The 46,548-nt window shown below is 74.6% G+C and carries 41 protein-coding genes and 1 pseudogene; 11 read left to right on the forward strand and 31 right to left on the reverse strand.

What is annotated here, in order from left to right; all coding sequences use genetic code 11:
- Window positions 1-168: 168 nt before the first annotated feature.
- Together ACFWH7_RS02750 and dapA are read right to left on the reverse strand one after the other, a co-directional pair.
- Window positions 169-1,854 (reverse strand): ribonuclease J, encoded by a 1,686-nt coding sequence (locus tag ACFWH7_RS02750; protein WP_378214899.1) that lies wholly within the window; start codon window positions 1,852-1,854, stop codon window positions 169-171.
- Between the two features lie 50 nt (window positions 1,855-1,904).
- Window positions 1,905-2,849 carry a 4-hydroxy-tetrahydrodipicolinate synthase gene (dapA, locus tag ACFWH7_RS02755; RefSeq protein ID WP_378214901.1) on the reverse strand — a complete coding sequence of 315 codons (945 nt, stop codon included), beginning with the start codon at window positions 2,847-2,849 and terminating at the stop codon, window positions 1,905-1,907.
- 114 nt (window positions 2,850-2,963) lie between these two features.
- On the opposite strand from dapA, the gene ACFWH7_RS02760 reads away from it, so the two are divergent.
- From ACFWH7_RS02760 to ACFWH7_RS02785, 6 genes are all read left to right on the forward strand, one after another.
- On the forward strand, window positions 2,964-4,448 hold the full coding sequence (locus tag ACFWH7_RS02760; RefSeq protein ID WP_378214902.1) for an NAD-dependent succinate-semialdehyde dehydrogenase: 1,485 nt from the start codon (window positions 2,964-2,966) through the stop codon (window positions 4,446-4,448).
- 180 nt (window positions 4,449-4,628) lie between these two features.
- Window positions 4,629-5,207, forward strand: a complete 579-nt coding sequence (locus ACFWH7_RS02765; protein ID WP_378214903.1) for a TIGR00645 family protein — start codon at window positions 4,629-4,631, stop codon at window positions 5,205-5,207.
- Complete coding sequence (locus ACFWH7_RS02770; RefSeq protein WP_378214904.1) at window positions 5,204-6,034, forward strand: AzlC family ABC transporter permease; 831 nt, start codon at window positions 5,204-5,206, stop codon at window positions 6,032-6,034. Before ACFWH7_RS02765 ends, ACFWH7_RS02770 begins: the two co-directional genes overlap by 4 nt.
- Window positions 6,031-6,351 carry an AzlD domain-containing protein gene (locus ACFWH7_RS02775; RefSeq protein ID WP_047232680.1) on the forward strand — a complete coding sequence of 107 codons (321 nt, stop codon included), beginning with the start codon at window positions 6,031-6,033 and terminating at the stop codon, window positions 6,349-6,351. Before ACFWH7_RS02770 ends, ACFWH7_RS02775 begins: the two co-directional genes overlap by 4 nt.
- Before the next feature lie 41 nt (window positions 6,352-6,392).
- Complete coding sequence (locus tag ACFWH7_RS02780; RefSeq protein ID WP_378214905.1) at window positions 6,393-6,902, forward strand: GNAT family N-acetyltransferase; 510 nt, start codon at window positions 6,393-6,395, stop codon at window positions 6,900-6,902.
- 79 nt (window positions 6,903-6,981) lie between these two features.
- Window positions 6,982-7,440 carry a hypothetical protein gene (locus tag ACFWH7_RS02785; protein WP_141389633.1) on the forward strand — a complete coding sequence of 153 codons (459 nt, stop codon included), beginning with the start codon at window positions 6,982-6,984 and terminating at the stop codon, window positions 7,438-7,440.
- Window positions 7,441-7,513: 73 nt separating this feature from the next.
- Here ACFWH7_RS02785 and ACFWH7_RS02790 read toward each other — a convergent pair whose 3' ends face one another.
- The 8 genes and pseudogenes from ACFWH7_RS02790 to ACFWH7_RS02825 form a co-directional block, all read right to left on the reverse strand.
- Complete coding sequence (locus ACFWH7_RS02790; RefSeq protein ID WP_378214933.1) at window positions 7,514-7,987, reverse strand: hypothetical protein; 474 nt, start codon at window positions 7,985-7,987, stop codon at window positions 7,514-7,516.
- Between the two features lie 62 nt (window positions 7,988-8,049).
- A complete protein-coding gene (dapB, locus tag ACFWH7_RS02795) occupies window positions 8,050-8,805 on the reverse strand; it encodes a 4-hydroxy-tetrahydrodipicolinate reductase (protein WP_378214935.1) in 756 nt (251 codons plus the stop codon).
- 328 nt (window positions 8,806-9,133) lie between these two features.
- Window positions 9,134-10,453 (reverse strand): annotated as a pseudogene (locus tag ACFWH7_RS02800) (M16 family metallopeptidase); the annotation flags it as partial.
- Between the two features lies 1 nt (window position 10,454).
- Window positions 10,455-12,686, reverse strand: coding sequence for a polyribonucleotide nucleotidyltransferase (locus ACFWH7_RS02805; RefSeq protein WP_378214906.1), 2,232 nt, complete (start codon window positions 12,684-12,686; stop codon window positions 10,455-10,457).
- A gap of 310 nt (window positions 12,687-12,996) precedes the next feature.
- Window positions 12,997-13,266 (reverse strand): 30S ribosomal protein S15, encoded by a 270-nt coding sequence (gene rpsO / locus ACFWH7_RS02810; RefSeq protein WP_021479897.1) that lies wholly within the window; start codon window positions 13,264-13,266, stop codon window positions 12,997-12,999.
- A 181-nt stretch (window positions 13,267-13,447) separates the two neighbouring features.
- Window positions 13,448-15,415, reverse strand: a complete 1,968-nt coding sequence (locus ACFWH7_RS02815) for a peroxidase family protein (RefSeq protein WP_378214907.1) — start codon at window positions 15,413-15,415, stop codon at window positions 13,448-13,450.
- 240 nt (window positions 15,416-15,655) lie between these two features.
- Window positions 15,656-16,297, reverse strand: a complete 642-nt coding sequence (locus ACFWH7_RS02820; RefSeq protein ID WP_378214909.1) for a response regulator transcription factor — start codon at window positions 16,295-16,297, stop codon at window positions 15,656-15,658.
- Window positions 16,294-17,613 carry a sensor histidine kinase gene (locus tag ACFWH7_RS02825; protein ID WP_378214910.1) on the reverse strand — a complete coding sequence of 440 codons (1,320 nt, stop codon included), beginning with the start codon at window positions 17,611-17,613 and terminating at the stop codon, window positions 16,294-16,296. Before ACFWH7_RS02825 ends, ACFWH7_RS02820 begins: the two co-directional genes overlap by 4 nt.
- A 203-nt stretch (window positions 17,614-17,816) precedes the next feature.
- On the opposite strand from ACFWH7_RS02825, the gene ACFWH7_RS02830 reads away from it, so the two are divergent.
- Together ACFWH7_RS02830 and ACFWH7_RS02835 are read left to right on the forward strand one after the other, a co-directional pair.
- Complete coding sequence (locus ACFWH7_RS02830) at window positions 17,817-18,938, forward strand: ABC transporter permease (protein WP_378214911.1); 1,122 nt, start codon at window positions 17,817-17,819, stop codon at window positions 18,936-18,938.
- An 85-nt stretch (window positions 18,939-19,023) separates the two neighbouring features.
- Window positions 19,024-19,776: an ABC transporter ATP-binding protein gene (locus ACFWH7_RS02835; protein WP_378214912.1), complete on the forward strand. Its 753-nt coding sequence runs from the start codon at window positions 19,024-19,026 to the stop codon at window positions 19,774-19,776.
- Between the two features lie 94 nt (window positions 19,777-19,870).
- Here ACFWH7_RS02835 and ACFWH7_RS02840 read toward each other — a convergent pair whose 3' ends face one another.
- From ACFWH7_RS02840 to ACFWH7_RS02860, 5 genes are all read right to left on the reverse strand, one after another.
- Complete coding sequence (locus ACFWH7_RS02840) at window positions 19,871-21,475, reverse strand: DUF6297 family protein (RefSeq protein ID WP_378214913.1); 1,605 nt, start codon at window positions 21,473-21,475, stop codon at window positions 19,871-19,873.
- Between the two features lie 2 nt (window positions 21,476-21,477).
- Complete coding sequence (locus ACFWH7_RS02845) at window positions 21,478-22,176, reverse strand: ABC transporter ATP-binding protein (protein ID WP_378214914.1); 699 nt, start codon at window positions 22,174-22,176, stop codon at window positions 21,478-21,480.
- Window positions 22,177-22,178: 2 nt separating this feature from the next.
- The gene (locus ACFWH7_RS02850) at window positions 22,179-23,213 is read right to left on the reverse strand and encodes a bifunctional riboflavin kinase/FAD synthetase (protein ID WP_378214915.1); all 1,035 of its coding nucleotides are present in this window, start codon (window positions 23,211-23,213) and stop codon (window positions 22,179-22,181) included.
- Window positions 23,214-23,319: 106 nt separating this feature from the next.
- Window positions 23,320-24,300, reverse strand: a complete 981-nt coding sequence (gene truB / locus ACFWH7_RS02855) for a tRNA pseudouridine(55) synthase TruB (protein ID WP_378214916.1) — start codon at window positions 24,298-24,300, stop codon at window positions 23,320-23,322.
- A complete protein-coding gene (locus ACFWH7_RS02860) occupies window positions 24,297-24,887 on the reverse strand; it encodes a TetR/AcrR family transcriptional regulator (RefSeq protein WP_378214917.1) in 591 nt (196 codons plus the stop codon). Before ACFWH7_RS02860 ends, truB begins: the two co-directional genes overlap by 4 nt.
- A gap of 81 nt (window positions 24,888-24,968) precedes the next feature.
- On the opposite strand from ACFWH7_RS02860, the gene ACFWH7_RS02865 reads away from it, so the two are divergent.
- Window positions 24,969-26,537, forward strand: coding sequence for an MFS transporter (locus ACFWH7_RS02865; protein ID WP_378214918.1), 1,569 nt, complete (start codon window positions 24,969-24,971; stop codon window positions 26,535-26,537).
- Between the two features lie 72 nt (window positions 26,538-26,609).
- Here the strand turns inward: ACFWH7_RS02865 and rbfA are convergent, their stop codons facing one another.
- From rbfA to rimP, 5 genes are all read right to left on the reverse strand, one after another.
- Complete coding sequence (gene rbfA, locus ACFWH7_RS02870) at window positions 26,610-27,053, reverse strand: 30S ribosome-binding factor RbfA (protein WP_047232669.1); 444 nt, start codon at window positions 27,051-27,053, stop codon at window positions 26,610-26,612.
- A gap of 86 nt (window positions 27,054-27,139) precedes the next feature.
- The gene (gene infB, locus ACFWH7_RS02875) at window positions 27,140-30,013 is read right to left on the reverse strand and encodes a translation initiation factor IF-2 (protein ID WP_378214919.1); all 2,874 of its coding nucleotides are present in this window, start codon (window positions 30,011-30,013) and stop codon (window positions 27,140-27,142) included.
- Between the two features lie 155 nt (window positions 30,014-30,168).
- Window positions 30,169-30,549, reverse strand: coding sequence for a YlxR family protein (locus tag ACFWH7_RS02880; RefSeq protein WP_378214920.1), 381 nt, complete (start codon window positions 30,547-30,549; stop codon window positions 30,169-30,171).
- Window positions 30,550-30,573: 24 nt separating this feature from the next.
- Window positions 30,574-31,635: a transcription termination factor NusA gene (gene nusA / locus ACFWH7_RS02885; RefSeq protein WP_378214921.1), complete on the reverse strand. Its 1,062-nt coding sequence runs from the start codon at window positions 31,633-31,635 to the stop codon at window positions 30,574-30,576.
- A gap of 2 nt (window positions 31,636-31,637) precedes the next feature.
- Window positions 31,638-32,252, reverse strand: a complete 615-nt coding sequence (gene rimP / locus ACFWH7_RS02890; RefSeq protein ID WP_378214923.1) for a ribosome maturation factor RimP — start codon at window positions 32,250-32,252, stop codon at window positions 31,638-31,640.
- Window positions 32,253-32,402: 150 nt separating this feature from the next.
- Between rimP and ACFWH7_RS02895 the strand changes: the two genes are divergently transcribed.
- Complete coding sequence (locus ACFWH7_RS02895) at window positions 32,403-33,515, forward strand: DUF4439 domain-containing protein (RefSeq protein ID WP_378214924.1); 1,113 nt, start codon at window positions 32,403-32,405, stop codon at window positions 33,513-33,515.
- Window positions 33,516-33,662: 147 nt separating this feature from the next.
- On the opposite strand, the gene ACFWH7_RS02900 is transcribed toward ACFWH7_RS02895, so the two are convergent.
- Window positions 33,663-35,531 (reverse strand): proline--tRNA ligase, encoded by a 1,869-nt coding sequence (locus tag ACFWH7_RS02900; protein ID WP_378214925.1) that lies wholly within the window; start codon window positions 35,529-35,531, stop codon window positions 33,663-33,665.
- 33 nt (window positions 35,532-35,564) lie between these two features.
- Here ACFWH7_RS02900 and ACFWH7_RS02905 point away from each other — a divergent pair, with 33 nt between their 5' ends.
- The gene (locus ACFWH7_RS02905; RefSeq protein WP_378214926.1) at window positions 35,565-36,488 is read left to right on the forward strand and encodes an Fpg/Nei family DNA glycosylase; all 924 of its coding nucleotides are present in this window, start codon (window positions 35,565-35,567) and stop codon (window positions 36,486-36,488) included.
- Window positions 36,489-36,506: 18 nt separating this feature from the next.
- On the opposite strand, the gene ACFWH7_RS02910 is transcribed toward ACFWH7_RS02905, so the two are convergent.
- The 10 genes from ACFWH7_RS02910 to pyrH form a co-directional block, all read right to left on the reverse strand.
- A complete protein-coding gene (locus ACFWH7_RS02910) occupies window positions 36,507-37,469 on the reverse strand; it encodes a GNAT family N-acetyltransferase (protein WP_378214927.1) in 963 nt (320 codons plus the stop codon).
- A gap of 7 nt (window positions 37,470-37,476) precedes the next feature.
- On the reverse strand, window positions 37,477-38,616 hold the full coding sequence (ispG, locus tag ACFWH7_RS02915; RefSeq protein ID WP_021482273.1) for a flavodoxin-dependent (E)-4-hydroxy-3-methylbut-2-enyl-diphosphate synthase: 1,140 nt from the start codon (window positions 38,614-38,616) through the stop codon (window positions 37,477-37,479).
- Window positions 38,617-38,935: 319 nt separating this feature from the next.
- Window positions 38,936-40,246 carry a M50 family metallopeptidase gene (locus ACFWH7_RS02920; RefSeq protein WP_378214928.1) on the reverse strand — a complete coding sequence of 437 codons (1,311 nt, stop codon included), beginning with the start codon at window positions 40,244-40,246 and terminating at the stop codon, window positions 38,936-38,938.
- A gap of 55 nt (window positions 40,247-40,301) precedes the next feature.
- Window positions 40,302-41,501 (reverse strand): 1-deoxy-D-xylulose-5-phosphate reductoisomerase, encoded by a 1,200-nt coding sequence (dxr, locus tag ACFWH7_RS02925; protein ID WP_378214929.1) that lies wholly within the window; start codon window positions 41,499-41,501, stop codon window positions 40,302-40,304.
- A complete protein-coding gene (locus tag ACFWH7_RS02930; RefSeq protein ID WP_378214930.1) occupies window positions 41,494-42,360 on the reverse strand; it encodes a class I SAM-dependent methyltransferase in 867 nt (288 codons plus the stop codon). The genes dxr and ACFWH7_RS02930 overlap by 8 nt, the downstream gene beginning before the upstream one ends.
- A gap of 25 nt (window positions 42,361-42,385) precedes the next feature.
- Window positions 42,386-42,937, reverse strand: coding sequence for a DivIVA domain-containing protein (locus tag ACFWH7_RS02935; RefSeq protein WP_378214931.1), 552 nt, complete (start codon window positions 42,935-42,937; stop codon window positions 42,386-42,388).
- A complete protein-coding gene (rlmN, locus tag ACFWH7_RS02940; RefSeq protein ID WP_047232700.1) occupies window positions 42,934-44,025 on the reverse strand; it encodes a dual-specificity RNA methyltransferase RlmN in 1,092 nt (363 codons plus the stop codon). The genes ACFWH7_RS02935 and rlmN overlap by 4 nt, the downstream gene beginning before the upstream one ends.
- A 124-nt stretch (window positions 44,026-44,149) precedes the next feature.
- Window positions 44,150-45,007, reverse strand: coding sequence for a phosphatidate cytidylyltransferase (locus ACFWH7_RS02945; RefSeq protein ID WP_378214937.1), 858 nt, complete (start codon window positions 45,005-45,007; stop codon window positions 44,150-44,152).
- 32 nt (window positions 45,008-45,039) lie between these two features.
- Window positions 45,040-45,597, reverse strand: coding sequence for a ribosome recycling factor (gene frr, locus ACFWH7_RS02950; protein WP_378214932.1), 558 nt, complete (start codon window positions 45,595-45,597; stop codon window positions 45,040-45,042).
- 75 nt (window positions 45,598-45,672) lie between these two features.
- Window positions 45,673-46,428 carry a UMP kinase gene (pyrH, locus tag ACFWH7_RS02955; RefSeq protein ID WP_047232658.1) on the reverse strand — a complete coding sequence of 252 codons (756 nt, stop codon included), beginning with the start codon at window positions 46,426-46,428 and terminating at the stop codon, window positions 45,673-45,675.
- Window positions 46,429-46,548: the final 120 nt, after the last annotated feature.

The raw sequence follows: 46,548 nt of genomic DNA on the forward strand, positions 1-46,548 counted from the left end.
TCTTTTTTCTATTACCGCGCGCGGCGCGGCCCCCCCCCGGGGGGGGGCGCCCCGCCCGCCCCCCGCCCGCCCCCCGCGCCCCCCCCCCCCCGGGCGCCCCCCCCCACTTCCCACTTCTCGCGCCACCGACGCCCCTGAGGGGGCCTGTGGCGTGTCAGACGTCCCGCGTCAGGCCTCGACGACCACCGGGACGATCATCGGTCGGCGCCGCAGGCGGTTGGAGACCCACCGCCCGATGACGCGGCGCATGACCTGCTGGAGCTGGTGCGTGTCGGTCGCGCCGCCGGCGATCGCGTCCTCGAGCGCCTTGACGACCTCCGGCTGGATGTCCTGGAACACCTTGTCGTCCTCGGCGAACCCGCGCGCGAGGATCTGGGGTCCCGCGAGCACCTTGCCGGTCGCGGAGTCCACGACGGCGAAGACGGACACGAAGCCCTCCTCGCCGAGGATGCGCCGGTCCTTGAGCTCGGCGTCGGTGATCTCGCCGACGCTCGACCCGTCGACGTACACGTACCCGCACGGCACCGCGCCCACGACCGACGCCTTGCCGTCGACGAGGTCGACGACGACGCCGTCCTCGGCCAGCACGACCCGGTCCGCGGGGACGCCCGTGCGGACCGCGAGCGCACCGTTCGCCACGAGGTGGCGGACCTCGCCGTGCACCGGCATGACGTTCTTGGGCTTGAGCACGTTGTAGCAGTAGAGGAGCTCGCCCGCGCTCGCGTGCCCGGACACGTGCACCTTGGCGTTGCCGCCGTGCACGACCCTCGCACCGAGGCGCGTGAGCCCGTTGATGATGCGGAAGACGGCGTTCTCGTTGCCCGGGATGAGCGACGACGCGAGGATCACCGTGTCGCCGTGGCCGACCTGGACCTTGTGGTCGCCGTTGGCCATGCGCGACAGGGCGGCCATCGGCTCGCCCTGCGACCCGGTGCACATGAGCACGGTCTCGTCGTCGCGCAGGGAGTCGACCTTCTTGAGGTCGATGAGCACGCCCTCGGGCACGTGGAGGTAGCCGAGCTCGGCCGCGATGGTCATGTTGCGGACCATCGAGCGTCCGACGAGTGCGACGCGGCGCCCGTGGTGGTGCGCGGCGTTGAGGACCTGCTGCACGCGGTGCACGTGCGAGGAGAACGACGCGACGATGATGCGCTTCTCCGACGCGGCGAAGACGTTGTCGAGCACCGGTCCGATCTCGACCTCGGGCGTGACGAACCCGGGGACCTCGGCGTTGGTCGAGTCGACCATGAACAGGTCGACGCCCTGCTCGCCGAGGCGCGCGAACGCCCGCAGGTCGGTGATGCGCCCGTCGAGCGGGAGCTGGTCCATCTTGAAGTCGCCGGTGTGCAGCACGGTCCCGGCGCCGGTCGTCACCGCGACCGCGAGCGCGTCGGGGATCGAGTGGTTCACGGCGACGAACTCGCAGCGGAACACGCCGAGCTGCTCGACCTGCCCCTCCTTGACCGCGAGGGTCACGGGCGAGATGCGGTGCTCCTTGAGCTTCGCCTCGACGAACGCGAGCGTGAGCTGCGACCCGACGAGCGGGATGTCGCGGCGCAGGCGCAGCAGGTACGGGACGGCGCCGATGTGGTCCTCGTGGCCGTGCGTGAGGACGATCGCCTCGATGTCGTCCAGCCGGTCCGCGATGTAGTCGAAGTCCGGGAGGATGAGGTCGACGCCGGGCTGGTTGTCCTCGGGGAAGAGGACGCCGCAGTCGATGACGAGCAGGCGCCCGTCGTACTCGAGGACGGCCATGTTGCGGCCGACCTCCCCGAGCCCGCCGAGGGCGACGATGCGCAGCCCTCCGGTCGGGAGCTCGGGAGGCAGGGAGAGTTCGGGGTGGGGATGGCTCACGGGGCCTCCTGTCGTGGCTGAGCCGGGGGTTTCGAGGGCTCCTGCCCTCGCTAGTTCGTGGGTGCGGCGGTGGCCGCCGCGGCGCTCGCGCCGACGAGCACGCCCGCGGCGGCGAGGGCGTCGCGGACCAGCGCGACGTCGTCCTCGGTCGCCGCGACGTTCGGCAGGCGCAGGAAGCGGTTGTCGGTGACGCCGAGCAGCTCGACGGCGGCCTTGGCCATCACGGCCTGGAAGCCCGCGCCGTTGAGCGCGTCGATGACGGGCGTCGTGGCGAGGAAGACCTCGAGCGCGCCCGCGTGGTCGCCCGCGTCGAAGCGGCGCACGACCTCGGCGAACGGCCCGGCCACCGCGTGCCCGGAGACGGAGACGATGCCGGCCGCGCCGTGGGCGAGGAACGGCAGCAGCAGCCCGTCGTCGCCGCTGTAGAACGCGAGCCCGGTCGCGGCCGCGAGCTTGGCCGCGGCGTACACGTCGCCCGTCGCGTCCTTGCTCGCGACGACCCGCTCGTGCGCCGCGAGCCGCGCGTACGTCGCGGGGGCGATCCGCACGCCCGTCCGCCCGGGGACGTCGTAGAGCATGACGGGCAGGTCGGTCGCGTCGGCGATCGCCGTCACGTGCCGGTGCACGCCCTCCTGGCTCGGGCGCGAGTAGTAGGGCGAGACGACGAGGAGCCCGTCGGCCCCGGCCTCGGCCGCCTGCTCCGCCATGCGCAGGGCGTGGTCGGTGTCGTTGGACCCGGCACCGGCGACGACCGCCGCGCGGTCGCCGACCGCGTCGACGACGACCCGCACGAGGTCCTGCTTCTCCGGCGCGTGGGTCGTGGGCGACTCGCCCGTCGTGCCGCTCAGCACCAGACCGTCGTTCCCGTCGTCCACCAGGCGCTTCGCGAGCCGGGCCGCCGCCGCGAGGTCGACGGCGCCGTCGGGCGTCATCGGGGTGACCATGGCGGTGAGGACCGCGCCGAACGGGCGCGCGGGGGTGGCGGGAAGGACCATGTGCACAAACTACCGTGCGGCGCGTCCCCGCACCGCGCCCGTCCAGGCCTGGGAGCGCGGCGCGCGCCCGCCGCCCGGGTGCGTCCCGGCGACCCCGAGGGCGATACTCGGAGCATGTCCCGCCCCGCCTCGACGTCGAACCTCTCCCCCGCGCTCGTCGCGCACGTGCCCACGGGGCTGCTCGTCGACGGCCACTGGGGACCGGCCGAGGGCGGCCGGACGTTCGAGGTCGAGGACCCGGCCACGGAGGAGTCCCTGTTCGACGTCGCCGACGCGAGCCCGGCCGACGCCCTGCGCGCCCTCGACGCCGCGCACCGGGCGGCGCCCGCGTGGCGCGCGACGCCTCCGCGGGAGCGCGGCGAGGTGCTGCGCGCCGTCTACGACCGGGTCGTCGCGCGCGCCGACGACGTCGCCGCGCTCATCACGGCCGAGTGCGGCAAGCCGCTCGCGGAGGCGCGTGCCGAGGTGCTCTACGGCGCCGACTTCCTGCGCTGGTACGCCGAGCAGGCGGTGCGGGCCGAGGGCCTCGCCCGCACGGCACCGGCGGGGGGCAACCGGCAGCTCGTCTTCCGCCGGCCCGTGGGGCCTGCGCTGCTCGTGACGCCGTGGAACTTTCCCATCGCGATGGCGACGCGCAAGATCGGCCCGGCGCTCGCGGCCGGCTGCACCGTCGTGATCAAGCCCGCACGGCTCACGCCGCTGACGACGGCGCTCGTGGCCGAGGTCATCCGGTCCGAGCTCGCCGACCGCGGGCTGCCGACCGGCGTCGTCAACGTCGTTCCGTCGTCGCGCGCCGCGGACGTCACCGAGCCGCTCCTCGCCGACGAGCGCCTGCGCAAGCTGTCCTTCACGGGCTCGACGGCCGTCGGGCGCACGCTGCTCGAGAAGGCGGCGCCCCAGGTGCTGCGCACGTCGATGGAGCTCGGCGGCAACGCGCCGTTCCTCGTGTTCGCCGACGCGGACCTGGACGCCGCGGTCGAGGGCGCGCTCGTCGCGAAGCTGCGCAACGCGGGCCAGTCCTGCGTCGCGGCCAACCGCTTCCTCGTGCACGACGCCGTCGCGCGCGAGTTCGCCCAGCGCCTCGCCGCCGCGTTCGAGGACCTGCGGGTCGGCCCGGGCGCGCAGGACGGGACGCAGGTCGGCCCCCTCATCGAGGCGAAGGCCGTCGACAAGGTCGCCGAGCTCGTCGACGCCGCGTCCGACGGCGGCGCACAGGTCCTCACGGGCGCCGACCGGCCGCGGACCACGGGGTACTTCTACGCCCCGACCGTGCTCTCCGGCGTCGACCCCGACGCGCGCGTCGTCACCGAGGAGATCTTCGGGCCCGTGGCGCCCGTGGTCGCGTTCGGCGACGACGACGAGGGCCTCGCGCTCGCGAACGCGACCGAGTACGGGCTGGCCGCCTACGCGTACACGTCCTCGCTCGACCGCGCCGTGCGGGTGTCCGAGGAGGTCGAGGCCGGGATGATCGGCATCAACCGCGGCATGGTGTCCGACGCGAGCGCGCCGTTCGGCGGCGTCAAGCAGTCGGGTCTCGGCCGCGAGGGCGGCGAGGCGGGCCTCGAGGAGTACCTCGAGACCGTGTACGTCGCGCTCTGACCCGCGAGGACCCGTCGCACCGGCCGTGACCGGCGCCGTCGCGCCGTCACCCGGCGTTGGTAGCCTGACGCTCCCCTGCCACCGACTCCCGGAGAGCCCACGCCCGTGCCCTCGTCGCCCGCGTCGACCACCAGCCCGAACGTCCCCTCGCCCAGCGCCCGCGTCACGACCGTCGGGTACATGATCTTCGCGTCCCGCTGGCTCCAGGCACCGCTCTACTTCGGCCTCATCGTGGCCCAGGTCGTCTACGTCTGGCAGTTCCTCAAGGAGCTGTGGCACCTCATCGTCGGCGGGTTCACCGGCGAGCACATGACCGAGGACCCCCAGACCCACGAGATGGTCCAGCACGCGTTCGGCGCGGAGGAGATCATGCTCGCCGTCCTCGGGCTCGTCGACGTCGTCATGATCTCCAACCTGCTCATCATGGTCATCGTCGGCGGCTACGAGACGTTCGTCTCGCGCATCCGGCTCGACGGCCACCCGGACCAGCCGGAATGGCTCAGCCACGTCAACGCGAACGTGCTCAAGACGAAGCTCGCGATGTCGATCATCGGCATCTCGTCGATCCACCTGCTGCGCACGTTCATCGACAGCGCCAGCTACACGCCGTCGCAGATGATGTGGCAGACGATCATCCATCTCGCGTTCGTCGTGTCCGCGCTCGCGCTCGCGGCGATCGACCGCATGTCCCTCACGGCGCACCAGCGCGCGGCGAACGCCGCCGCGGCGGGTGAGGGCCCGGCCGACCCGCACGCATGAGCCGGCCCGACGACGTCCCGCGCCCCGACGCCGACGCCGCTCTCGACGCCGAGACCGGGGACGCCATCGAGGTGGAGGGCGCCGTCGAGCAGGCCGTCGAGGACGAGGTCCGCGCCGCGGTACGCCAGGCCGTGTCGGTGTCCGTCGCGACGGGCCTGTACGGCATCTCGTTCGGCGCGCTGTCCGTGGTCGCGGGGCTCGACGTCGCGCAGACGATGGCGCTGAGCCTGCTCATGTTCTCGGGCGGGTCGCAGTTCGCGCTCATCGGCGTGGTCGGCGCCGGCGGCGCGCCGACCGCGGCGATCGCGACCGCGGGGTTCCTCGGGGTCCGCAACGCGCTGTACGGAGCCCAGCTCGGCCCGCTCCTCGCGCTGCGGTCGTGGCACAAGGTCGTCGCGGCGCAGTTCACGATCGACGAGTCGACCGCGGTCGCGACCGCCCAGCGCTCGCGCCGCGCCGTCCGGGCGGGGTTCTGGTGGACGGGCGTCGGCATCTTCGTGCTGTGGAACGCCATGACGCTCGTCGGGGCGCTCGCCGGCGACGCGCTCGGCGACCCGCGCGCGTGGGGGCTCGACGCCGCCGCGGCGGCCGCGTTCCTCGCCCTCCTGTGGCCCCGGCTCGCGGCACGGGCGATGCAGCTCGCCGCGGCCGCGGCCGTCCTCGTCGCGGTCCTGCTCATCCCGGTCGCGCCGGGCGGCGTGCCGGTGCTCGCCGCGGCCGTCGTCGCGATCGTCATCGGGCAGGTGGACGCGCGGCGCCGACGCGACCCGTCGGGCGGGTCGTCGGCACCGTCCGCCGACGGGCGCCCCGAGAAGGAGTCGTCATGACGTCAGCGACCGTCTGGGTCGTCGTGCTCGCCGCCTCGGCGGTGTGCTTCGCGCTCAAGCTCGCCGGGCACCTCGTGCCCGAGCACTGGCTCGCCGACGAGCGCGTCGCGCGCACGGCGGCGCTCGTGACCGCCGCGCTGCTCGCCGCGCTCGTCGCGGTGCAGACGGTCGGCGACGGGCAGGCCCTGGTCGTCGACGCGCGCCTGCCCGCCCTCGGCGTCGCGGCGGTCGCGCTCGCGCTGCGCGCGCCCTTCATCGTCGTGGTGGTCCTCGCCGCCGCCACGGCCGCGGGCCTGCGCGCCCTCGGCTGGGGCTGATTCCGGCCGGATGGACCCCAGAGGTCTCGTAGGGTGAACCCGTGAGCCTCTTCCGCGAGACCGCCGACGTCTCGGTCCGCCCTGCCGTGCCCGGCGACGACGTCGCGATGACCGCGATCCAGGTGGGCGCGTGGCGCTCGTCGCACGAGGAGGTCCTCGGCGAGGACGTGCTCGACGCGCTCGACACGGTGCGGATGCGCGAGCAGTGGGCCGCCGCGATCTCCTCTCCCCCGGGTCCCGGCTTCGGCGTGCTCGTCGCGTGCGCGGGCGCGGACGTCGTCGGGTTCGCCGCCGTGGCGCCCGGACAGGTCCTCGCGCTCGAGGTGGAGCCGCGGCACCAGCGCGGCGGGCACGGGTCGCGCCTGCTGTCGGCCGCGGTCGACCGGCTGCGGCGGGACGGCGCGGAGGAGGTCGTCACGTGGGTGCTCGACGGCGACACCGCGCGCGAGGCGTTCCTCGCCGGGGCCGGGCTCGGGCCCGACGGGCGGACCCGCACCCTCGCGACCGGGGTGCGCGACGTCGTCGAGCGGCGCTGGACCGCCGAGATCTGAGGGTCCGGTCCCTGTTCGTCACGCACCCGTGACACCGTCGTGACCCGTCCGCGCACCTGACCTGCGAGGATCGACGGCCATGGGCATCCTCACCGACTACTTCACCGCTCCTGACGACGCGCAGGCCGGGAGCGCGGCACGTACGGGCCCCAGCAGCCCCGACCCGCTGACGAACCAGCCGGTGTTTCCCACGGTCGAGCTCAAGGGCATCGACCCGTTCGTCGTGCTGGGCACGCTCGCGGGCCTCCTCACGGACCGACCGTACGCCGAGGCGAAGCGCGACCCCCGGCACGGGGAGCTCGTCGCGAGCGCGGGAGACGAGGGCCCGTGGGTCGTCGCGGTCACCGCGGAACTCGTCACGGTGCTCGCCGCGGCGACCCCGACCGACCTCGACGCCGTCGCCGTGCGCTGGGCCGCCACCGACGAGCTGGAAGGCTCCGACCCCGCCGACCTGGCCGGTGCCCTGCGCCGGCTCGCGACCCTGTGCGTCCAGGCGGACGACGCGGGCCACCGGCTCTACTGCTGGACCAGCCTCTGACCTGCCGAGATGCACCACCATGCGTGAGGTAGCCCGTCAGGCGGGCTACCTCGCGCGTCGTGGACCGCCCCGGTCAGCGACGGGCACGGTAGAGCGCCGCCGCCTTGCGCAGCGCTTCGCGCGCCCGACGGCGGTCGCGCGCCGCGTCGTAGGCGAACGCGAGGTGGTACCAGGCCTCCCAGCTCTGCGGGTCGGCGTCGACCGCGTCGCGGTAGCGGCCGAACGCCGCGTCGGCAGCCTCCCGATCGATGCGCCCGCCGGGCGAGCGTGGGAGGTCGTCGACCGGCAGCCGGCCCTGGGCGGCGAGGTGGTCGGCCATGCGTTGCACGGTGCCGGCGAGCAGGAACTCGCGTCCGACCAGCCCCACCACGAGCAGGGGCAGCACGAGCACGCCGGCGCCGATCACCATCGCCACCGGCTCGCCCGTGCCGATGAGCGCGGCGGCACGCCCCGCCACCTGCCACACGTAGAGCCCGAGCAGGATCGTCACGAGCACCGCGCCGACGATCGCTTTCCAGGGCCGGGCGGCGCGCGACCGCCCGGTCACCCTCTCCGGACGGCCGTCGTCGCTGCCGTCGGCGTCGGGACCGACCGGACCGCCGGGAGCGCTCACGCCAGGTCCAGCACGTTCTCGAGCCCGACGGTCAGCCCCGGCCGGCCGACGACCTCGCGGACCGCGAGCAGGACGCCCGGCATGAACGAGACGCGGTCGAACGAGTCCTGCCGGATGACGAGCTGCTCGCCCGTGTTGCCGAAGAGGATCTCCTCGTGCGCGACGAGGCCGCGCAGGCGCACCGCGTGCACGCGCACGCCGTCGACGTCGGCGCCGCGCGCCTCCCAGCCCGTCTCCGTCGCGTCGGGGCTCGGCGCGACGCCCGCGTCGGCGCGTGCCGCGGCGATCGCCGCTGCGGTGTGCCGGGCCGTGCCGGACGGCGCGTCCACCTTGTCGGGGTGGTGGAGCTCGATCACCTCGGCCGACTCGAAGTAACGGGCGGCCTTGGCGGCGAACGTCATCGCGAGGACGGCCGAGAGGCCGAAGTTGGGCGCGATGAGCACGCCCAGCCCGGGTGCGCCGGCCGCGGCGGCGCGACCGAGGTGCGCGACGACGCGCCCGCGGCTCTCCTCCGTCCAGCCCGTGGTCCCGACGACGGCGTGCACGCCCGCGTCGATCAGCGCGTGGACGTTCGCCTCGGTCGCGGACGGGACGGTGAAGTCGACGGCGACGTCCGCGCCGCCGAGCGTGGAGACCGTGACCTCGTCGCCCGCGTCGAGGCGCGCGACGAGCTCGAGGTCCGTCGCACCCTCGACGGCGGCACAGACGGTCGTGCCCATGCGCCCCGCGGCGCCCAGGACGGCGACCCGCAGCGGGCGACCGGGCTCTTGCCGGGAGGCGGTCGGGGCGGGTTCGGGCGCAGGGATGCTCTGGTCGCTCACGACCGTCACCCTATCGCCGGTGGGCGGGCGGACCGGTGCCGCGTCCGTCCCACCGGGCGGTGGGTCTGCACACAGCACGACGGGGGGGGGGCGCCCGCGCGCGGCGGGCGGCCCGCGGCCCGCGCCGGGGGGGGGTGTGGTGAGGCGCCAGGGACGGGTGACACGCCCCACCGCCCGCCCCCGCGCCGCGCGCCCCCGCTCGCGGGGCCCCCCCCCCCGCCCGGGCGCCGCGGGGGGGCGCTTTTCTCCCGCGGCGGCCGGGCCCGCCGCGCTCCCGCGCCCGCGGCCGCGAGGCGAGCTCGCCCGCCAGCTTCTGCACGTCGTCCGCCGTGACCGAGCGGACCGCGTCGAGCGACTCCTCGACGCTCAGGAGCTCGCCGTAGACGAGCTCGGCCTTGCCGAGCCGGCTCATGCGCGAGCCGGAGTCCTCGAGCCCGAGCACCATGCCGCCGCAGAGCTGGCCGATGCTGCGGTCGAGCTCGGCGCCGGTGATGCCGTCGTCCGCGAGCCGGTCGAGCTCGGAGTGCAGCAGGGCCGTGACCTCGTCGACCTTCGACGGCGCGCACCCGGCGTAGAGGCCGAAGGTGCCGATGCCGCCGTGGCCGGACGCGAACGAGTACGTCGAGTACGCGAGGCCGCGCTTCTCGCGGATCTCCTGGAACAGGCGCGAGCTCATGCCGCCGCCCAGCACCGCGCTCAGCACGGAGAGCGTGAAGCGGCGGTCGTCGGTCGCGGACAGGCCCGTGCCGCCGATGACGACGTTCGCCTGCTCCACGGCCCGGTGCACCGACAGCTCGACGCCCGCCGCCCCGACGCCCGCGAGGGCGGGGTCGGCCGGGTCGCGCCGCGCGCGCGGCGCGCTGCCCGCGTCGAGCGACCAGCCGCCGTCGTGCAGCGCCTGGCCCACCTGGGCGACCAGCGTGTCGTGGTCGACACCGCCCGCCGCCGCGACGACGAGCGTCTCGGGGCGGTAGTGCCAGCGGTAGTGCTCCCAGACGGCGTCGCGCGGGACGGCGTTGATCGTGTCCGGGGTACCACCGATGGGGCGGCCGAGCGCGTGCCCCCCGAGCACGGCGGCCGCGAACTCCTCGTGCACGACGTCCGAGGGATCGTCGTCGTTCATCGCGAGCTCTTCGAGGATCACGCCGCGCTCGGTCTCGAGCTCGTCGGGGTCCAGGCGCGCGGACGTCACCATGTCGGCGATGACGTCGACCGCCATGGGCAGGTCGGCGTCGAGCACGCGCGCGTAATAGCACGTGTGCTCCTTGCCCGTCGCGGCGTTGGCCTCGCCGCCGACGGCGTCGAACGCCTCGGCGATGTCCATCGCGGAGCGGCGCGCGGTGCCCTTGAACAGCAGGTGCTCGAGGAAGTGCGTCGAGCCGAAGTGGCCGTCGGTCTCGTCACGCGAGCCGACGCCGACCCACGCGCCCATCGTCGCCGAGCGCAGGCCCGGCATCGACTCGGTGAGCACGCGGACCCCGCCGGGCAGGACGGAGCGACGGATCGTCGCGCCGTCCTGCCCGGCGGTCAGCTCGGCCCCGGCGTCACCCGCCGGGACGAGCGGGAGGTCCCAGGGCACGTCAGGCGTCCGCGCCCTCGGTCGCGGGAGCGTCAGCGTCCGCCGCGGCGTCCTCCTCGACCACGGCGTGCAGCGAGAGCTTGCCGCGCGGGTCGATCTCGCCGATCTCGACCTGGACCTTCTGGCCGATGGAGAGCACGTCCTCGACGTTCTCGACGCGCTTGCCGCCCACGAGCTTGCGGATCTGGCTGATGTGCAGCAGACCGTCCTTGCCCGGGGAGAGCGAGATGAACGCGCCGAACGACGTCGTCTTGACGACCGTGCCGACGAAGCGCTCGCCGATCTCCGGGACGTGCGGGTTGGCGATCGCGTTGATCGCCGCGCGGGCGGCCTCGGCCGACGGGCCGTCGGTGGCACCGATGTACACGGTGCCGTCGTCCTCGATGGAGATGTCCGCGCCCGTCTCCTCCTGGATCTGGTTGATCATCTTGCCCTTCGGGCCGATGACCTCGCCGATCTTGTCGACCGGCACCTTCACGGAGATGACGCGCGGGGCGTTCGGGGACATCTCGTCGGGCACGTCGATGGCCTCGGCGAGGACGTCGAGGATCGTCAGGCGCGCGTCGCGCGCCTGGGTCAGCGCACCGGCGAGCACCGAGGCGGGGATGCCGTCGAGCTTGGTGTCGAGCTGGATGGCCGTGACGAACTCGCGGGTACCGGCGACCTTGAAGTCCATGTCGCCGAACGCGTCCTCGGCCCCGAGGATGTCGGTGAGCGCCGCGTAGCGGGTCTCACCGTCCACCGTGTCGGAGATGAGACCCATCGCGATGCCCGCGACGGGGGCGCGCAGCGGCACGCCCGCGTTGAGGAGCGAGAGCGTCGAGGCGCACACGGAGCCCATGGACGTCGAGCCGTTGGAGCCGAGGGCCTCGGACACCTGACGGATCGCGTACGGGAACTCCTCGCGGCTCGGGAGCACCGGCACGAGCGCACGCTCGGCGAGCGCGCCGTGGCCGATCTCGCGGCGCTTGGGGCTGCCCACGCGGCCGGTCTCACCGGTCGAGTAGGGCGGGAAGTTGTAGTTGTGCATGTAGCGCTTGCGCGTCTCCGGACCGAGCGAGTCGATCTGCTGCTCCATGCGGAGCATGTTCAGCGTGGTGACGCCCATGATCTGGGTCTCGCCACGCTCGAACAGCGCGGAGCCGTGCACGCGCGGGAGCACCTCGACCTCGGCCGACAGGGTGCGGATGTCCGCGAGCCCACGGCCGTCGATGCGCACGCCCTCGGTGAGCACGCGCTGGCGCACGAGCTTCTTCTGGAGCGAGCGGTACGCGGCGGAGAGCTCCTTCTCGCGGCCGTCGAACCCGGCCTGGAGCTTGCCGACCATCTCGTTCTTGATCTCGTCGAGTCGGTTCTCGCGGTCCTGCTTGTCCGCGATGGCGAGCGCGGCACGCAGGTCGGTGGAGACCTCGGCCTCGACCGCGGCGAACGCGTCGTCCTGGTAGTCCAGGAAGACCGGGTACTCCTTGACCGGCTTCGCGGCCTGGGCCGCGAGCGCCGACTGCGCGTCGCACAGCGCCTTGATGAACGGCTTGGCCGCCTCGATGCCCTCGGCGACGACCTCCTCGGTCGGCGCGCCGACGCCCTCGTCCTTGACGAGGCCCCAGGCACCGTCGGTGGCCTCGGCCTCGATCATCGCGATCGCGACGTCGTCGCCCACGACACGCCCGGCCACGACCATGTCGAAGACCGCGCGCTCCTTGTCGGAGTACTTGGGGAACGCGACCCACTGGCCGTCGACGAGCGCGATGCGGACCGCGCCGACCGGGCCGGAGAACGGCAGGCCGGAGATCTGCGTCGACGCCGAGGCGGCGTTGATCGCGAGCGTGTCGTACGCGTCGTCCGGGTGGAGCGCGAGGACCGTGATGACGACCTGGACCTCGTTGCGCAGGCCCTTGACGAACAGCGGGCGCAGCGGGCGGTCGATGAGGCGGCACGCGAGGATCGCGTCCGTCGAGGGGCGGCCCTCGCGGCGGAAGAACGAGCCGGGGATGCGGCCCGCGGCGTACATGCGCTCCTCGACGTCCACCGTCAGCGGGAAGAAGTCGAACTGGTCCTTGGGGTGCTTGCCGGCCGTCGTGGCCGACAGGAGCATGGTCTCGTCGTCGAGGTACGCGGCGACGGAGCCGGCGGCCTGACGCGCGAGGCGCCCGGTCTCGAACCGGACGGTGCGGGTGCCGAAGCGACCGTTGTCGATCGTGGCCTCGGCGAACTGGATCTCGGGACCCTCCACGGGTGCCCTCCCTTTCTCGAAGCGCCGCCCGGGTAGCCCTGTCGAGGGTTCCGGTCCGTGCCCCGGCGCGCGTGGCGCGGGGCTCCGGTCGCACTCGACGCTCGGCGGTCTTCGATCGAGGTCCACGGCGGTTCCCGTACCGGCTCCGTCCGAGACGGGGCCGTGGGGTCCGTGAGCCACTACCGAGGACCGAACGAGAGGCCGGCGGCGCGGTGTGGGTGGTGTCGGCTGAAGGTGTCAGCCGTGGTGTGACAGGTACATCACACCAGACCAGCCCGGTCCCCGCAGGGACCGGGCTGGCGGTGTCGTGTCAGCGACGCAGACCGAGGCGCTCGATGAGGCTGCGGTAGCGGTTGATGTCGACCTTCTGCAGGTAGCCGAGCAGGCGACGGCGCTGGCCGACGAGGAGGAGCAGACCACGACGGCTGTGGTGGTCGTGCTTGTGCTCCTTGAGGTGCTCGGTGAGGTCCTTGATGCGCTGCGTGAGGAGCGCGACCTGGACCTCGGGCGAACCGGTGTCGCCCTCGCTCGTCGCGTACTCGGTCATGATGCGCTGCTTCGTGGCAGTGTCGAGCGGCACGGTTCTCCTTCGGGTTCGTTGCGCGGTGCGCCGGGGACGGTTCTCCCGGGCTCTCTGGATCCGCGGCCGGTCAGACGGCGCATCCATCGTACCAGCGCACGACCGCACCGCCGGCGACGGGCGGTGCGGTCGTCGTTCGAGCGCACCGCCGCCGACGGCGCGGCCGCACCGCCCGCAGCGCTCAGGCCCCGTCGTGCCCGGCCGTCCCGTCGCCGCGGAACCGGCCCGCCGCGTCGGGCAGCACGCCCGCGAACCGGAGCAGGTCCGGCAGGGTGAGGACGAGGGACCCGTCCTCGAAGTGCACGCCCTGCGCCGGCGTCCAGTGGTTGCTCGCCCGGACGTAGGACGTGTCGTCCTGGCGCAGCAGGTACACGAACGTCTCCGCGAGCACGCGGCTGCCGACCTCGCCGAGGAAGCTCCCGTTGCCCTGGAGCTCGGCCTCCTTGAGGACGTAGTACCACAGCGGGGTGCCGCCGTGGTCGCCGTCCCGCAGGGCCGCGAGCGCCTGCTTCACGTCGTCGCCGGCCCGGTCCTCGAGCTGGGCCGGGGTGAGCGGGGTGACGCCGAGCGCCGTGGCGACGGCCTCGCCCGTGGGCAGCGCGAGCATGTAGCCGCGCAGCAGGTTGCGCTGCGCGAGCTGCTTCTGCAGCGCGCTCGCCACGAGCTGGGCCTGCGTGTGCGCGGGCGGCTCGGGCGGCAGCGCGCCCTCCTTGACCATGGTGCCGAGGCTCGGCGCGAGGAACGTGTCGATCTTCTCCGCGGCCCGGAAGGGCGAGGGGTCGCCCTTGTCGACGAACCGTGCCCACTCGATCGGCCAGTTCGACGGCAGCGCGGGGACGCCCGCGGGGCCGGCGCCCAGGCTGCCGCCGTTCCCCGTGAACTGGAAGAGCTGGACGAGGCTCGCGTTCCGCGGCGGCGGCCCCGTGAAGTTGACGTTGAAGTCGTAGGTGTCGCGGATCATCGAGTGCCCGAACCGGAACGCCGCGACGGCGAACTCGAGGGGCATCGAGATCGGGTAACGGGGCCGGAAGAACGAGGTGTCGCGCAGGAGCGTCGCGTCGAGCATCCCCGGCCTGGTGAGGGTGCGCAGGTAGTCGTTGACCACGAGCCACTGGTAGTGCCAGCGCACGAGCTGGCTCGCGCGCTCGAAGACGCCGCGCTCCCCGCCGGTGTGCCGCGTCCACGGCTCGACGTCGTCCACCCAGTCCACGACGGCGTTGTGGAAGCGGATCATCGCGAGGTGGAACTGCGCCACGACGAGGTTCTCGTCGTTGCGCCCGTCCGGGACGAGCGGTGCCCCCTGCTCGTCGCGCGGCAGGTCGCGCTGGGCGTCGCCGCCGGGTTCGACGAGCGTGAACGACGGCCCGCCCGGGATCACGAGCGGCTCGGTGGAGATGCGCCCGAGCCGGAGCTTGGCGGACCCCGGGACGTAGGACGCCTCGCTGCGGGTGGTCCGGTAGCCGCGCTCCCCCGCGAACACCGGGCCGCTCCCGTAGAGCGAGTCGAGGTTGAGCGCCGGGTGCCGCCCGTTGTGGAGCGAGCGCACGACGACGCGCGGCGCGAAGACCTGGAACGGGACGGCGTCGACGTCGCCGAGCGCCTGGTCGCCGTCCCGGCCGGCCGTCGTGTCCGGGCCGTTCGTGTTGAGCGTGATGTCGTGGTCGATGAACTGGCCCCAGTACGTGTACACCGCCGGGACGTGGGAGTTGAGGTCGCGCGGCGGCTGCCCGGGCGGGGCGACCGGCCGGGCGACCATGGACGCCCCGAGCGCCTTGAGCGCCTCGACGGTGGCCGTCGTCGCGCCGTCGCCGACCGGCAGGTGGAACGCGGGAAAGCTCTCCGCGAGCTCCGGGAACAGGTAGTCGAACGCGGTCGTGGAGTCGTAGCGGTGGAGCTCGTGGTCCCGGGCGACCGCGGCCTCGGCCGCGGGCAGGAGCGGGGCGTTCGACTCCGCGGGGTCCACGTCCGCGTGCGCGTCCGCACCGACCACGGCGCCGTCGGGTGCGACGGCCGAGCCGTGACCGACGCTCCGGACGGTCCGGCCGACCGGGGTGGACGCCTGGTCGACCGCGTCGGGGGCGACGTCGTCGACCACCGTCTCGGCGATGGTGCCTGCGCCGGGTGGCGCCGCGTGCTGCTGAGCCTCCATGGCTCTGCCTCTCTGTGGGAGGTCGTCGTGCGGCCCGCGCGGCGGGCCACCGAGCGCCCCCGCGGGCGGCTCGCGCTCGCGCAGGGGCGTGTGCGACCGCCCCTGGACTGCGGCCCGGGGATCACGCGGCCGCGACGGACGCCGTGCACGACGGCGCCGCTCACCCGGAGGGAGGGCGCGCGGCCGGTGCCGTGACACGCGGCGGCCGACGACGTACCCGCCCTCGGCGGGGTCCGTCCGCTACCCGCGGAGGAGGCCGCGCCGCCGGGCCTCGGCGACCGCCGCGGTGCGTGAGGGCGCGCCGAGCTTGTCGTAGACGTGCACGAGGTGGGTCTTCACGGTCGCGCGCGACAGGAACAGCGCCTGCGCGATCTCGTCGTTGGTACGTCCTTCGGCGACGAGGGCGAGCACCTCGAGCTCGCGCGCGGTGAGCGCCGTGCCGGGGCTGCGCAGGCGCCCGAGCAGGCGTCGCTGGACCGCAGGACCGAGCGCGACCTCGCCCGCCGCGGCGGCACGCACGGCGGCCACGAGCTCGTGCGTCGGGGCGTCCTTGAGCAGGTAGCCGCGCGCACCCGCCTCGACCGCCGCGAGGATGTCGGCGTCGGTGTCGTAGGTCGTCACGACGAGCACGGCCGGGCCACCGGCCGCGACGATCTCCCGGACCGCGTCGACGCCCCCGAGCCGGTCCGGGCCGAACTGGAGGTCGAGCAGCACGACGTCGGCGCGCAGCCCGCCGCGCAGCCGCGCGAGGAGCTCCTCGGCCGAGCCGACCTCGGCGACGACGCGCACGTCCGGCTCGGCCTCGAGCACCGCGCGCAGGCCCGTGCGCACGACCGGGTGGTCGTCCGCCAGCACGACGTCGACGACGGCCGGACCGGTCATCGCTCCTCCTCGTCCTCGGCGGGTGAGAGCGGCACCCAGGCCGCGACCGCGGTGCCCGCGCCCGGCGCGGACTCCACGGACAGCGTGCCGCCGAGCTCCGCGAGCCGCGCGCGCATGGCGACGAGCCCGAACCCGCCCGCGGCCCCGCCCGCCCCGTCCGGGGACGGCTCGGGCAGTCCGTCCGGGTCGAAGCCGCGGCCGTCGTCGACCACGTCGAGGGCGACCGCCTCCTTCCCCGGCGCCGCGCCCGCGAGGAAGCTCAGCGTGACCGCGACGCGGGACGCGTCCGCGTGCCGCTCGACGTTGGCGAGCGCGGACTGCGCGACGCGCAGCAGGGCGGCCTCGACGTCGGTCGGCAGCGGCACCGCGTCCCCGCTCACCCGCACGACCACGTCCGGCCCGCCGCCGCCCGCACGACCCGAGGACCGGGCCGCGTTGCGGCGCAGGGCGTCGACCAGGTTCGACGACGCGAGGTCGGCGGGCGCGAGCGCACGGACCACGCGGCGCGCCTCGGCGAGGTTGTGCCGCGCGACGTCCCGTGTCTGCTCGACGTACCCGCGCGCGGTGGCCACGTCGCCGTCGTCGAGCGCGGTCTGCGCGGCGCGCAGGAGCAGCTCGGCCGAGGAGAAGCCCTGGGCGAGCGTGTCGTGGATCTCGCGCGCGAGCCGTTCCCGCTCGCCCGCGACGGCGCGCTCGCGCTCGGCCGTCGCGAGCTCGTCGCGCGTGCGGACGAGCTCGTCGAGCGTGCGCTGGCGCTCCTGCGACTCGCGCACGACCGCCTCGAGCGCGAGCACGACGACGACCGCGACGGCCCCGCCGATCGCGGGACCCAGCACGAACGGCAGCGCGAGGACGTTCCCGGTGATCGCGACCATGACCGCGACCACGAGGAGCACGATCACGCCGACGGCGACCGGGCCGCGCCGCGGGCCGAGCACGTGCATCGCGACGAACATCAGCGGGAACGCGACCCACACCGCCGTGACCGAGGTGAGGCACAGCGCGACCCACAGCACGACGAGCCCGGTCACCCACGCGCGCGCGGGCCACCAGGCGCCCCGGGGGGCCTCGACGTCGTCCGGGATCGGCAGGCGGCGCCGGCCCAGCACGTAGAGCACGAGCAGCGCGGCGCACAGCACGACGGCGACGACGCCCCGCACCGTGCCCGCCGTGGCAAGAGCACCGGCGAGCGACAGCGCGAGCAGGCCGACGAGAAGGACGTCCAGGCCGCGGCGCAGCCACCGGGTGGCCGCCGGCACGACGCGCGCGCCGTGCCCGACGGGCGCGACAGGGGTCGAGGACGCGGCCGGGATCACGGCGACACCCTAGCCACGCCACCCCGACGCGGCATCGTCCGAACGGTCGATGCGGGGCTCCACCCCGCGGCGACGCGGGACCGACCGCGGCGACGATCCGGGACGGGCCGCGCCGCGGGACCGTGGTCGGGAGCGGTGACGGGCGTCCGTCGCCCGCCGCGCACCCGCCTGCCCCAGCCGTCCCGACCCTCGGAGGCCGTCCCGTGTTCCTCGCCCTGCGCGACCTGCGCCATGCCCGTGGGCGCTTCGCGCTCATGATCGTGGTCGTCGCGCTCATCACGTTCCTCGTCGCGTTCCTCGCCGCGCTCACGGCGGGCCTCGGCCGTGCGAGCACGTCCGCCGTGACGGACCTGCCGGTGGACCGGGTCGCGTTCGCGCCCCCGGCCGAGGGGGCCTCGCCGACCTTCACCGAGTCGGAGGTCACCGCGGACCAGCGTGACTCCTGGGTCGCCGTCCCCGGCGTGAGTGCCGCGGAGCCTCTCGGCGTCGCGACGGTGCGGGCCTCCGGCGAGACGACCGGGGCCGTGACCGCGTTCGGCGTCCGGCCGGGCTCCGGCCTGGTGCCAGGCGCGGCGGTCGACGGCGCGGACGTCGCGCCCGGCGCCGTCGTGCTCTCCCGCGGGGCCGCCGACGCGCTCGGCGCCGACGTCGGGGACCGCGTCACCGCCGGCACGCTCGACCTGACCGTCGCCGCGGTCGCGGACGGCGAGGCGGACTTCGCCCACACGCCCGTCGTCTGGGTCTCGCTCGACGACTGGCAAGCGGTCGGCGCGCGCGGTGGCGCCGCAGCGGACGACGCTCAGGACGGCCCGACCGCGACCGTCGTCGCGCTGCGGTTCGGCGACGACCCGCCGTCGGCGGACGCGCTCGCCGCGGCCGACGCCGAGCTCGGGACGGTCACCGAGACGCCGCGCGAGGCGCGCTCGGCCATCTCCTCGTTCACCGCCGAGAACCTCTCGCTGACCCTCATGCAGGTGTTCCTCCTCGCCATCTCCGCGCTCGTCGTCGGCGCGTTCTTCACGGTCTGGACCATCCAGCGCGCCGGAGACGTCGCCGTGCTGCGGGCACTGGGCGCCTCGACGCGCTATCTCCTGCGCGACGCGATCGGCCAGGCGGGCGTCGTGCTCGGCGTCGGCGTCGGGCTCGGCACGGCGCTCGCGGCCGGGGCCGGCCTGCTCGCCGCGCGCGTCATGCCCGTCGTCGTCGACGTCTCGACGACGCTCGTCCCCGCCGTCGTGCTCGTCGCCCTCGGCGGGCTCGGCGCGGTGCTCGCCGTGACGCGGGTCGCGCGCGTGGACCCGCACGCCGCCCTCGCCGCGCGCTGACCGGCGTCCGGCCGCCCTCGCCCGCACCGAACCCGTCCCCCCGACATCCCCCAGACCCGAGACCCGAGACCCCCAGGAGCACCCCGTGGACCTCACGCTCGACCGCATCCGCCTCGCGTACCCCGACGGCGACGGCGTCCTCGTCGCCGTGGACGACGTCACGCTCACCGTGCCGTCGGGTACGACCACGGCGCTGCTCGGCCCCTCCGGCGCCGGCAAGTCCAGCCTGCTCGCCGTCGCCGCGACCCTCACGCCGCCCACATCCGGCGTCGTGCGGGTCGGGGACGACGTCGTCAGCGCGCCGCTCGACGCGGCCGACGACGCTCCCGGTGCGCCGCGGGCCGCGCTCGGGCCCCGCCGCCGGGCGCGGCGTGCGGCGGACCGGGCGGCGGCCCTGCGCCGCGAGCGCATCGGGATCGTCTTCCAGCAGCCGCAGCTCGTGGCGTCCCTCACCGTGCTCGAGCAGCTCGAGCTCATGAGCCACCTGCGTGGCCGACCCGCCTCGTCACGTCGCACGCACGCGCTCGCCCTGCTCGACGCGGTGGGCGTCGCGGACCGCGCGGACCGCCGACCGGAGCACCTCTCGGGCGGCCAGCGCCAGCGGGTGGCGATCGCCCGGGCGCTCGTGAACGACCCGCAGGTGCTCCTCGTCGACGAGCCCACGTCGGCGCTCGACCACGAGCGCGGCGTGCAGGTCGTGGAGCTCGTCGTCCGGCTCGCGCGCGAGCTCGACGCCGCGACCCTGCTCGTCACGCACGACGAGGCGACCCTCGACCCGGTCGACGCCCGCGTGCACCTGGCGGACGGCCGGGTCGTCGAGGCGCCGGCGGCCGTCTGAGGACCACCGGCGCCGAGACCGCGATCCCCACGCAGAGCACGGGCCCGGCGTGCTGGACGTCGCGCCGGGAAGAGTGTCTCGACGAAGGTCGAGGTCAGCGCACCCCGCGCACGTGGGTCGCGACCGCGAGCGCCACCACCGCCGCGAGCGCCTGCCCGACGACCGCACCCCAGCCGGGAGCGCCGACGAGCAGCGCCACGCCCAGAGGGACGGCGCCGAGGACCGCGACGTCCGGCCCCTTGCGCAGCACGGCGGCGGCGCCCGTGGGGACGCCGCCCGCGGGCGTCGCGAGCAGCGGGCCGCCCCAGTTGGGCGGCTCGCGGTAGGCGCTGCGCACGGCGGCTGAGCCCTGCACGACGGCCGTGAGCGCGCCGAGCGCGACCCAGCGCGCGTCTCCCGTCGCGACCACCAGCGGCGCCGCACCCGCGAGGAGGCACACGGCGGCCGTGAGCGTGGGGACGACGGCGCGCGCGAGCCGGGTCCAGCGCGCGGCGAGCGGCACGAGGGAGTCGACGACGGGCGCCATCTCCGCGGTGCGCGCCCCCTCGGCGCCGAGCACGGCGGCGCCGAGGCCCGCGACGACCAGCACCGCGAAGAGGCCGAACCCCGAACCGAGGCCCGGGACCTGCTGGGCGACGACCGTCAGCGCTCCCAGGCCGACGAGCTGCGCGAGGGCGGACGGGCTGCGCCCGAGGAGGACGAGGTCGGCGGCCACCACCGCGCCGAACGCGCCGCGCACCGCGGCGAACCGGCGCGGGCGCCGGACGCGCACCCGGGCCGCCCCGGCACGACGCAGGGCGCGGCCGAGGTCGCGCGTGTCGAACGAGAGCACGGCGCCGCCCACCTGGTCCGCGACCGAGCTCTGCGCGCGCAGGACGGTCGCGCCGAGCGACTCCAGCCCGCGCCACCAGCGCAGCACGAGCACCGCGGCGACCGCGAGGAGCCCGACCGCCACGAGCGGGGGCGCGGCGAGCGCGGGCAGCCCGGTGTGGCCGACGACGACGAGCACGAGGCCCGCGACCGGCACGGCCGCGACCGCGACGTCGCTCGCGCGGGCGAGGGCGCCCGCCGCCCGGGGGAACGGCTGGACGAGTCCCGCGACGGACACCAGCAGCAGCCCGACCGCGCCGCCCGTCAGCGCCGCCCGGAGCGCGGGCGTCGCCTCGAGCCCGGCGGCGACCGACACGGCGACCGTCCCGACCGCGCCCAGCACGCCGCCCAGGAGCACCGCGCGGACGAACGACGGCGAGACGAGCCCGCGCCGGTCCGCCGGACTGGGCACCCACCAGCGCACGCCCGCGCTGCCCGCGCCCACCGGGCCGAGGCGCACGGCCGTCCCCGTGAGGAACGCGAGCAGCGCGGCCGTCCCGAGTGCCTGGATCGCGCCCGGGCCGAGCACGGGCGCTCCGCCTGCTGCCGAGCCGGGGTCCAGGGTCGAGCGCAGCATCGAGGCGAGCCCGATCACCCAGCCGGTCGCGAGCGCGACGGACACCACCGCGTAGGCGACGTCGACGACGATCTCCCCCGGGCCCGCGTCGGCCCGCGCCGCGGCGGCGCGCGCGGTCAGACGGCGCAGCTCGCGACCCGTGAGCAGCTCGCCCGGGTCCGTCCGCGGCATGTCCACCGCGACGTCGGGACCGTCGTCGCGGCTCGCGCGGCGGGACTCTCCGGGAGGTCCGTCGGGGTGCGGGCCGGTCACCGTCAGCGCACCGCCAGGAGCGCGTCGTGGGTGTCCGCGGGGTCGAGCGCGACGCACGCGTCGTCGCCGACCAGGAGGCCGCGCGCGCCGGTCCGCGCGACGAGGTCGGGGTCGTGCGTGGCGAGGAGGACTGCGACGCCGCTGCGCGCGTCGTCCACGAGCAGCCCCGCGAGCCGCTCGCGCATCCCGGGATCGAGGCGCTGCTCCGGCTCGTCGAGCACGAGCAGCTCACGGGGCCGCACGAAGCCGGAGGCGAGGAGGAAGCGGCGCCGCTGACCCGACGAGAGCGCCGACGGCAGCGACGCCGCCTGCTCCGCGATCCCGAACCGGTCCAGGAGCGCGTCCACGGCCGACCCCGCCCCGGCCACGCCGTGCCCGCGCGCGACGAGGACGAGGTGCTCGCGCACCGTGAGCGCGGGGAAGAACGCGTCGTCGTCGAGCACGCCCGCGACGCGTGCGCGGAAGTCCCGCTCGCGCTCGTCGACGACGCGGCCGAAGGCCCGCACCGTGCCGCCGAGCGGGGGCTGCAGGCCGAGCAGCGTGCGCAGGAGCGTCGACTTCCCGCTGCCGTTCGCGCCGATGACGACGACCAGCTCGCCGGGCTGGACGGTGAGGTCCACCGGGGCGCACACGGCGACGTCGGCGTAGCCGACGCGCAGGGCGCGCGCCTCGAGCACGGGGGCCGGGACCGGGGCCGCCACGGTCAGGACCCCGTGGTCGTCGCGACCGGCTCCCCGTCCGCGCCGGCGAGGATCGCGCGGGCGCGGGCGACGTCGTCGTGCATCTGGGCGACGAGCGGCTCGATGCCGTCGAAGCGCAACGTCGGGCGCAGGCGCTCGACCAGCTCGAGGACCACGTCCTCGTCGTACAGGTCGAGGTCGGCACGGTCGAGGACGTACGCCTCGACGCGCCGCTCGACGCCGTCGAACGTCGGGTTGGTGCCGATCGAGATCGCGGCCGGGAGCCGGACGTCGGCGTGCTCGGGGTCGGCGCCCGCGAGCTGCGGCCGCTCCAGCCAGCCCGCGTACACGCCGTCGGCCGGGACCATGCCGCTGATGGCGCCGAGGTTCGCCGTCGGGAAGCCGAGCTCACGGCCCCGGGCGTCGCCGTGCACGACCGTGCCCCGCACGCGGTGCGACCGGCCGAGGATGCGGGCCGCCTCGCGCACGTCGCCCGCCGCGAGCAGCGCCCGCACGCCCGTGGAGGACCAGCGCACCTGGGAGTCGCCCGGTGCGGTCTCGTCCGTGACGGGCACGCCCTGGTGCTGCCCGACGTCGTCGATCGCCACGACCTCGAAGCCGAACCGCGACCCGAGCTCGACCATGGTCTCGATCGTCCCGGCGTTGTCGCGCCCGAAGCGCACGTCGTGCCCCACGACGACGGTCCCGACCCGGAGCCCGTCGACGAGGTACGTGCGCACGAACTCCTCCGGGGTCTGGCGCGCGAACTCGAGCGTGTACTCCACGAGGAGGACAGCGTCCAGGCCCGTCGCCGCGAGCAGCTCGACGCGGTCGGCGATGCCCGTGATGAGCTCCGGTGCGCTCTCGGGACGGTGCACGACCGCCGGGTGCGGGTGGAACGTCACGGCGACCGCCCGCGCGTCGCGCGAGCGGGCGAGGTCGACGATCCGTCCGAGCACCTGGGCGTGGCCACGGTGGACGCCGTCGAAGTTGCCGATCGTCACGACCGACGGGCCGAAACCCGGGGGAACCTGGCTCAGCTCCGTCCACAGGTGCACGCGAGAACTCCTCCGGTGAGGGGGTGGGTCGGGCGCGCCGGCAGGGAGTCGTCGGCGCCGCTGGACAAGACTGCCACGCCCCGGCCCCGACACCGAACCGAGGGCGTCAGGCGGGCGCCAGGACGAGCACCGGCTTCGCGAGGTCGGCGCCGCCGCGGCGCGTGTCCTCGACGAGGGCGACGAGCTCGCCGTCCGGGGAGATCGCCGCCGTGGTCCCGGGCGAACCGGTCCCGGGGATCCACTGCCCGTACGACAGCGCCGTGGCCTCCTGCGCCGTGAGCTCGCGCACGGGGAACGTCGCGCGCGCGGCCTCGGCGAGCGGCAGCGTCGCGAGGACGCCGTCGCGGTCGGCCTGCGCCTCGAGCTCCTCGAGCGTCGAGGCGACGTCGAGCCCGTACCCGCCGACGCGCGTGCGCCGCAGAGCCGTGAGGTGGCCGCCGACGCCGAGCGCCGCGCCGAGGTCGCGCGCGAGCGCGCGCACGTACGTGCCCGACGACACGGTCACGGCGACGTCCACGTCCAGGGCAGGGGGCGCGCCGTCGGGCGTCTCCCCCGGCCCCACCGGGCGCACGTCGAGGACCTCGAACCGCGAGACGACGACGGGGCGCGCCGCGAGCGCGACGTCCTCGCCCGCGCGGGCACGGGCGTAGGCGCGCTTCCCGTCGACCTTGATCGCGCTCACCGTGCTCGGCACCTGGAGGATCCCTCCCGTGAGGTCGGCGATCGCGCGGTCGAGGTCGGCGCGCCCGACGCCGGACGCGTCCGCGGACGCGACGACCTCGCCCTCGGCGTCGTCGGTCGTGGTGGCGGCGCCGAGCCGGATCGTCGCGTCGTAGTCCTTGTCCGCGCCGACGACGTAGGTGAGGAGCTTCGTCGCCCGGCCGACCCCGAGCACGAGCACGCCCGTCGCCATGGGGTCGAGCGTGCCGGCGTGCCCGACCTTGCGCGTGCCCGCGAGCCGGCGTCCGCGACCGACCACGTCGTGGCTCGTCCAGCCGCCCGGCTTGTCGACGACGACCAGACCGTCGGGAGCCGTCGGCCGCCGCGGAGCCTGGTCGCGCGGACGCTCGGTGCGTGCCGCGGTCATCGGGCCGCCCCCGTCGACGCCCGGACCGGGGCGTCCGACGGGTCGACCGTGCACCGGACGAGCACCGCGAGCGCCGGGTCGTCGTCGGCGTGCGACGGGGCCTCGACGGCGAACAGCGTGTTGAGCAGCATCCCGCGCGCCACGAAGTCGCGCGCCTCCTCGTCGCTCGCCCCGGCGCGCGTGCGGTAGAGGTCGAACGCCTGCGCCAGCACCGCGCGCGCCCGGGTGCCGAGCACCGGGTCGGCGCCGAGCACGAACCCGTGCATGAGGACGCGGAGCTGGTCCGGGTCGGCGATGAGCCGCGTGTACGCCTCGCCCATCGCGGCCTTGGCGTCCGGGCCGGGCGGGACGGCCTCGAACCGCGCGACGATCTCGCTCGCGACGCGGTCGAACACCTCGCGGAACAGCTCCTCCTTGGTCCCGAAGAGCCGCACCACGTAGGGCTGGGACACGTTCGCGGCCCGCGCGACCTGGTCCGTGCTGGTGCCCGCGTAGCCGCCCGCGGCGAACACCGCGGTGGCGGCGTCGAGGATCTGCTCGCGGCGCTCGTCGCGCGTCATGCGCCGGGCCGGTGCGTCGGAACTCATGGTTGACAGGTTATCAGTCGATTACTAGCGTCATCTAGGTAGTAATCAATCAATGCTTACTCCCGCCTCGGAGGCACGACCATGACACTCCCCTCGACCGAACCGTCGGCCACCGCGTCGACCGACGACCTGCCCGACGACCTGCCCGACGACCTGCCCGACGACCTGCCCGACGACCTGCCCGACGGCGTGCGCCCCGCGCGCACGGCCGTCGCGGACGCGCCGGAGCGCCGCCCGCCCACCGCACAGGCGCCCCACCCCTCCCCGGAGCCCCCGGCACGGCGTGCGCGCCCGGTCGCCCTCGCGCTCGTCGCCGCGTCGCTGCCCATGTTCATGGCGACGCTCGACAACCTCGTCGTCACCGGCGCGCTTCCCGTGATCTCGGAGGCGCTCCGCCCGACCGTCGAGCAGCTCCAGTGGTTCGTCAACGCGTACACGCTCGCGTTCGCGACGCTCATGCTGCCCGCGGCCGCGCTCGGCGACCGCCTCGGTCGCCGCCGGGTGTTCGTCGGCGGGATCGCGCTCTTCACGCTCGCGTCGGCGGCCGCCGCCCTCGCGGACACCCCCGGCGCGCTCGTCGCGGCCCGCGCCGTCCAGGGCGCCGGAGCCGCGGCGATCTTCCCGCTCTCGCTCACGCTGCTCGTCGGCGCCGTCCCGGCCGCGCGGCGCGCGCTCGCGATCGGCGTGTGGGGCGGCGTCTCCGGCCTCGGCATCGCGCTCGGTCCGCTCGTCGGCGGTGCCGTCGTCGAGGGCCTGAGCTGGCAGGCGATCTTCTGGCTCAACGTCCCGGTCGCCGTCGTCGCCGTGCCGCTCGTCCTCGCGGCGCTGCGCGAGTCGTTCGGGCGCCGACAGCCGTTCGACGTGCCGGGGCTGCTCCTCGCGGGCGGCGGCGTCCTGCTGGCCGTGTGGGGCATCGTCGACGCCGAGCGCCGCGGGTGGGGGTCCGCGGCGACGACCGCGACCCTCTCCGCGGCGACTGCCCTGCTCGTGCTCTTCGTCGTCCGGGAGGCCCGCACCGCGCACCCGCTCGTCCCCCTGCGCCTGTTCCGCTCGCGGAGCTTCAGCGCGGCCAACGTCGTGAGCCTCGCGTTCGCCGTCGGGATGTTCGGCGCGGTCTTCCTGCTCACGCAGTTCCTCCAGGTCGGCCAGGGCTACTCCCCCCTCGAGGCGGGCGTCCGGACCCTGCCGTGGACGGCCGCGCCCATGGTCGTCGCGCCCCTCGCCGGTGCGCTCGCGTCCCGGGTCGGCGTGCGCCCTCTCGTCATCACCGGCCTCGCCCTCCAGACCGTCGCGCTCGGCTGGATGGCCTACCTCGTGGACGCGGACCCGACCGTCTACGGCGCGCTCGTGCCGGCGTTCGTGCTCGCCGGCGTCGGCATGGGCCTCACCTTCGCGCCCGTCGCGACCGCGGTGCTCGCCGGGGTCGCGGACGCCGACCACGCGACGGCGAGCAGCGTCAACGCGACGCTGCGGGAGATCGGCGTCGCGCTCGGGGTCGCGGTGCTGACGGCCGTCTTCCTCGCCGCGGGCGGGGCGCTGACGCCGGCCGCCTTCGCGACCGGGCTGGTACCGGCCCTCGCCGTCGGCGCCGCCGTGCTCGCGGTTGCCACCGCGGCCGCGCTCTTCCTCCCCCGGGGCACGGGCCGCTGACCACGCCCGCCGGGCGAGGACCGGCCGTCGCCCGGTCCGCCCGTGGGGACGACCGAGGGCCGGGGTGGGAGGTCAGCGCTCGGCCGACTCCCCCTCCTCCTCGGCCGTGCGGTACGGGTCCGCGTCGCCGGCGAAGGCCTTGCCCTCCCGCAGGGCCGCGAGCTCGGCGTCGCGACGGCGCGCCTCGACGAGCGCGGCGTCGAGGTGCGCCGCCGTCTCGGGGACGGAGTCGAGGTGGAACTCGATCGTCGGCGTCAGGCGGATCCCCGTCTGCTTGCCGACCTCGGACCGGATGAGGCCCTTCGCGCTCTCCAGCGCCGCGGCCGTCCCGGCTCGCTCCTCGTCGGTGCCGTACACGGTGTAGAACACGGACGCGTTCTGCAGGTCACCGGTGACGCGCACGTCCGTCACCGTGACGAACCCGAGGCGCGGGTCCTTGATCCGCGTGTCGAGCATCTGCGCGACGATCTCCTTGATGCGGTCGGCGAGCTTCCTCGCCCGAGGGTGATCGACCATGGCTTCTTCCTTTCGTGCCGAGCGTTCCGGCTACGGTCCCGACGACCGTACGCCGGACGGACCCCGTCGGCCGGGCGTGACGAGCGTCAGGAACGCGGCTTCTCCCGCATCTCGAACGTCTCGATCGTGTCGCCGACCTGGAGGTCGTTGAACGAGCCCAGTCCGATACCGCACTCGAAGCCCTCGCGGACCTCCGTGGCGTCGTCCTTGAACCGCTTGAGCGACTCGACCGTGAGGTTGTCCCCCACGACCTTGCCGTCACGCAGGACGCGCGCCTTGGCGTTGCGGCGGATCTCGCCCGAGCGGACGATCGAACCGGCGATGTTGCCGAACTTCGAGGAGCGGAAGATCTCGCGGATCTCCGCCGTGCCCAGCTGGGCCTCCTCGTACTCCGGCTTGAGCATGCCCTTGAGCGCGGCCTCCACGTCCTCGATCGCCTGGTAGATGATCGAGTAGAAGCGGACGTCGACACCCTCGCGCTCGGCCAGGTCCTCGACGCGCTCGCCGTACTTCACGTTGAAGCCGATGATGATCGCGTTGTCGACCGTCGCGAGGTTGACGTCGTTCTGCGTGATCGCACCGACACCGCGGTGGATGACGCGCAGCTCGACCTCGTCGCCCACGTCGATCTTGAGCAGCGCGTCCTCGAGCGCCTCGACGGCACCCGACACGTCGCCCTTGAGGACGAGGTTGAGGGTCTCGACCTTGCCCTGCTGAAGCGCCTGCGTGAAGTCCTCGAGGCTGATGCGCTTGCGGCGCTTGGCCAGGAGGGCGGCGCGCTCGGCGGCCTCGCGCTTCTCGGCGATCTGGCGTGCCGTGCGCTCGTCGGGCGCCACGAGGAACGTGTCGCCCGCGCTCGGCACCGATGCGAGACCCAGCACGAGGACCGGACGGGCGGGGCCCGCCTCGGTCACGGCGTTGCCGTGCTCGTCGAACATCGCGCGGACGCGGCCGTGGGCCGTGCCGGCGACGATCGCGTCACCGACGCGCAGCGTGCCGGACTGGACCAGGACGGTCGCGACGGCGCCGCGGCCCTTGTCGAGGTTCGCCTCGATGGCGACACCGCGCGCGTCCTTGTCCGGGTTCGCGCGCAGGTCGAGCGAGGCGTCGGCCGTGAGCAGGACGGCCTCGAGGAGGTCGTCGATGCCCATGTTCTGCTTGGCCGACACGTCGACGAACATGGTGTCGCCGCCGTACTCCTCGGCCACCAGGTTGTACTCGGTGAGCTGCTGGCGGATCTTGGCGGGGTTGGCCCCCTCCTTGTCCACCTTGTTCACCGCGACGACGATCGGCACGTTCGCCGCCTGGGCGTGGTTCAGCGCCTCGATGGTCTGCGGCATCACGCCGTCGTCCGCGGCCACGACGAGGATCGCGATGTCCGTCACCTGCGCACCGCGGGCACGCATGGCGGTGAACGCCTCGTGACCCGGGGTGTCGATGAACGTGATCGCGCGGTCGTTGCCCTCGTGCTCGTGACGCACCTGGTACGCACCGATGTGCTGGGTGATGCCACCGGCCTCGCCCGCGACGACGTCCGTCTGGCGGATCGCGTCGAGGAGCTTGGTCTTTCCGTGGTCGACGTGACCCATGACGGTGACGACCGGCGGACGGGCCATGAGCTCGTCGTCGCCCTCGGCCTCGAGCTCCGCGTCCAGGTCGATGTCGAAGGACCCGAGCAGCTCGCGGTCCTCCTCCTCGGCCGAGACCATCTCGATGACGTAGCCGAGCTCGGCCGCGAGCGTGCCGAACGTGTCCTCGTCGAGCGACTGGGTCGCGGTCGCCATCTCACCGAGGTGGAACAGCACCGTGACGAGGCTCGCGGGGTTCGCGTCGATCTTGTCGGCGAAGTCGTTGAGCGACGAGCCGTGACGCAGCCGGACGACGGTCTTGCCGTTGCCGCGGGGGACCTGCACGCCGCCGAGCGACGGCGCCTGCATCTGCTCGAACTCCTGGCGCTTCGCGCGCTTCGACTTCCGTCCACGGACCGGACGTCCGCCGGCGCGCCCGAAGGCACCCTGCGTGGAACCACGACCCGCACCACCACGGCCGCCGCCACCGGGGCGACCGGCGAAGCCGCCGCCACCACCGGGAGCGCCACCGCCGCCGGGGCGACCGGCGAAGCCGCCACCACCGCCACGACCGCCGCCGCCACCACCGGGACGACCACCGGGAGCCGGACGCTCACCGGGGCGACCGATCGAGGTGCGACCGGGCATCATGCCCGGGTTCGGGCGCGGGCCGCCGGGGCGCGGAGCGGGACGGGGGCCACCCGGGCGGGGGCCGCCCGGACGCTCGCCGGACGCCGCCGCGGCACCCTCGGTGCGCTCGGGACGAGAGCCGGGCCGGGGCATGCCCTGGCTCGGCGCGAACGGGTTGTTGCCCGGGCGCGGGGCTCCCGGACGCGGTCCGCCACCCTGCCGGGGCATGCCCTGGCTGGTGGCGAACGGGTTGTTGCCCGGGCGCGGGGCGCCGGGACGAGCGCCCGAGCCACCCGGACGGGGAGCAGGCGCGTTGGTGCCGCCACCCGGCTTGGGCGTGGCGGTGGGCTTCTGGGCCGGCGCGGGGCGCTCGGCCGCGGGAGCCTGGGGCGCCGGTGCCTTCGGTGCCGGCGCGGCGGGTGCCGGAGCCTGGGGCCCCTTCGCGGGCTCGGCCTTCGCCGGGGCGGGTGCCGCCGGCTGGGGCGCGGGCGCCTCCGCCTGGGGTGCGGCCGGAGCGGCCTTCACCTCGGGCTTCGGGGCCGGCTTGGGCGCCGCCGGACGCGCGGGGGCGGGTGCCGCCGCGGGCTTGCTCGCGCCGCCGCCCCCGGCGGGGAAGGCGTCGCGCAGCTTACGGACCACCGGTGGCTCGATGGTCGAGGATGCCGAGCGGACGAACTCACCGAGCTCCGTCAGCTTGGTCATGATGGTCTTGCTCTCCACCCCGAGCTCCTTCGCGAGCTCGTAGACGCGGACCTTTGCCACAACTCTCCTGTCTCGGTCCGCCCCGGACAGGGAGGACCGTCGTTAGTGCTGGGTGCTCATCGCTGGGTACTCATCGGGTGCCCATCGGCTTCTAACCCGCTTCCTTGTCGACGTGTCGTGCAGTGCGGCCCCTGGCAGGGACCGTGACGCATGGCTCAGACGTGCTCTCCCGGCGGCGCCTCGACGACGGTACGGACCGCGGCGAGGTCGAGGGGCCCGGCGACGTGCAGGGCCCGCGGGACCGCCCGCCGGCGTTCCGCCGTCTCGAGGCACCGGGTCGACGCGTGGAGCCACGCACCACGACCCGGCAGCGACCGCCCGGCGTCCACCACGAGCCGGGGCTCGTCGGCGCTCGCACCGGACCGGTCGAGGACCAGACGGAGGAGTACTGACCGCAGGTCGCGCTCCCGGCATCCGACGCACGTACGGACAGGACCCGATCCCGTGTCGACGGGGCGGGTCGTGGAGTCCGGGGGCATGGTCGAGGTGCGGGCGCGCGGCCCGGTCGATGACAGTCTACCGCGCCGTCCCGTCATCCGTGACCGTCCCACTCGCGGCGACTACCGGTCTCCGGCGCGGGGACCTGGGGCGGTGTCGCGATCGGGCCCCTCCGCGGGGGCGCCGCCCTCGTCCGAGCGGATGTCGATGCGCCACCCCGTGAGCTTCGCCGCCAGGCGGGCGTTCTGGCCTTCCTTGCCGATCGCGAGCGACAGCTGGAAGTCCGGGACGACGACGCGCGCGGCGCGGGCCACCTCGTCGACGACCGTGACGGACGACACACGAGCGGGCGACAGCGCGTTCGCGACGAACTGCGCCGGGTCGTCGCTGTGGTCGACGATGTCGATCTTCTCACCGTGCAGCTCGGCCATGACGGCGCGCACGCGCGAGCCCATCGGACCGATGCACGCACCCTTGGCACCCAGACCCGGCACGCGCGAGCGGACGGCGACCTTGGTGCGGTGCCCCGCCTCGCGCGCGATGGCCGTGATCTCCACCGAGCCGTCGGCGACCTCCGGGACCTCGAGCTCGAAGAGCTTGCGGACCAGGTTCGGGTGCGTGCGGCTCAACGTGATCTGCGCGCCCTTCATTCCCCGGGCGACCTCGAGCACGTACGCGCGCAGGCGCTCGCCGTGCACGTACTCCTCCGTCGGGACCTGCTCGTGCGGCGGGAGGACCGCCTCCGTGCCGCCGACGTCGACCAGGACGACGCGCGGGTCGCGCCCCTGCTGGATGACGCCCGCGAGGACCTCACCCTCCTTGCCGCGGAACGTGCCGAGGATCTGGTCGTCCTCGGCGTCGCGCAGACGCTGGACGATGACCTGACGCGCGGTCGACGTCGCGATCCGGCCGAAGTCGGCGGGCGTGTGGTCGAACTCCGGACCGTGCTCGACCGGGCCGCGCGGGGCGTCCTCGTCGTCGGTCTCCGGAGCCGGCAGCTCCTCGCGCGCCCACACCGTGACGTGCCCGGTCTTGCGGTCGAGCTCGACCCGGGCGCGCGTGTACGCGTCCGGGGTGCGGTGGTACGCCGAGAGCAGGGCCTGCTCGATCGCGGCGACCAGGACGTCGAGGCTGATGTCCCTCTCGCGCTCCAGCAGGCGCAGCGCGCTCATGTCCACGTCCATCGTCAGGCCTCCTCGTCGCGGGCGGTCGTGTCGTCGGTCGAGCCGTCGGTCTCGTCGAGCTCCGGCAGGTCCGCCTCGAGGGCGCGCTTGAGCTCCACCTGCACCTGCCCGCGGACCACGTCGGCCAGGGGCACGACGCGCTCCGTCACGGCACCACGGGCGCCGGGCACGTCCAGGACGAGGTCGGGGTCGACCTCGGACCCGGCCCGCAGGCGCCCCTCGAGCGTGCCGCCGTCGGCGAGCTGGAGGCGCACCAGACGACCGCGGGCGCGCCGGAAGTGGCGGGGCTCGGTGAGCGGGCGGTCGGTGCCGGGCGTCGAGACCTCGAGCGTGTACGCACCGTGGAGCGGGTCCACCGCGTCGAGCGCCGTGGAGATCGGGCGCGTCGCCTCTGCCACCGTGTCGAGGTCGAGGTTCCCCTCGACGTCGTCGGGGAGGTCGAGCACGACGCGCACCACGGACCGGGCGCCGGCGCGCGACACCGTGACGTCCTCGAGGTGGAGACCCGCGTCCACGACCACCGGCTCGATGGCCTCGCGCACGCTCTCGCGGAGCGCGTGCGTGGCCGCGTCGCCTCCGGGTGCCTTGCCGGGCTGACCGCCCGTCTGCCCTGCCATGACTCAGCTCCTGTCCGTGTCCCACGCCGGGTACGGAAGACGACCGGTGTGTTGTTGTCTCGGGATCTCCCGACGATCCGCTCGTCGGGACGTTCGACCGGGGACCAGCCTAACGACTCACGGGGCCCGGACGTGACATCATCGCCCCCGATGAGTCCCCACGCGACCGCGGTGCCCGCCGCGACCCGACCCCGCCCGCGCCGGACGCCACGGCCCGGCGGGCGGCTGCTCGCGGCCGTGACGGTGCTCGCGACCGGCGTCCTGGCGGCCGGGTGCGGCGTCCGGCTGGAGACACCGCCCCCCACCGCACCCTCGCCCGACGCCGTCGAGGTGCTGCGCGCCGGCGCGGTGGACGACGCCCTCGCGGTCGCCGACCTCGTGGCGGACGTCACGCCGGGAGTGACCGACCCGGCGACGCTCGCAGCGCTCGAGGAGGCTGCCGCGTTCGCCGAACGGCACGCGGACGCCCTCGGCGGGGTCTACGACTCCGGCCTGGACGACCTCGACCTCCCCGACGACGATCCCACGTCGTCCGCCCCGCCGGACGGTGCCGGCGACGAGCCGGCGGACGACACGTCGGGCGGCACGGGCGACGGCGCGACGGACGGGGGCGCGACGGACGCACCGGGCGACAGCACCGTCACGACGGACGACATCGTCGTCGCGCTCGTCGAGGCCGCGCAGCGCACGGGTGCCTCCGCCGACGCGTCCACGGACGCCGGGCTCGCGCGCCTCCTCGCGTCCGTCGCCGCCTCGGAGCACGTGTCCGCGCAGCGCCTCGCCGCGCTCACCGGGTCGACCGCCGCGGACGCGCTCGTGACGACGGCCCCGCCCGTCGAGGAGGCTCCGGCCGGGATCGGCGCCGCGGACCTCGCGACGCTCGTCGAGACGGAGGACGCCGCGGGGTACGCGTACGAGGTGCGCGCGGCGCAGTCCGAGGACGACGCGCGGACCGCGGCGGTCGCGCGCGCGGCGGAGCATCGGGCCCGCGGCCAGGCCTGGGCGCTCGCTGCCGGGACGGACGGCACCGCCCAGGACCCCCGTCGCGTCGCCTACGTGCTGCCGGACGACGCGGACGTCGCCGCCCTCGCGCGCCAGGTCGAGTCGAGCCTCGCGCAGACGTACGCGAGCCTGGTCGCCACCGCCGCGCCCACGTCCCGGGCGGAAGCGGTCGCCCTCCTCGTCGACTCGTGGGCGAGCGCGGTCGCGTGGGGCGAGGCCCCTGTCGCCTTCCCCGGCCTCCCCGAGCAGTCGGCCGGCTGAGCCGCCCCGGTCCCCTGCCGGACGAGCTCGGCCCGCGGCCCCTGCTCCGGCCCGCGCGCGACCGCCCCTCTCCCTCCGGAGACCACGACGACGAGGCGCCCCCGGCCCGTGGACCCGGACCGGGGGCGCCTCCGGCACCGCGGCGTGTCAGCCGAGGAGCTCGGCCACCTGCGTCGCGACGTGCTCGACGGCGTCCGCGGCGGGGACCTGCACCGCCTCGCCCGCACGCGGGCGGACCTCGACGACGCCGTCGGCCAGTCCGCGGCCCACGACGAGGAGCAGCGGGACCCCGAGGAGCTCGGCGTCCTTGAACTTCACGCCGGGAGAGACCTTGGGGCGGTCGTCGTAGACCACCTCGACGCCCCGGGCCGCGAGCTCGGTCGCGAGGCGCTCGGCCTCGTCGAACACGCTCGCGTCCTTGCCCGTCGCGACGACGTGCACGTGCGCGGGGGCGACGTGCGCGGGCCACGCGAGCCCGGCCTCGTCGTGGTTGGCCTCCGCGAGCGCCGCGAGCACGCGCGTCACGCCGATGCCGTACGACCCCATGGTGACGACGACCTGCTTGCCGTTCTCGTCGAGCACGGTGAGGCCGAGCGCCTGGGCGTACTTGCGGCCGAGCGCGAAGATGTGGCCGATCTCGATGCCGCGGGCCAGCTCGAGCGGGCCCGAGCCGTCGGGCGCGAGGTCGCCTGCGCGCACCTCGGCGGCCTCGACCGTGCCGTCGGCGGCGAAGTCCCGCTCGGCGACGAGGTCGAACACGTGCCGGCCCGGCTCGTTCGCCCCGGTGATCCAGCGCGTCCCCGCGACGACGCGCGGGTCGAGCAGGTAGCGCACGGAGTGCCGCTCGGGCACCTCGCCCTCGGCGACGTCCGCGGGCGCGTCGCGGCGGACGTTCGGGCCGAGCGCCTGCGGGCCGATGTAGCCCTTGACGAGCTCGGGGTGCGCGGCGAAGTCCGCGTCCGTCGCCGGCTCGACCTCGGCCGGCTCGAACGCCGCGCCGACGCGCTTGAGGTCGACCTCGCGGTCGCCGGGCAGCCCGACGACGACGACCTCGCGGCGGCCGTCGGGGTGCGTGAGGGCGAGCACGACGTTCTTCAGCGTGTCCGCCGCCGTCCACGCGCGGTCCGGACGCGGGAAGCGCGCGTTGGACAGGGCGACGAGCGAGTCGATCGTCGGGGTGTCCGGGGTGTCCTCGACGTGCGCCGCGGGCGCGTCGGCGTAGTCGACGTCCTCCGGGACGGGCGTGACGACCGCCTCGACGTTCGCCGCGTAGCCGCCGGGCGAGCGCACGAACGTGTCCTCGCCGATCGGCGTGGGGGTGAGGAACTCCTCGGAGCGGGAGCCGCCCATCGCGCCCGAGGTCGCGGCCACGATGACGTACTCGAGCCCGAGCCGGTCGAAGATGCGCCGGTACGCCGCGCGCTGCGCCTCGTACGAGCGCTCGAGGCCCTCGTCCGTGGTGTCGAACGAGTAGGCGTCCTTCATGACGAACTCGCGCCCGCGGATGAGACCCGCACGCGGACGCGCCTCGTCGCGGTACTTGGTCTGGATCTGGTAGATCGTCAGCGGCAGGTCCTTGTACGACGAGTACAGGTCCTTGACGAGGAGCGTGAACATCTCCTCGTGCGTCGGCGCGAGGAGGTAGTCACCCTCCTTGCGGTCCTTGAGCCGGAAGATGTTGGGCCCGTACTCCGTCCAGCGGCCCGTCGCCTCGTACGGCTCCTTGGGCAGCAGCGCCGGGAAGTGCACCTCCTGCGCGCCCGCGGCCGCCATCTCCTCGCGGACCACGTCCTCGACCTTGCGCAGCACGCGCAGGCCGAGCGGGAGCCAGGTGTAGATGCCGGGGGCGGCACGGCGGATGTAGCCCGCCCGCACGAGGAGCTTGTGGCTCGCGACCTCGGCGTCGGCCGGGTCCTCGCGCAGCGTCCGGACGAAGAGGGTGGACAGGCGCAGGAGGTCGGCGCCCCGGACGCGGGTGGAGGCCGCGGCGGGCGCGCCGGACGTGACGGAAGACATGCGGCCCACCCTACCGGCGGGGAGGATGTCCCCATGCCCGAGCTGCCCGAGGTCGAGGCCCTGGTCCGGTTCCTCGACGACCGCGCGACCGGCCGCACCGTCGTCGCCGCCGACGTCGCCCAGATCGCCGCGCTCAAGACGTTCGACCCGCCCGTCGACGCGCTGGTCGGCCGTGTCGTGGCCGGCGCCCGACGGCACGGCAAGTGGCTCGACCTCGTCCTGGCGCAGCCCGTGGACGGCCCGCCCGCGCCGGGGCCGGACGACGAGGTCCACCTCGTCTTCCACCTCGCCCGAGCCGGGTGGCTGCGCTGGTCCGAGAAGGCGCCGACGACGCCCGTCCGTCCCCGCCTCGGCGGCAGCGGCGGCGGGAAGGCGGCGGTGCTCGCGCTGCGCGTACGCCTGGACGACGGCTCGGGCTTCGACCTCACGGAGGCGGGGACGCGCAAGCGGCTCGCGGTGCACGTCGTCCGGCACCCCGAGGAGGTCCGCGCGATCGAGACGCTCGGGATCGAGCCGCTCGACCCCGGCTTCACGCCCGAGGCCCTCGGGGAGCTCATGGCGGCGCGCAACCAGCAGGTCAAGGGCCTCCTGCGCGACCAGTCGTCGATCGCCGGGATCGGGAACGCCTACTCCGACGACATCCTGCACGCGGCGCGGACGAGCCCGTTCAAGCTCACGCGCTCGTTCACGCCGGACGAGGTCGCGCGGGTGCACGCCGCCGTCGGGGAGGTGCTCGCCGAGGCCGTGGCGGCGTCGTCGGGCAAGCCGGCCGCCGAGCTCAAGGACGCCAAGCGCGCGGGGATGCGCGTCCACGGGCGCACCGGGCTGCCCTGCCCCGTGTGCGGGGACACGGTGCGCGAGGTGAGCTTCGCCGATCGCAGCCTGCAGTACTGCGCGACGTGCCAGACGGGCGGGCAGGTGCTCGCCGACCGCCGGATGTCGCGCCTGCTCAAGTAGCGCGCCGGTCGCGAGCCCTCAGAAGAGCACCGTGGCGTAGGTACCGACCTGCTCGAACCCGACGCGACGGTACGTCGCGAGCGCGCGGGTGTTGTAGTCGTTGACGTACAGCGAGACGACCGGCGGGGCGACGCGGCGCGCGGCCTCGGCCGGGGTGCCCTGGCGGGCGAGGTGCACGACGGCGGCCATCCCCGGCGCAGCCAGGCCCTGTCCGCGGTACCGCGGGTCGACCCACACGCCCTGGACCTGCGCGACGAGCGGCGTCACGGCCCCGAGCTCGGCCTTGAACACGACGTGCGGCGCGCCGTCGCCTCCCGCGAGCCGGACGAACGACCGGCCGGCGAGCACGAGCGACCGCACGCGTTCCTCGTACGCCCGCCCCCCTCCCTCGACCGGGGAGTAGCCCACCTCCTCGGTGAACATGCGCACGCACGCCGGCAGGACGACGGGCACCTCGGCCGGGACGGAGCGCCGGACCCCGGGATCAGACGCGACGTCGGGCTCGCGGTCGATCGCGAGCGACGGCTGGTTCGCCCGGATCTCGCGCGGCGACGGCCAGTGCGGTGCGAGCAGCTCCCACAGCGCGAGGACCGCGTCGCGCTCGCCCACGACCGACGACGACCGTCGTCCCGCGTGCCGCGCGAGCTCGGCGAACGCCGTGACCGCCGCCCGCGCGCGCGACGCGTCGAGCGTCGCGGGCACCACCGGGACGAGGTTCGCCCCCGCCCAGCACACCGCCTCGAGCGGGCCGACGGCCGGGAACCCCCACGCCTGGCCGCCCGCCGCGTGCAGGCCCGCGTGCTGCGCGACCGCGAGCCGCGCGGCCGCGAGCGTCGACGCGACCGGGTCGCCCGCGCACACCGCCAGCGCGTCCGGGACGTCCGCGTCGACGAGCACGCGCGCCCGAGGCCGTCCGCCGTCGCCAGCCTCGCCCCGCGCCCGAGGCCGCAGGGCCGGGACGGACGGGCGCCAGCGGCTCACGAGGGCGTCAGCCGACCGTGACGACCGGCGGGCCGGCCTGCGCGTCGTTCTCCGGCGTCATGGTCTCCGCGATGCGCAGCGCCTCCTCGATGAGCGTCTCCACGATCAGCGACTCCGGCACCGTCTTGACGACCTCGCCCTTGACGAAGATCTGGCCCTTGCCGTTGCCCGACGCGACGCCGAGGTCCGCCTCGCGCGCCTCGCCCGGGCCGTTGACGACGCAGCCCATGACCGCGACGCGCAGCGGCACCTCCATGCCCTCGAGACCGGCGGTGACCTTCTCCGCGAGCGTGTACACGTCCACCTGGGCACGACCGCACGAGGGGCACGACACGATCTCGAGCTTGCGCGGGCGCAGGTTGAGCGCCTGGAGGATCTGGTTGCCGACCTTGACCTCCTCGACGGGCGGCGCCGACAGCGAGACGCGGATCGTGTCACCGATGCCCTTGCTCAGCAGCGCGCCGAACGCCGTCGCCGACTTGATCGTGCCCTGGAACGCCGGTCCGGCCTCGGTCACGCCGAGGTGCAGCGGCCAGTCCCCGGCCTCGGCGAGCAGCTCGTACGCCCGCACCATGACGACGGGGTCGTTGTGCTTCACGGAGATCTTGAAGTCGTGGAAGCCGTGCTCCTCGAAGAGCGACGCCTCCCACACGGCCGACTCGACCAGCGCCTCGGGCGTCGCCTTGCCGTACTTCGCGAGCAGGCGCGGGTCGAGCGAGCCGGCGTTCACGCCGATGCGCAGGGACACGCCCGCGTCGGACGCCGCCTTCGCGATCTCCTTGACCTGGTCGTCGAACTTGCGGATGTTGCCCGGGTTCACGCGCACCGCGGCGCAGCCCGCGTCGATCGCGGCGAACACGTACTTGGGCTGGAAGTGGATGTCCGCGATGACCGGGATCTGCGACTTCTTGGCGATCGCCGGCAGCGCCAGCGCGTCGTCCGCGCTCGGCACCGCGACGCGCACGATGTCGCAGCCCGACGCCGTGAGCTCCGCGATCTGCTGGAGCGTCGCGTTGATGTCCGTGGTCGGCGTCGTCGTCATCGACTGGACGCTGATCGGCGCGTCGCCGCCGACGTCCACCTTGCCGACCTTGATCTTGCGGCTCTTGCGTCGCGGCGCGAGGACCGGCGGCGGGGCGGCAGGCATTCCGAGACTGATGGGTACGCTCACGCCCCTAGTATCCCCCGTCGGCCGTCCGACGCCGCACGTCGGACCTGTCCGGGACGTCACCTTCCCGCTCGGTCCAGCACATCTTCGCGGCCCCTCCACGCCCCCGGCCTCTTCCCCTTCGCGACGACGCAAGCCGGCCGCGTCCCGCCCGTCAGACACCGGATCACCGCCGAGAAGTGAGCTTTCGCCCCGGATCCGACCGCTTCTGGGGCGGAAGGCCACTTCTCGGCGCGCTCAGTCGCCGGGCGAGAGCCGCGCACGCTGGTCCAAGAGGAGGACGGGCGTGCGACCGGGACTACGTGAGGCGGACGGGGTCGATGATGTCGGCGAGGATCAGCAGGGCACCGACGCCGACGAGGACGACGAACATGACGTACGCGACGGGCATCATCCGGGCGAGGTCGGCCGGACCGGGGCGCGGACGGCCACGGACGCGGGCGACGGTGCGCTTGGCCCCCTCGTAGAGCGCGTTGACGACGTGCCCGCCGTCGAGCGGCAGGAGCGGGATGAGGTTGAAGACGAACAGCGCGACGTTGAGCGCCGCGAGCAGCAGGAGCATCGTGACGACGCGGTCGAGGACCGGGCTCTCGGCCCCGGCGACGTCCACGGCGACCCGACCGACCCCGACGACGCTCATGACGGAGTCCTGACCGCGCGGCGCGTCGGTGAACGCGGCCTGCGCGGCCTCGTAGACCTTGACGGGCAGGGTGACGATGATCCCCGCGGTGCCGGACACCTGCTGCCACGTCGCCTCGGCGGCGACCCCGATCCCGGCGGGCTCCCGCTCGACCGTCGGGGTGAAGCCGACGAACCCGGCAGGCTCGGTCACCGGGTCTCCGGAGTCGTCCACGACGGGCGTCCCGTCCTCGGCGACGACCTGACGCTCGACGTCGACCGGGGTGATGGTGAGGTCGACCTGCTCGCCGTCGCGCTCGACGACGACGGGCGTCGCCTGCCCGGCCGAGCCGCGGATCATGCCGGAGAGCTGGTCCCAGGAGGTGACCTCCTCGCCGTCGAACGACACGACCGTGTCGCCCGGCTCCAGGCCCGCGGCGGCCGCGGGCGACGGGTCCGCGGTGGCGGCGCAGTCCTCCTGCTCGGTCGCGACGACCGACGGGACGCAGGCGGAGAGGGAGCCCACGGTCGTCGTGACGGCAGGCAGGCCGATGCCGACGCACACGATCGCCATGAGCACGAACGCGATGAGGAGGTTCATGAAGGGGCCGCCGAGCATGACGACGACCTTCTTGGGCGCCGAGAGGTTGTAGAAGGCCCGGTGCTCCTCGCCGGGGCGGATCTCCTCGGTGCTCGCGTCGCGCGCGTCGGCGACGACCTGCGAGAAGAAGCCGTTGCCGCGCGGACGCGCACCGGCGGGCGCGGGCGGGTACATGCCGACGAGCCGGACGTAGCCGCCGAGCGGGATCGCCTTGAACCCGTACTCGGTCTCGCCCTTGGTGCGCGACCACAAGGTCGGACCGAACCCGACCATGTACTGGCTCACGCGGACGCCGAACCTCTTCGCGGGCACCATGTGCCCGACCTCGTGCAGCGCGATCGAGACGACGATCCCGACCACGATCACGAGGATGCCGATCAGCGTCGCCATCGTTCCCTCTGCTCCTTCTCGTCCTGGGCGCTCGACGCGCCCGGGCGGTTGCTGGTCACCGTCGGTCCAGGATCTCGTGCGCGCGGGCGCGCGCCCAGCTCTCGGCCTCCGCCACGTCGTCCAACGTCACGGCGTCCGCAGGGGTTCCGTCGTGCGCCGCGAGCACGCGCTCGACCGTCGTCACGATGTCACCGAAACCTGCGCGTCCGCTGAGGAACGCGGCGACGGCCTCCTCGTTGGCGGCGTTGTAGACCGCCGGGTGGGTCGCGCTCGCCGCGACGGCGGCGCGCGCGAGGCTGACCGCGGGGAACGCGGCGTCGTCGAGCGGCTCGAACGTCCACGACCTCGCCGTCGTCCAGTCGCACGGCGGGGTCACCGGGTCGAGCCGGTCGGGCCAGGACAGACCGAGCGCGATCGGCAGGCGCATGTCGGGCGGTGACGCCTGCGCGATCGTCGAGCCGTCGACGAACTCGACCATCGAGTGCACCACGGACTGCGGGTGCACGACGACGGTGATGTCGTCGGCGGGGACGTCGAACAGCAGGTGCGCCTCGATGAGCTCGAGGCCCTTGTTCATGAGGCTCGCGGAGTTCACGGTCACGACCGGCCCCATGGCCCAGGTGGGGTGCGCGAGCGCCTGCTCGACCGTCGCGGCCTTGACCGCGTCGGCCTCCCAGCCGCGGAACGGCCCGCCCGAGGCGGTGAGGACCAGTCGCCGCACCTCGGCGCGCGTCCCGGAGCGCAGGCACTGGGCGATGGCCGAGTGCTCCGAGTCGACGGGCACGATCTGGTCGGCGTGCTGCTGCGCCGCGCGCACCAGGGCGCCCCCGGCGACGAGCGACTCCTTGTTCGCGAGCGCGAGCGTGGACCCCGCGCGCAGCGCGGCGAGCGTCGGCCCGAGCCCGACCGAGCCGGTGACGCCGTTGAGGACGACGTCGCTCCCCCGGCCGGCGAGCTCGACCGCGGCGTCGGGCCCGGCGAGCACGTCGGGGACGTCCCCCCCGCCGGACACGGCCCTCGCCAGCGCTGCCTCGAGCGCCGCCGCCCGGCTCTCGTCCGCGACCCCGACCGCGCGCACCCCGAGATCTGCGGCCTGGCGCGCGAGCAGGTCGACGTCGCCGCCGCCCGCCGAGAGCGCCTCGACGCGGAACCGGTCCGGGTGGGTCCGGACGACGTCGATCGCCTGCGTGCCGATCGACCCGGTCGAGCCGAGGATCGTCACGGTGCGGGAGGTGTGGGCGGGACTGTCAGGCATGGCTCCCATCCTCCCAGGCCGCGGACGGTGCACGGGCACCGAACCGGTCGTGGCCCGGTCGGCGCGGGGCGGTCCACTCGAGCGCGTACCGGAAGAAGAGCCGACGGCGGACGCGCGCGCCGGGCAGGAGCACCCGGGCCGCGCGCGCGACCTCGTCGACCGAGTGCCCCGGGTCCCGCACGGGCATGCCCGGAGCGTCCGGCCCGGGGTCGCCGGGCCGGGCTCGGCGGGGGTGCTTCACGAGGCCCACGAGCGGGTTGAGCAACGCGGACGCTCCGTCGACGGCGAGGTCGCGTGCCGACGCCGTGCGCGCGAGGCCGACGACGAGCAGCCGGCCACCCGGGGCGAGGAGATCCCGGGCGTGCCGGAGGGCCTCGTCGAGGTCCAGGTGGTGCAGCACCGCAACCATCGTCACCGCGTCGTAGCCCTCGCGTGCGGGCGTGTCGAGGCCCCCCGGGCGTCCCGGTGGACGACCGGACTCGGCGGGCGAGCGGACGTCGGCGGGCGAGCGGACGTCGGCGGGCGAGCGGACGTCGGCGGGCGAGCGGACGTCGTCGAACGTCAGCCGCCGCACGGTCACGGCAGGATCTGCGACGTGGCGTACGACGGCTTGGGCGACCATGCCGGCGTCGGCGTCGATGCCATGGACCTCCGCGACGCGCCGGCGCAGCCGGCCGAGCAGCACGCCGGCCCCGCAGCCCACGTCGAGCACGACCCCGGCTCCGCGCGGCACCCGGCGCACGACCCAGCCGTGGAAGTGCTCGTTGTGGTTCCAGGGATGACGGCCGTTGACCGCCTCCAGCCACGACGTCGCACGCCCGACCAGCGGGTTCGCCGACGTCCGGGGGTCGAGGCTCACGCGCGCGAGGACGAGCGGGGCGTGATCACTCGACGCCGAGCAGGACCTCGATCGCGCGGGCGAAGAACGCGTCGACCGGGCCCTCCGCGTAGCCGTCGCGACCGCGCGCACGGCCGAACGTCGCGGAGCGGATCTCCGCCGCCGTGATCGGCACCTGCCGGTCGAAGTACGCGACGAGCCGGTCGCACAGGTCGTCCACGTCGTCGACGTCGTAGGCGGGCTTGCCACGCTCCGCCAGCGCGAACTTCTCGCCGTCCGGGCGGCCCAGACGGCCGTAGAGCGACCGAGCACGCTCCGCGAGCGCGTTCATCCAGGCCTGCTGGCCGTGCGCGGCGACGTACTCCGCGCGCTGACGCGCGATGAACGCGCCCTCGAGGCGGTCCAGCGCGGCGTCCACCTCGTGCGTGTTGTAGCCACCGCGGACCAGGTCGAAGACCGACGCCTGGATCTCGGTGCTCGTCAGGCGCTCCGGCACCCGGCCCTCGTACACGTCACGGGCATGCTCGAAGAAGTCGTCGACCTCCTCGGGGTCGTACCCGTTCCGGGTCTTGCCGACCGTGGTGAACAGCGAACTCACTCGTCCTCCTCTGCAGCGAGCTGCCCGCAGGCGCCGTCGATGTCGCTGCCGCGGGTGTCACGGATCGTCGTCGGGATGCCGTGCCCGCGCAATCGTGCCACGAACTCCGCCTCGACGGCAGGGTCGCTGGCCGTCCAGATCGAGCCCGGGGTGGGGTTGAGCGGGATCGGGTTGACGTGCACCCAGCCGCGGCCGCGCGCGTTGAGCTTCTCGCCGAGCAGGTCGGCGCGCCACGCGTGGTCGTTCATGTCCTTGATGAGCGCGTACTCGATGCTCACGCGCCGACCCGTGACCTCGAAGTAGTGCCGCGCCGCGTCGAGCGTCTCGTCGACGCTCCACCGCGTGTTGATCGGCACGAGCTCGCTGCGCAGGTCGTCGTCGGGGGCGTGGAGCGACAGCGCGAGCGTCACCGGGATGCCCTCGTCGGCAAGCTTGCGCATCGCGGGGACGAGACCGACGGTCGACACCGTGATGTTGCGCGCCGACATGCCGAGCCCGTCGGGGGCCGGCGCGACGAGACGACGCACCGTCCCCATGACGGCCTTGTAGTTGGCGAGCGGCTCGCCCATGCCCATGAACACGAGGTTGTTGAGCCGGGTGGCCCCGCCGGGGATCTCGCCGTCCGCGAGCGATCGGGCGGCGGAGCGCACCTGCTCGACGATCTCCGCGACGGACAGGTTGCGCGTGAGCCCGAGCTGACCGGTCGCGCAGAACGGGCACGCCATGCCGCACCCCGCCTGGCTCGACACGCACAGCGTCGAACGCTGCGGGTAGCGCATGAGCACCGACTCGACCTTGGCGCCGTCGAAGAGGTGCCACAACGTCTTGACGGTCGTCCCGCCGTCGGCCTCCATGCGCCGCGCCGCGGTGAGCAGCGGCGGGAAGAGCGCGTCCGTGAGCACGTCGCGCGTCGCCTTCGGCAGGTCGGTCATCGCCTCGGGGTCGCGCGTGAGGTGCGCGTAGTAGTGCGTCGCGAGCTGCTTGGCCCGGAACGGCTTCTCCCCCAGCTCGACGACGACGTCGCGCACCTCCTCGGGCGCGAGGTCGGCGAAGTGGCGCGGCGGCTTGCCGCGCCGGGGCGCGGTCATGACGAGCGGGAGCGGCTTCGACTCCGCGGAGGGGCGGACGGAACGGACGGTCATGAGGAGGTCCAAGCGTGGGGGGTCGTGCGGACGGGTCGCACCGTGGTGCGAGCGAGCAGTCGGACGGCTGTCAGACGGCGAGCGCGAGGAGCACGTACACGAACGGGGCGGTGAGGAGCATGGAGTCGAGCCGGTCGAGGATGCCTCCGTGACCGGGCAGGAGCGACCCCATGTCCTTCAATTCTAGGTCGCGCTTGATCATCGACTCGGCGAGGTCGCCGATCGTGGCGGTGAGAGGGGCGAGGACGCCCAGCGCGACGCCCAGGAGCGGGCTCGCCCCGAGGCCGACAACGGCCCCGACCACGCCGACCGCGGTCGCGAGCACGAACGATCCCGCCAGCCCTTCCCAGGACTTCTTGGGGCTCACCGAGGGAGCCAGCGGGTGGCGCCCGAACAGGACGCCCGCGACGTACCCGCCGACGTCGTTCGCGACGGCGAGCAGGATGAAGATCAGGACCCGCACGCGCCCGTCGGGCGCCGCGAGCATGAGCATGACGAACCCCGCCATGAACGGCAGGTACGCCGCCGCGAACGTCGCCGCCGCGGCGTCGCGCACCGCCGCGGTCCCCGACCCGTCGATGACCCGCCACACGACGGCGCCCGCGACCGTGAGCATGAAGGAGACGAGCAGCGCCTCCGGGCCCGAGTAGAACGAGGACACGAGGATGCCCACCGTGCCCACGAGGAGCGGGAGGAGCGGCAGGTGCAGCTCGCGGCGCTTGAACGCCTGGGCGAGCTCCCACAGCGCGGCGCCGACCGCCACGGTCGCGAGCAGCACGAAGAACTCGGGCCGGAAGGCAAGGCTCGCCGCGACGAGCGCGAGCAGGCCGAGGCCCACCGCGATCGCCACGGGAAGGTTGCGGCCCGCCTTGGGCGCGCGCGCCGCGGAGGTGCTGTCGCCGGCGGCCGTCGAGGAGGAGTCGGTCATCGGTGCGTGGAGGAGCTCGCCGGAGGAGGTGCTCACACCTCGAGCAGCTCGCTCTCCTTGCCCGCGAGCAGCACGTCGACCTGCTCCACGTGGGCCTTGGTGAGGGACTCGAGCTCCTTCTCGGCGCGCCCGACCTCGTCCTCGCCGGCCTCGCCGTCGCGCGCGATGCGGTCCAGCTCCTCCTTGGCGCGACGACGCACGTTGCGGATCGAGACGCGCGAGTCCTCGGCCTTCGACTTCGCGAGCTTCACGAAGTCACGGCGACGCTCCTCCGTGAGGGCGGGCAGCACCACGCGGATGACGTTGCCGTCGTTGGACGGGTTCACGCCGAGGTCGGAGTCGCGCAGCGACTTCTCGACCGCCGTGATCGAGCTCTTGTCGAACGGGGAGACGAGGATCGTGCGCGCCTCGGTCACCGTGAACGACGCGAGCTGCTGCAACGGCGTCGGCGCGCCGTAGTAGTCGACCGTGATCTTGTTGAACATCGCGGCGTTCGCACGGCCCGTGCGGATCGCGGCGAAGTCCTCCTTGGCCACCTCGACGGCCTTGTCCATCTTCTCCTCGGCCTCGAGGAGGGTCTCGTCGATCACCAGTGCTCCTTCGTCGTTCGTCGTGGGTCGGTCCGTGCGGTCGCGGCCGGGTTCACCGGCGTCGGCGCACCGATGTCAGTCGGTCGTGACCAGTGTGCCAATATTCTCGCCGACCAGGGCACGCGTGACGTTCCCCGGCTCGCCCATGCCGAAGACGCGCATCCGCACGTCGTTGTCGCGGCACAGGCTCAGCGCCGTCGCGTCCATGACCCCGAGGTCGTTGACGAGCGCGTCGGTGTACGTGAGGTGGTCGAGCTTCGTCGCCGAGGGGTCCTTGCGCGGGTCGGCCGTGTAGACGCCGTCCACGCCGTTCTTGCCCATGAGGACCTCCTGGCAGTGCGTCTCGAGGGCGCGCTGCACGGAGACCGTGTCGGTGGAGAAGTAGGGCATGCCGGCCCCGGCGCCGAAGATGACGACCCGGCCCTTCTCGAGGTGGCGGATCGCCCGCAGCGGGATGTAGGGCTCGGCGACCTGACCCATGGTGATGGCGGTCTGCACGCGCGTCTTCACCCCCGCCTGCTCGAGGAAGTCCTGGAGGGCGAGGCAGTTCATCACGGTGCCGAGCATGCCCATGTAGTCGGCACGCGCGCGGTCCAGACCGCGCTGCGAGAGCTCGGCGCCGCGGAAGAAGTTCCCGCCGCCGACGACGATGGCGACCTGCACACCCTGCGCGACCGCGTCCGCGATCTCCCGGGCGACGCGCTGGACGACGTCGGGCGCCAGACCGATCTGCCCGCCGCCGAACGTCTCGCCCGACAGCTTGAGAAGCACCCGCCGGTGCTCGGTCCCCTCGCGGGGCGTGGTCTGCTCGCCTGCCGTCACTGTCGACACCTGTCCTTCGTCCTGGCCCGGTGGGGCGGGGTGGTCCTGCTCCGCCGTCGTCCCACCCGATGGTGCGGCACGACGCCGGTCGTCGCGCGCCCGGGGCCGGGTGCGCGGTCGGCCCGGTCC

The sequence above is a fragment of the Cellulosimicrobium cellulans genome, assembly GCF_042723955.1.
GTDB classification, from domain to species: Bacteria; Actinomycetota; Actinomycetes; order Actinomycetales; family Cellulomonadaceae; genus Cellulosimicrobium; species Cellulosimicrobium cellulans_H.

Bases quoted from the DNA above. Each gene is read 5' to 3' on its own strand.
- ACFWH7_RS02765 (WP_378214903.1), top strand. From the start codon at position 4,629: ATGATCTTCGCGTCCCGCTGGCTCCAGGCACCGCTCTACTTCGGCCTC.
- ACFWH7_RS02880 (WP_378214920.1), bottom strand. From the start codon at position 30,549: ATGACGGGACGGCGCGGTAGACTGTCATCGACCGGGCCGCGCGCCCGC.
- ACFWH7_RS02820 (WP_378214909.1), bottom strand. From the start codon at position 16,297: ATGACCGGTCCGGCCGTCGTCGACGTCGTGCTGGCGGACGACCACCCG.
- ACFWH7_RS02815 (WP_378214907.1), bottom strand. From the start codon at position 15,415: ATGGAGGCTCAGCAGCACGCGGCGCCACCCGGCGCAGGCACCATCGCC.
- ACFWH7_RS02920 (WP_378214928.1), bottom strand. From the start codon at position 40,246: ATGGCGACGCTGATCGGCATCCTCGTGATCGTGGTCGGGATCGTCGTC.
- ACFWH7_RS02785 (WP_141389633.1), top strand. From the start codon at position 6,982: ATGGGCATCCTCACCGACTACTTCACCGCTCCTGACGACGCGCAGGCC.
- ACFWH7_RS02865 (WP_378214918.1), top strand. From the start codon at position 24,969: ATGACACTCCCCTCGACCGAACCGTCGGCCACCGCGTCGACCGACGAC.
- dapA (WP_378214901.1), bottom strand. From the start codon at position 2,849: ATGGTCCTTCCCGCCACCCCCGCGCGCCCGTTCGGCGCGGTCCTCACC.
- ACFWH7_RS02900 (WP_378214925.1), bottom strand. From the start codon at position 35,531: ATGTCTTCCGTCACGTCCGGCGCGCCCGCCGCGGCCTCCACCCGCGTC.
- ACFWH7_RS02775 (WP_047232680.1), top strand. From the start codon at position 6,031: ATGACGTCAGCGACCGTCTGGGTCGTCGTGCTCGCCGCCTCGGCGGTG.
- rbfA (WP_047232669.1), bottom strand. From the start codon at position 27,053: ATGGTCGATCACCCTCGGGCGAGGAAGCTCGCCGACCGCATCAAGGAG.
- rlmN (WP_047232700.1), bottom strand. From the start codon at position 44,025: ATGACCGCGCCCCGGCGCGGCAAGCCGCCGCGCCACTTCGCCGACCTC.
- ACFWH7_RS02905 (WP_378214926.1), top strand. From the start codon at position 35,565: ATGCCCGAGCTGCCCGAGGTCGAGGCCCTGGTCCGGTTCCTCGACGAC.
- truB (WP_378214916.1), bottom strand. From the start codon at position 24,300: ATGACCGCGGCACGCACCGAGCGTCCGCGCGACCAGGCTCCGCGGCGG.
- nusA (WP_378214921.1), bottom strand. From the start codon at position 31,635: ATGGACGTGGACATGAGCGCGCTGCGCCTGCTGGAGCGCGAGAGGGAC.
- ACFWH7_RS02860 (WP_378214917.1), bottom strand. From the start codon at position 24,887: ATGAGTTCCGACGCACCGGCCCGGCGCATGACGCGCGACGAGCGCCGC.
- ACFWH7_RS02895 (WP_378214924.1), top strand. From the start codon at position 32,403: ATGAGTCCCCACGCGACCGCGGTGCCCGCCGCGACCCGACCCCGCCCG.
- ACFWH7_RS02945 (WP_378214937.1), bottom strand. From the start codon at position 45,007: ATGACCGACTCCTCCTCGACGGCCGCCGGCGACAGCACCTCCGCGGCG.
- ACFWH7_RS02760 (WP_378214902.1), top strand. From the start codon at position 2,964: ATGTCCCGCCCCGCCTCGACGTCGAACCTCTCCCCCGCGCTCGTCGCG.
- ispG (WP_021482273.1), bottom strand. From the start codon at position 38,616: ATGCCTGCCGCCCCGCCGCCGGTCCTCGCGCCGCGACGCAAGAGCCGC.
- dxr (WP_378214929.1), bottom strand. From the start codon at position 41,501: ATGCCTGACAGTCCCGCCCACACCTCCCGCACCGTGACGATCCTCGGC.
- ACFWH7_RS02770 (WP_378214904.1), top strand. From the start codon at position 5,204: ATGAGCCGGCCCGACGACGTCCCGCGCCCCGACGCCGACGCCGCTCTC.
- rimP (WP_378214923.1), bottom strand. From the start codon at position 32,252: ATGGCAGGGCAGACGGGCGGTCAGCCCGGCAAGGCACCCGGAGGCGAC.